Annotated in this window: 55 protein-coding genes, 1 pseudogene and 1 riboswitch (2 of these 57 only partly in view); of the genes and pseudogenes, 26 read left to right on the forward strand and 30 right to left on the reverse strand. The window is 72.9% G+C overall.

Annotation, left to right across the window (positions count from 1 at the left end; translation table 11 throughout):
• Positions 1–1,144, forward strand: the 3' portion of a protein-coding gene (locus J2X68_RS23665; RefSeq protein WP_399040641.1) for an MFS transporter. 311 nt of this gene lie to the left of the window's left edge; 1,144 of the gene's 1,455 nt are visible here — the last part of the coding sequence; its start codon lies beyond the left edge, outside the window; its stop codon occupies positions 1,142–1,144.
• A gap of 127 nt (positions 1,145–1,271) precedes the next feature.
• Here J2X68_RS23665 and J2X68_RS23670 read toward each other — a convergent pair whose 3' ends face one another.
• Positions 1,272–2,216, reverse strand: a complete 945-nt coding sequence (locus J2X68_RS23670; protein WP_310434554.1) for an FkbM family methyltransferase — start codon at positions 2,214–2,216, stop codon at positions 1,272–1,274.
• A gap of 327 nt (positions 2,217–2,543) precedes the next feature.
• Positions 2,544–3,107 carry an NAD(P)H-dependent oxidoreductase gene (locus tag J2X68_RS23675; RefSeq protein ID WP_310434555.1) on the reverse strand — a complete coding sequence of 188 codons (564 nt, stop codon included), beginning with the start codon at positions 3,105–3,107 and terminating at the stop codon, positions 2,544–2,546.
• A 100-nt stretch (positions 3,108–3,207) separates the two neighbouring features.
• Here J2X68_RS23675 and J2X68_RS23680 point away from each other — a divergent pair, with 100 nt between their 5' ends.
• Positions 3,208–3,909: a TetR/AcrR family transcriptional regulator gene (locus J2X68_RS23680; protein WP_399040644.1), complete on the forward strand. Its 702-nt coding sequence runs from the start codon at positions 3,208–3,210 to the stop codon at positions 3,907–3,909.
• On the opposite strand, the gene J2X68_RS23685 is transcribed toward J2X68_RS23680, so the two are convergent.
• Both J2X68_RS23685 and J2X68_RS23690 read right to left on the reverse strand, forming a co-directional pair.
• The gene (locus tag J2X68_RS23685) at positions 3,893–5,020 is read right to left on the reverse strand and encodes an NAD(P)/FAD-dependent oxidoreductase (RefSeq protein ID WP_310434557.1); all 1,128 of its coding nucleotides are present in this window, start codon (positions 5,018–5,020) and stop codon (positions 3,893–3,895) included. The two genes, J2X68_RS23680 and J2X68_RS23685, sit on opposite strands and share 17 nt — an antisense overlap.
• Before the next feature lie 31 nt (positions 5,021–5,051).
• Complete coding sequence (locus tag J2X68_RS23690; RefSeq protein WP_310434558.1) at positions 5,052–5,723, reverse strand: TetR/AcrR family transcriptional regulator C-terminal domain-containing protein; 672 nt, start codon at positions 5,721–5,723, stop codon at positions 5,052–5,054.
• 116 nt (positions 5,724–5,839) lie between these two features.
• On the opposite strand from J2X68_RS23690, the gene J2X68_RS23695 reads away from it, so the two are divergent.
• From J2X68_RS23695 to J2X68_RS23705, 3 genes are read left to right on the forward strand one after another with little or no spacing between them, the layout of a single operon-like run.
• Complete coding sequence (locus tag J2X68_RS23695; RefSeq protein ID WP_310434559.1) at positions 5,840–6,889, forward strand: LacI family DNA-binding transcriptional regulator; 1,050 nt, start codon at positions 5,840–5,842, stop codon at positions 6,887–6,889.
• A 23-nt stretch (positions 6,890–6,912) separates the two neighbouring features.
• Entirely contained in the window at positions 6,913–8,091 is a 1,179-nt protein-coding gene (locus J2X68_RS23700) for a 4-hydroxybenzoate 3-monooxygenase (RefSeq protein ID WP_310434560.1), read from the forward strand.
• Positions 8,092–8,129: 38 nt separating this feature from the next.
• Positions 8,130–9,566, forward strand: coding sequence for an aldehyde dehydrogenase family protein (locus J2X68_RS23705; protein ID WP_310434561.1), 1,437 nt, complete (start codon positions 8,130–8,132; stop codon positions 9,564–9,566).
• Positions 9,567–9,643: 77 nt separating this feature from the next.
• Here the strand turns inward: J2X68_RS23705 and trxA are convergent, their stop codons facing one another.
• Entirely contained in the window at positions 9,644–10,048 is a 405-nt protein-coding gene (gene trxA, locus J2X68_RS23710) for a thioredoxin (RefSeq protein WP_310434562.1), read from the reverse strand.
• 143 nt (positions 10,049–10,191) lie between these two features.
• On the opposite strand from trxA, the gene J2X68_RS23715 reads away from it, so the two are divergent.
• Entirely contained in the window at positions 10,192–11,610 is a 1,419-nt protein-coding gene (locus J2X68_RS23715; protein ID WP_310434563.1) for an NAD(P)/FAD-dependent oxidoreductase, read from the forward strand.
• 22 nt (positions 11,611–11,632) lie between these two features.
• On the opposite strand, the gene J2X68_RS23720 is transcribed toward J2X68_RS23715, so the two are convergent.
• Positions 11,633–12,277 carry a peptide deformylase gene (locus J2X68_RS23720; RefSeq protein WP_310434564.1) on the reverse strand — a complete coding sequence of 215 codons (645 nt, stop codon included), beginning with the start codon at positions 12,275–12,277 and terminating at the stop codon, positions 11,633–11,635.
• A 157-nt stretch (positions 12,278–12,434) separates the two neighbouring features.
• Here J2X68_RS23720 and J2X68_RS23725 point away from each other — a divergent pair, with 157 nt between their 5' ends.
• A complete protein-coding gene (locus tag J2X68_RS23725) occupies positions 12,435–13,832 on the forward strand; it encodes a PepSY-associated TM helix domain-containing protein (RefSeq protein ID WP_310434565.1) in 1,398 nt (465 codons plus the stop codon).
• Between the two features lie 66 nt (positions 13,833–13,898).
• Here J2X68_RS23725 and J2X68_RS23730 read toward each other — a convergent pair whose 3' ends face one another.
• The 6 genes from J2X68_RS23730 to J2X68_RS23755 form a co-directional block, all read right to left on the reverse strand.
• The gene (locus J2X68_RS23730) at positions 13,899–14,270 is read right to left on the reverse strand and encodes a tetratricopeptide repeat protein (protein WP_310434566.1); all 372 of its coding nucleotides are present in this window, start codon (positions 14,268–14,270) and stop codon (positions 13,899–13,901) included.
• 88 nt (positions 14,271–14,358) lie between these two features.
• Complete coding sequence (locus tag J2X68_RS23735) at positions 14,359–14,820, reverse strand: MarR family transcriptional regulator (protein WP_310434567.1); 462 nt, start codon at positions 14,818–14,820, stop codon at positions 14,359–14,361.
• 2 nt (positions 14,821–14,822) lie between these two features.
• On the reverse strand, positions 14,823–15,305 hold the full coding sequence (locus J2X68_RS23740) for a MarR family transcriptional regulator (protein ID WP_310434568.1): 483 nt from the start codon (positions 15,303–15,305) through the stop codon (positions 14,823–14,825).
• A gap of 91 nt (positions 15,306–15,396) precedes the next feature.
• Positions 15,397–15,732 (reverse strand): hypothetical protein, encoded by a 336-nt coding sequence (locus tag J2X68_RS23745; protein ID WP_310434569.1) that lies wholly within the window; start codon positions 15,730–15,732, stop codon positions 15,397–15,399.
• Positions 15,733–15,790: 58 nt separating this feature from the next.
• Entirely contained in the window at positions 15,791–17,725 is a 1,935-nt protein-coding gene (locus J2X68_RS23750; protein WP_310434570.1) for a glycoside hydrolase family 9 protein, read from the reverse strand.
• Between the two features lie 338 nt (positions 17,726–18,063).
• Positions 18,064–18,630, reverse strand: a complete 567-nt coding sequence (locus tag J2X68_RS23755; RefSeq protein WP_310434571.1) for a universal stress protein — start codon at positions 18,628–18,630, stop codon at positions 18,064–18,066.
• Between the two features lie 325 nt (positions 18,631–18,955).
• Between J2X68_RS23755 and J2X68_RS23760 the strand changes: the two genes are divergently transcribed.
• Positions 18,956–19,366, forward strand: a complete 411-nt coding sequence (locus J2X68_RS23760; RefSeq protein WP_310434572.1) for an SAV_915 family protein — start codon at positions 18,956–18,958, stop codon at positions 19,364–19,366.
• A 152-nt stretch (positions 19,367–19,518) separates the two neighbouring features.
• Here the strand turns inward: J2X68_RS23760 and metE are convergent, their stop codons facing one another.
• From metE to J2X68_RS23775, 3 genes are all read right to left on the reverse strand, one after another.
• Positions 19,519–21,837 carry a 5-methyltetrahydropteroyltriglutamate--homocysteine S-methyltransferase gene (gene metE, locus J2X68_RS23765; protein WP_310434573.1) on the reverse strand — a complete coding sequence of 773 codons (2,319 nt, stop codon included), beginning with the start codon at positions 21,835–21,837 and terminating at the stop codon, positions 19,519–19,521.
• 165 nt (positions 21,838–22,002) lie between these two features.
• A riboswitch (cobalamin riboswitch) is annotated at positions 22,003–22,235 on the reverse strand.
• A gap of 163 nt (positions 22,236–22,398) precedes the next feature.
• Complete coding sequence (locus J2X68_RS23770) at positions 22,399–22,851, reverse strand: nuclear transport factor 2 family protein (RefSeq protein WP_310434574.1); 453 nt, start codon at positions 22,849–22,851, stop codon at positions 22,399–22,401.
• Positions 22,852–22,925: 74 nt separating this feature from the next.
• Positions 22,926–23,294 (reverse strand): STAS domain-containing protein, encoded by a 369-nt coding sequence (locus J2X68_RS23775; protein WP_310434575.1) that lies wholly within the window; start codon positions 23,292–23,294, stop codon positions 22,926–22,928.
• 179 nt (positions 23,295–23,473) lie between these two features.
• Here J2X68_RS23775 and J2X68_RS23780 point away from each other — a divergent pair, with 179 nt between their 5' ends.
• On the forward strand, positions 23,474–23,944 hold the full coding sequence (locus J2X68_RS23780; RefSeq protein ID WP_310434576.1) for an ATP-binding protein: 471 nt from the start codon (positions 23,474–23,476) through the stop codon (positions 23,942–23,944).
• A 49-nt stretch (positions 23,945–23,993) separates the two neighbouring features.
• On the opposite strand, the pseudogene J2X68_RS23785 reads toward J2X68_RS23780, so the two are convergent.
• From J2X68_RS23785 to J2X68_RS23805, 5 genes and pseudogenes are all read right to left on the reverse strand, one after another.
• Positions 23,994–24,389 (reverse strand): annotated as a pseudogene (locus J2X68_RS23785) (M1 family peptidase); the annotation flags it as partial.
• Between the two features lie 48 nt (positions 24,390–24,437).
• Entirely contained in the window at positions 24,438–25,082 is a 645-nt protein-coding gene (locus tag J2X68_RS23790) for a dihydrofolate reductase family protein (RefSeq protein WP_310434577.1), read from the reverse strand.
• Positions 25,083–25,393: 311 nt separating this feature from the next.
• Positions 25,394–26,359: a pirin family protein gene (locus tag J2X68_RS23795; RefSeq protein WP_310434578.1), complete on the reverse strand. Its 966-nt coding sequence runs from the start codon at positions 26,357–26,359 to the stop codon at positions 25,394–25,396.
• A gap of 76 nt (positions 26,360–26,435) precedes the next feature.
• Positions 26,436–26,924 (reverse strand): hypothetical protein, encoded by a 489-nt coding sequence (locus J2X68_RS23800; RefSeq protein ID WP_310434579.1) that lies wholly within the window; start codon positions 26,922–26,924, stop codon positions 26,436–26,438.
• Position 26,925: 1 nt separating this feature from the next.
• Positions 26,926–27,411 (reverse strand): ATP-binding protein, encoded by a 486-nt coding sequence (locus J2X68_RS23805; RefSeq protein WP_310434580.1) that lies wholly within the window; start codon positions 27,409–27,411, stop codon positions 26,926–26,928.
• Between the two features lie 139 nt (positions 27,412–27,550).
• Between J2X68_RS23805 and J2X68_RS23810 the strand changes: the two genes are divergently transcribed.
• Positions 27,551–27,772 carry a DUF397 domain-containing protein gene (locus J2X68_RS23810; protein WP_399040676.1) on the forward strand — a complete coding sequence of 74 codons (222 nt, stop codon included), beginning with the start codon at positions 27,551–27,553 and terminating at the stop codon, positions 27,770–27,772.
• Positions 27,773–27,918: 146 nt separating this feature from the next.
• Positions 27,919–28,842, forward strand: coding sequence for a helix-turn-helix transcriptional regulator (locus tag J2X68_RS23815; protein ID WP_310434582.1), 924 nt, complete (start codon positions 27,919–27,921; stop codon positions 28,840–28,842).
• Positions 28,843–28,852: 10 nt separating this feature from the next.
• Here J2X68_RS23815 and J2X68_RS23820 read toward each other — a convergent pair whose 3' ends face one another.
• Entirely contained in the window at positions 28,853–29,671 is an 819-nt protein-coding gene (locus tag J2X68_RS23820) for an SAM-dependent methyltransferase (RefSeq protein ID WP_310434583.1), read from the reverse strand.
• A gap of 174 nt (positions 29,672–29,845) precedes the next feature.
• Here J2X68_RS23820 and J2X68_RS23825 point away from each other — a divergent pair, with 174 nt between their 5' ends.
• From J2X68_RS23825 to J2X68_RS23835, 3 genes are all read left to right on the forward strand, one after another.
• A complete protein-coding gene (locus tag J2X68_RS23825) occupies positions 29,846–30,601 on the forward strand; it encodes a PAS domain-containing protein (protein ID WP_310434584.1) in 756 nt (251 codons plus the stop codon).
• Positions 30,598–31,572 carry a pyridoxal-phosphate dependent enzyme gene (locus J2X68_RS23830; RefSeq protein WP_310434585.1) on the forward strand — a complete coding sequence of 325 codons (975 nt, stop codon included), beginning with the start codon at positions 30,598–30,600 and terminating at the stop codon, positions 31,570–31,572. Before J2X68_RS23825 ends, J2X68_RS23830 begins: the two co-directional genes overlap by 4 nt.
• A 141-nt stretch (positions 31,573–31,713) precedes the next feature.
• Complete coding sequence (locus J2X68_RS23835; protein WP_310434586.1) at positions 31,714–32,073, forward strand: cupin domain-containing protein; 360 nt, start codon at positions 31,714–31,716, stop codon at positions 32,071–32,073.
• A 20-nt stretch (positions 32,074–32,093) separates the two neighbouring features.
• Here the strand turns inward: J2X68_RS23835 and J2X68_RS23840 are convergent, their stop codons facing one another.
• Together J2X68_RS23840 and J2X68_RS23845 are read right to left on the reverse strand one after the other, a co-directional pair.
• On the reverse strand, positions 32,094–33,446 hold the full coding sequence (locus J2X68_RS23840) for a VWA domain-containing protein (protein WP_310434587.1): 1,353 nt from the start codon (positions 33,444–33,446) through the stop codon (positions 32,094–32,096).
• On the reverse strand, positions 33,443–34,300 hold the full coding sequence (locus J2X68_RS23845) for a MoxR family ATPase (protein WP_310434588.1): 858 nt from the start codon (positions 34,298–34,300) through the stop codon (positions 33,443–33,445). Before J2X68_RS23845 ends, J2X68_RS23840 begins: the two co-directional genes overlap by 4 nt.
• 124 nt (positions 34,301–34,424) lie before the next feature.
• Here J2X68_RS23845 and J2X68_RS23850 point away from each other — a divergent pair, with 124 nt between their 5' ends.
• Positions 34,425–35,003, forward strand: a complete 579-nt coding sequence (locus J2X68_RS23850) for a hypothetical protein (protein WP_310434589.1) — start codon at positions 34,425–34,427, stop codon at positions 35,001–35,003.
• Position 35,004: 1 nt separating this feature from the next.
• On the opposite strand, the gene J2X68_RS23855 is transcribed toward J2X68_RS23850, so the two are convergent.
• The gene (locus tag J2X68_RS23855) at positions 35,005–35,850 is read right to left on the reverse strand and encodes an NAD(P)H-binding protein (protein ID WP_310434590.1); all 846 of its coding nucleotides are present in this window, start codon (positions 35,848–35,850) and stop codon (positions 35,005–35,007) included.
• 104 nt (positions 35,851–35,954) lie between these two features.
• On the opposite strand from J2X68_RS23855, the gene J2X68_RS23860 reads away from it, so the two are divergent.
• Complete coding sequence (locus J2X68_RS23860) at positions 35,955–36,320, forward strand: helix-turn-helix domain-containing protein (RefSeq protein WP_310434591.1); 366 nt, start codon at positions 35,955–35,957, stop codon at positions 36,318–36,320.
• A gap of 69 nt (positions 36,321–36,389) precedes the next feature.
• On the opposite strand, the gene J2X68_RS23865 is transcribed toward J2X68_RS23860, so the two are convergent.
• The 6 genes from J2X68_RS23865 to rhaI all read right to left on the reverse strand — a co-directional run bounded on the left by J2X68_RS23865 (position 36,390) and on the right by rhaI (position 44,095).
• Entirely contained in the window at positions 36,390–37,031 is a 642-nt protein-coding gene (locus tag J2X68_RS23865; RefSeq protein WP_310434592.1) for an LUD domain-containing protein, read from the reverse strand.
• Positions 37,028–38,515: a LutB/LldF family L-lactate oxidation iron-sulfur protein gene (locus J2X68_RS23870; protein WP_310434593.1), complete on the reverse strand. Its 1,488-nt coding sequence runs from the start codon at positions 38,513–38,515 to the stop codon at positions 37,028–37,030. The genes J2X68_RS23865 and J2X68_RS23870 overlap by 4 nt, the downstream gene beginning before the upstream one ends.
• On the reverse strand, positions 38,512–39,267 hold the full coding sequence (locus tag J2X68_RS23875) for a (Fe-S)-binding protein (RefSeq protein WP_310434594.1): 756 nt from the start codon (positions 39,265–39,267) through the stop codon (positions 38,512–38,514). Before J2X68_RS23875 ends, J2X68_RS23870 begins: the two co-directional genes overlap by 4 nt.
• Positions 39,268–39,340: 73 nt before the next feature.
• The gene (locus tag J2X68_RS23880; protein WP_310434631.1) at positions 39,341–40,777 is read right to left on the reverse strand and encodes a rhamnulokinase family protein; all 1,437 of its coding nucleotides are present in this window, start codon (positions 40,775–40,777) and stop codon (positions 39,341–39,343) included.
• Between the two features lie 5 nt (positions 40,778–40,782).
• Positions 40,783–42,822: a bifunctional aldolase/short-chain dehydrogenase gene (locus J2X68_RS23885; RefSeq protein ID WP_310434595.1), complete on the reverse strand. Its 2,040-nt coding sequence runs from the start codon at positions 42,820–42,822 to the stop codon at positions 40,783–40,785.
• Positions 42,823–42,934: 112 nt separating this feature from the next.
• Entirely contained in the window at positions 42,935–44,095 is a 1,161-nt protein-coding gene (gene rhaI / locus J2X68_RS23890; protein ID WP_310434632.1) for an L-rhamnose isomerase, read from the reverse strand.
• A 261-nt stretch (positions 44,096–44,356) separates the two neighbouring features.
• Here rhaI and J2X68_RS23895 point away from each other — a divergent pair, with 261 nt between their 5' ends.
• The 10 genes from J2X68_RS23895 to J2X68_RS23940 all read left to right on the forward strand — a co-directional run.
• A complete protein-coding gene (locus J2X68_RS23895; protein ID WP_310434596.1) occupies positions 44,357–45,874 on the forward strand; it encodes a sugar ABC transporter ATP-binding protein in 1,518 nt (505 codons plus the stop codon).
• Positions 45,871–46,965, forward strand: a complete 1,095-nt coding sequence (locus J2X68_RS23900; RefSeq protein WP_310434597.1) for an ABC transporter permease — start codon at positions 45,871–45,873, stop codon at positions 46,963–46,965. The genes J2X68_RS23895 and J2X68_RS23900 overlap by 4 nt, the downstream gene beginning before the upstream one ends.
• The gene (locus J2X68_RS23905) at positions 46,958–47,950 is read left to right on the forward strand and encodes an ABC transporter permease (protein ID WP_310434598.1); all 993 of its coding nucleotides are present in this window, start codon (positions 46,958–46,960) and stop codon (positions 47,948–47,950) included. Before J2X68_RS23900 ends, J2X68_RS23905 begins: the two co-directional genes overlap by 8 nt.
• A gap of 35 nt (positions 47,951–47,985) precedes the next feature.
• Entirely contained in the window at positions 47,986–49,068 is a 1,083-nt protein-coding gene (rhaS, locus tag J2X68_RS23910) for a rhamnose ABC transporter substrate-binding protein (protein ID WP_310434599.1), read from the forward strand.
• Between the two features lie 40 nt (positions 49,069–49,108).
• Positions 49,109–49,429: an L-rhamnose mutarotase gene (locus J2X68_RS23915; protein WP_020127639.1), complete on the forward strand. Its 321-nt coding sequence runs from the start codon at positions 49,109–49,111 to the stop codon at positions 49,427–49,429.
• Positions 49,430–49,503: 74 nt separating this feature from the next.
• Positions 49,504–50,928 (forward strand): BNR repeat-containing protein, encoded by a 1,425-nt coding sequence (locus J2X68_RS23920; protein ID WP_310434600.1) that lies wholly within the window; start codon positions 49,504–49,506, stop codon positions 50,926–50,928.
• 101 nt (positions 50,929–51,029) lie between these two features.
• Complete coding sequence (locus J2X68_RS23925; RefSeq protein ID WP_310434601.1) at positions 51,030–52,058, forward strand: LacI family DNA-binding transcriptional regulator; 1,029 nt, start codon at positions 51,030–51,032, stop codon at positions 52,056–52,058.
• A gap of 147 nt (positions 52,059–52,205) precedes the next feature.
• A complete protein-coding gene (locus J2X68_RS23930) occupies positions 52,206–53,507 on the forward strand; it encodes an alpha/beta fold hydrolase (RefSeq protein ID WP_310434602.1) in 1,302 nt (433 codons plus the stop codon).
• A 28-nt stretch (positions 53,508–53,535) separates the two neighbouring features.
• Positions 53,536–54,279, forward strand: coding sequence for a PIG-L deacetylase family protein (locus J2X68_RS23935; protein ID WP_310434603.1), 744 nt, complete (start codon positions 53,536–53,538; stop codon positions 54,277–54,279).
• A 26-nt stretch (positions 54,280–54,305) separates the two neighbouring features.
• Positions 54,306–54,420, forward strand: the start of a protein-coding gene (locus tag J2X68_RS23940) for a pentapeptide repeat-containing protein (RefSeq protein WP_310434604.1). Its footprint extends 716 nt past the window's final position; 115 of the gene's 831 nt are visible here — the first part of the coding sequence; it begins with the start codon at positions 54,306–54,308; its stop codon lies off the right edge, out of view.

Below are 54,420 nucleotides of genomic sequence, written 5' to 3' on the forward strand. Positions count from 1 at the left end.
GATGATCGTGGGGCGCGGTCTCCAGGGCATGGGCATGGGCATGGTGCCCCTCGGCATCGCGCTGCTGCGGGACGTCGTCCCGGCCGAGAAGCTCAGCGGCTCCATCGCGCTGGTCAGCGCCTCCATGGGCATCGGCGGCGCCATCGGCCTGCCGCTGGCCGCCGCGGTCGCCCAGTACGCGAACTGGCGTGTGCTGTTCTGGGGCTCCGCCGCCCTGGCCGCCGTCGTCGCCGTCCTGATCTTCGTGCTCGTCCCGGACGTCCCCGCCGGCGCCAAGGGCCAGCGGTTCGACCTGCCCGGCGCCATCGGCCTCGGCGTCGGTCTGGTCTCGCTGCTGCTCGCGGTCTCCAAGGGCGCCGACTGGGGCTGGGCCTCGGGCACCACGCTCGGTCTGTCCGCCGCCGCGGTCGTGGCCCTCGTCGGCTGGGGCCTGTGGGAGACGCGCACCACCGACCCGCTGATCGACCTGCGCACCACGGCCCGCCCCCGGGTGCTCCTCACCAACCTCGCCTCGGTCTTCATCGGCTTCGGCATGTACGCGAGCATGCTGGTGATGCCGCAGCTGCTCCAGTTCCCCGAGGCCACCGGCTACGGCCTCGGCCAGTCGATGCTCGCGGCCGGTCTGTGGATGGCGCCCGGCGGCCTGATGATGATGCTGATCTCCCCGCTCGGCGGAAAGCTCACCAACGCCCGCGGCCCGAAGTTCACACTGGTCTGCGGCGCGCTGGTGCTGGCCTGCGGATACTTCGTCTCGCTGGTTCTGATGGGTTCCGCCTGGGGCGTCATGGTGGTCACGCTCATCACCAGCGGCGGCGTGGGCCTCGCCTACGGCGCCATGCCCGCGCTGATCATGAGCTCGGTCCCGCTCACGGAGACCGCCGCCGCCAACGGCTTCAACACCCTGATGCGTTCGCTCGGCACCTCGATCGGCTCCGCCGTCATCGGCGTGATCCTCTCCCGGATGACCACGACCATGGGCGGCCACACCTTCGCCTCCGAGGACGGTTTCCGCACCGCGCTCCTGGTCGGTGGCGCACTCGCGCTGATCTCCGCGGCCATCGCCGCCGCCATCCCCGCCGCCCGCGCCGCGGCAGCCGATGACGCGCCCGACCAGACCGCCGCGCCCGAACAGGCCAAGGTCTGAGCCCACGGAGGCGTGAGCCCACGGAGGTCTGAGCCCGGCGGAGGCGTGGGCCGAGGCCTGAGCCGGGGGAGGGGGGCGGCCGCGACAGGCCCGCCCCCCTTCGTCCTCCCTGCGCCGACGCCGCGCTCTACGGTGTGGGCGCGGCGTCCGCGCGCATCAGCACGCAGTCGAACTCGATCACGCGCCCCGTGGTCGCCTCGCGCGTCACGGGGTACATGCCGGTGATGCCGAACCCGGCGGCCTCGTAGACCGCGACGGCCTCGCCCATGCCGGGGCTGCCCTCGTACAGCTTCAGCACCGCGACCTCGGACTGCATCCCCACGAACTCCGCGATCCGCTCCCCGGCTCCGGCGAACACCTCCAGGTCGTAGCCCTGGGTGTCCATCTTCAGGTAGGGGCGCGGGTCGGCGAGGCCGTCCAGGGCCTCGGCCATCACCTCGTCGAGCCGGCGGACGCGGATCTCCTCGGTGTCGGCCTTCGTGAACCTGCTGTACCGGCCCTTGCCGTAGTCGCTGGCCGGCAGCAGCGAGTTCATCGTCTTCCAGCCGATGTGGATCTCGGCCGTCGTCCCCTCGCGGCCCAGACCGCACCGGTACACCCGCCAGTCGGGGTCGGCGGCGGCGGCCTTCTCGAGCCGGGCGAACGTCTCCGAGGTGGGCTCGAAGGACACGATCCGGCCGGAGTAGCCGAGTCGGCGCAGCCGCCTGGCGTACTGGCCGTTGTTGGCGCCGACGTCGAAGACGCAGTTCACGCCGTAGAGCTCCAGCATCGCGGCCACGTGCTGGGTGCAGAGGTACTCGGCGGCCGCCAGCTGGAGTCTGCGCTCGTCCTGCCCGCCCGGGTTCTCCATCAGGAGCAGCGCGCCGGTGTCGCCCAACCGGACGGTGCCGCCCTCGGCGACCTCGGACCGTGCCGCGTCCCGGGTCCGGCGCAGCACCCAGGTGTCCTTGTCCGCGCCGGTCACCCGGTAGGCGGCGCGCCGGGAGACCAACGCGGTCCCCGGGCCGAGATCGGTCACCTGGACGCCGATACGGGGCATCAGGCCGAGCAGTCGTCGATAGAGGGTCCGCATCTCCCCAGCCCTATCAGACGCGACGGGAGGCGGTCCGCGGGTTGAACGAGATTCTCCGATCGGATGACCGGAGGAAGACAGAAGGCCGCAGCCGCGAAGGCCGAAGATGCTGAGGCCGAAGACGCCCGAGGGCCGCAGACGCGAAGGCCGCAGCGCGAAGGCCGGTCGGGACGGTGTCCCCCGGCGGCTGAAGCGCTCCGGACGGCGAAGGGGGCCCGGGAAGTGTTCCGGGCCCCCTTCGCCGTCTGCCGCCGCGCCCGTGACGCTGTCGCGCCGCTCAGCCGCTCGGGCGCTCAGCCGGTCAGGGTGATCAGGCGCTCAGGGTGATCAGGCGGCCGCGGCCTCGCCCGCGTGGCCGTGCAGACGGGCCACGACCTCGGTCAGCTGCGCGGCGACCTCGGCGTCGTCCACCGGGTGGGTCTCGGCGAAGCGGGTCAGCGAGCCCGGGATGGAGAGCTTGAGGTCCTCGATGACCTTGCCGCCGGCGATGCCCACGGCCTTGCGGGCCTCGTCCTGCGCCCACACGCCACCGAACTGGCCGAACGCGGTGCCGACCACGGCCACCGGCTTGCCGCCGAAGGCGCCGGCGCCGTACGGGCGGGACAGCCAGTCGATCGCGTTCTTCAGCACGGCCGGGATGGTGCCGTTGTACTCGGGGGAGAAGAGCAGGAAGGCGTCGGCGGCCTGGGCGGCGGCGCGCAGCTTGGCGGCGGCGGCCGGGACGCTGCCCTCGACATCGAGGTCCTCGTTGTAGAACGGGATCTCGGCCAGGCCCTCGAAGAGGTCGACGGTGGCGCCCTCGGGAGCGACCTTGACGGCCGCCTCGGCGAGCTGGCGGTTGGTCGAACCGGCGCGAAGGCTGCCGACGAGCGCGAGGATGCGGACAGACATGGGTACTCCCAGAGGCTGAAACAGTGCCGTTACGAATCCGGACCGAGGTCCGTTTATTGTTCTAGCATCCTAACCGGACCGCGGTCCAGTTTGATTCCCGATGCTTTACGCTGAGTTCATGTCCGCCGTTCTGCCTCCCTGTCCGGAGCCCGAGGAGAGCCTGACCGAGCACGAGCTGCTGCAACTGGGCCCGGCCGGAGACGAGCCGTGCCTGCGCGCCGACGCGGCCCGCAACCGGGCCAGGCTGCTGGACGCCGCCGCCCGGCTGATCGCCGAGCACGGCGCGGCCGGGGTCACGATGGAGGCGGTGGCGAGTGCGGCGAACGTCGGCAAGGGCACGGTGTTCCGGCGCTTCGGCGACCGCACCGGGCTGCTGACGGCGCTCCTGGACCACTCCGAACGGAACTTCCAGGCCGCGTTCCTGAGCGGTCCCCCGCCGCTGGGGCCGGGCGCGGAGCCCGTCGCGCGGCTGCGGGCGTTCGGCGTCGCCATGCTCCGGCGGGCCGTGGACGAACTGGACCTTCAGCTGGCGGCAGAGCCGGGACCGGACCGCCGGTACTCCGTGCCACCGCGCCGGGTCCACCACAGTCACCTGGTGCTGCTGCTGCGCGAGGCGCTGCCCGACGCGGACGCCGAGCTGCTGGCCCACACCCTGATGGGGTACCTCAACCCGGTCCTCGTGCACCACCTCACCCGGCAGTGCGGCATGCCGGCGGAGCGCCTGGAAGCCGGCTGGAGCGAGCTGGTCGACCGGGTGACCAGCGGTGTGGCGAGCGGGACGCCGGTCAGGGCCCCGCGGTGAACAGGTCGACGACGGACTGCGGGGCGTCCTCGGCGAACAGGGCCACGCCGCTGCGGGCGGAGTCCGCCGCGGCCGCCGCGCTGCGCGGGAACAGCCGCTCCTCGTAGGCGGCCAGCGCGGCCTCGCGCTCGCCCGGGCGGGCGGCCAGGGCCAGGCCCAGTTCGGCGCCGTCCAGCATCGCGAGATTGGCGCCCTCGCCCGCGAACGGCGACATCAGATGGGCGGCGTCGCCGAGCAGGGTGACGCCGGGGACGCGGTCCCAGCGGTGTCCGACGGGCAGGGCGTGGATGAGGCGCGGCACCAGAGGACCGTCCGCGTCGGCGACCAGCGCCCGCAGGCTCTTGTCCCAGTCCGTGAAGTGCTCCAGGACGTGATTCCTGGCCGCCTCCGGGTCGCCGAAGTCGATGCGGGTCGCCCAGTCCTCGGCGACCCGCAGGGCGGTGTAGACGTGCAGACTGCCGTCGGGCTCGCGGTGGGCGAGGAAGCCCTTGTCCGCGCCGAGGGCGAAGAGGAACCCGCCGCCGACCACCCCGGCGCTCACCGGATGCCGGGTGTCCGCCTCCAGCAGGTCCGTCTCCACGAACGACACGCCCGTGTACGCGGGCCGCGCGTCCGAGACCAGTGGACGGATCCGCGACCAGGCGCCGTCGGCGCCGACCAGCAGGTCCGTGGTGAACACGGAGCCGTCCTCGAGACGCACCTCGTGCCGTCCGCCGTCCAGCGGCCGCGCGCCGGTGACCTTCGCGCCCCAGCGGACCGTTCCCTCGGGCAGTGAGCGCAGCAGCAGGTCGCGCAGGGCGCCCCGGTCGACCTCGGGGCGGTCCCCGGTCCCGTCGTCGGCGCCCTCGAAGCGGACCGTCGCGTCCTTGTCGAGGACCCGGGTGGCCTGGCCGCCGGGCATGACCAGCGTGCGGAACTCCTCGTGCAGCCCGGCGGCGCGCAGTGCCTCCTGGCCGGAGTCCCCGTGGATGTCGAGCATGCCGCCCTGGGTGCGGGCGTCGGGGGAGGCGTCCAGGTCGTGAACGGCCGCCTCGATGCCGTGCACGTGCAGCACGCGGGCGAGGGTGAGGCCGCCGAGTCCGGCGCCGATGATCGCTACGGGGTGGTGCATGGGTCCTCCTGTGGTCGTGGTCCGGGTGTCGTCATTCGGGTACGGCGATCCGCTCGATGCCGCCGATCAGCGCCCGGAACCCCCAGGAGAGGCGGGCTTCGGGCGGACCCGAGAGCAGGGGCCCGGCGAGGCGGGCGACCTGCGGGTGGGTCTCCTGCGACGCCTCGCGCACCGCGTGCCGCAGGGCGTCCCAGTCCTCCGGGGAGGCCTCGTCCGTGTGTTCGGCGGCCGTCGCGGTGGCGTGCTGGAGCAGCAGGTCCACGCCCCAGGCGGCCTGCGCGGGCGGCACCCCGCCCTCGTCGAGCAGGGCCAGCAGGGTCTCGATCAGGTTCAGGTAGTGCGGGCCGCTGGGCCGGGCGGTGAGCGCCGAGCGGGCGAGGTCCGGGTGGTCGAAGAGCATCGCGGTGTACGAGGTGAGCACCGCCTCCAGCCGCTCGCGCCAGCTCCCCGTGGCCGGCGCGGGCAGGGCCGTGCCCAGCAGCTCGTCGAGCACGGCCGCGTGCAGCTCCGCCGTGTTGCGGACGTACACGTACAGGGAGGCCGGACCGGTGTCGAGTTCCTCGGCCAGGCGGCGCATGGTCAGCTTCCGCAGGCCTTCGGCGCGCAGCACCGCGAGCGCGGCGGCCACGATGCCCTCCCTGGTCAGAGCGGGCTTGGCCGGGCGCTCACGGCGGCTGCGCGGGGTGTCGGGGCGTGCTGTCATGCCTCCACCGTAACGAACATGTTCGCTCCGAACAAGTGCGTAACGAACATGTTCGTTGACGGGTCATCGGATCTCGGTGTCCCCCGCCCGGTGCCCCCTCCACAGCTTCTGCCAAGATGCGGTACGTCATGGTGCAGATACCGAACACGCCCGCGCCGACGCAGTCGCCGGTGCCGCGCCCCGTGCCCACGAGCGCCGACGTGGCCCGCCTGGCCGGCGTCTCGCGCGCGACCGTCTCCTACGTCCTGAACAACGCCAGCGCCGTGCGCATCAGCGAGCCCACCCGCCGCCGCGTGCGCAAGGCCGCCGAGGAACTCGGGTACGTGCCGCACGCGGCCGCCCGCACCCTGCGGGCCGGCCACAGCCGCATGGTCCTGATGCCCACCCTGCCCGTCCCGGCCGGCCCTCTCTACTCCCAGTTCGTGCACGACTTCCAGGGGGCGCTGAGCCGCCTCGACTACACCGTCGTGCAGTACGGCGCCACGGGGCTGCGCGGTGACGAGGCCGCCCGTGCCTGGGCCGAACTACGGCCCGTCGCCGTGCTGGTGCCCAGCCCCGGCGTCGGCCCCGAGGGGGTCGCCGTGCTGAAGAGGTCCGGCGCCCGGGCCGTGGTGACGCTCGGTCCCGAGGCGGTCGAGGGCGCCCGCGGGCTGCTCCTGGACCACGCCGACGTGGGCCGCAGCGCCGCCGCGCACCTGTACGCCCGCGGCCGCCGCCGGATCGGGGTGGTGGTCCCGGCCGAGCGCGGGATGGAGATGTTCTCCGCTCCCCGCCTGGCCGGCGCCCGCGAGGCCCTCCAGGGCACGGACGCCTGCGTCACCGAGCTGTCCCTGGCCTACGCGGAGGAGTCCGCGGCGGCCCTCGCCGCCCGCTGGCCCGCCCTCGGCCTGGACGCCGTCTTCGCCTACAACGACGAGTACGCCATGCTGCTGATGCGCGCCCTCCAGGACGCGGGGGTGCGCGTCCCCGAGGACGTCGCCGTCATCGGCGCCGACGACCTGATGCTCGGGCGGCTGCTGCGGCCCCGGCTCAGCACCGTGCGGATCGCGCTGCCCTCCGGCCGCGACCTCGCCTCGCTGGTCGACCGGGCGGTGCGCAGCCCCGCGGCCGCCCCCGAGGCGCACGCGCCGTTCGGAGCCACCGTGGTGCAGCGCGACTCCAGCTGAACTACGGTCGCAGGGGAGGCGCCATGCGTGCGACGGTCGGCATCATCGGCGGCGGCCCCGCGGGGCTGCTGCTCGCCCGGCTGCTGCACCGCGCGGGCGTCGACTGCGTGGTCCTGGAGAGCAGGACGAGGCAGTACGTGGAGCGGCGCCAGCGGGCCGGCATGCTGGAGCAGGGCACGGTCGACGCCCTGCGCGCGGCGGGAGCCGCCGCCCGGCTCGACCGCGAAGGTCTGGTGCACCACGGCATCGAGCTGCGGTTCGACCGCGAACGCCACCACCTCGACTTCCCCGTCCTCACGGGCGGCCGCACGGTCACGATCTACGCCCAGACGGAGATCGTGAAGGATCTCGTCGCCCTCCAACTCGCCGACGGTCCGCCCCTGTTGTTCGAGGCCGCGGCGCTCGCCGTGGAGGAGCCGCTGAGCGGGAAGCCCACCGTGCGGTTCCTGCGCGAGGGCCGCGAACAGCGGCTCGTCTGCGACTGGGTGGTCGGCTGCGACGGCTCGCACGGGGTCGCCCGCGGGGCCTTCCCGGCCACCGCGGGCCGGACGTACGCCCATGACTATCCGTACTCCTGGCTCGGCGTCCTCGCCGAAGTGCCGCCCTCCTGCGAGGAGTTGATCTACGCGCGCCATGAACGCGGCTTCGCCCTGCACAGCATGCGCTCGCCGCGGATCTCCCGGCTCTACCTCCAGGTCCCCAACGGCACCGGCGTGCGGGAGTGGCCCGACGACCGGATCTGGGACGAACTCGCCGCCCGCCTCGCCGTCGACGCCGACTGGACGCTGCGCCGCGGCCCGATCACCACCAAGGCCGTCACGCCGATGCGCAGCCTCGTCCACGAGCCGATGCGCCACGGCCGGCTCCTGCTCGCCGGGGACGCCGCCCACATCGTCCCGCCGACCGGCGCCAAGGGGCTCAACCTCGCCGTCTCGGACGTACGTCTGCTCGCCGGCGCCTTCGCGGAACTGCGCGCCACCGGGTCCACGAGGCTGCTGGACGGGTATTCGGACCACTGTCTGCGACGGGTGTGGCAGGCGACCCGCTTTTCCGACGACATGACTAGGATGTTGCACGCTCAACCAGATGGAGATGCGTTCGACCATCGGATGCAGCTCGCCCGGCTGCGCCGGATCACCGCATCCCGCCACGCCGCCGCCGAACTGGCGGCCAACTACACGGGACTTCCCCTCCCCCTGTGAGAGCCGAAGCCCCGCGGGTCACCGATCGGAGAGCCTTCATGCCGCTGCTCGACCCCGAGAACTGGCAGTCCCGCCCCTTGTCGGGCCCCCGCCGCACCGTCACCGAGCCCGCCACCGGCGACCCGCTGGGCGCCGTCGACCTGGCGGGCGCCGCGGACGTGGGGCCGGCCGCCGAGGCGGCCCGTGCCGCGCAGACCGAGTGGGCCCGGCTCCCTCACTTCGTGCGCGCCGGCGTGCTGCGCAAGGCCGGTGACCTGTTCACCGCGCACGCCGACGAACTGCGCGAGTGGATCGTCCGCGAGTCCGGATCCATACCGGGCAAGGCCGACTTCGAGCTGCACGTCGCCGCCCAGGAGTGCTACGAGGCCGCCGCGCTCGCCTCCCGCCCGGCCGGACAGGTCCTGCCCAGCGAGGCGCCCCGGCTGTCGTACACCCGGCGGGTGCCCGTCGGGGTCGTGGGCGTGATCTCGCCGTTCAACGCCCCGCTGATCCTGTCGATCCGGTCCGTCGCGCCCGCCCTCGCGCTCGGCAACGCGGTCGTCCTCAAGCCGGACCCGCGCACGGCGGTGTGCGGCGGACTGGCGCTGGCCGCGGTCTTCGCGGAGGCCGGCCTGCCCGAGAACCTCCTGCACATCCTCCCGGGCGGCGCCGAGACCGGTGCGGCCCTGGTCGCCGACCCGCTGGTGCCCGTGATCTCCTTCACCGGCTCCACCGGAGCCGGCCGCGCGGTCGGCGAGGCCGCCGGTCGCCACCTCAAGCGGGCCCACCTCGAACTCGGCGGCAACTCCGCCCTGATCGTGCTGGAGGACGCCGACCTGGACGCCGTGATCTCCACCGCGGCCTGGGGCTCCTTCTTCCACCAGGGCCAGATCTGCATGACCACCGGCCGCCACCTGGTGCACGCCTCCCTCTACGAGGAGTACGTGGAGCGCCTCGCGGCCAAGGCCGACGCCCTCGCCGTCGGCGACCCGCACCGCGCGCAGGTCCACCTCGGCCCGCTCATCGACGAAGGCCAGCTCACCAAGGTGCACGGCCTGGTGGAGGCCAGTACCGCGGCCGGCGCCGAGCTCGCCGCGGGCGGCAGGCACGAGGAGCTCTTCTACCGGCCGACCGTCCTCGCGGGCGTCGACGACGACACCCCCGCCTACGCGGAGGAGGTCTTCGGCCCGGTGGCCCCCGTACGCTCCTTCGGCACCCCGGACGAGGCGGCGGCCCTGGCCGCGCGCAGCTCCTACGGTCTCTCGCTCGGCATCGTCACCCGGGACGCCGCCCGCGGTCTGGACCTCGCCGAGCGCATTCCCACCGGCATCGTGCACGTCAACGACCAGACGGTGAACGACGAGGCCGTCGCCCCCTTCGGCGGGGTCGCCGCCTCCGGCACCGGCGCCCGTTTCGGCGGCGAGGCCAACCTCGACGCCTTCACCGACGTGCGCTGGACGACGGTGCGCGCGGACGTGGCGCCGTACCCCTTCTAGAGGCCTTCCGCGAGGACTGTCCGCCTGAGGACCGAGGACTCCCGTCCCGGCGGCTCCCGTCCCGAAGGCTCCCGGGGCTACTCGCCCCCGGTGGCCGGGGAGCCGTCGGCGCCGGCCTTGGCCTGCTCTGCCTCGATCGACTTGCGGACCTCGTCCATGTCCAGCTCGCGCGCCTGTCCGATGACGTCCGTGAGCGCGGCCTCGGGCAGGGCGCCCGGCTGGGCGAACACGGCGACGCGGTCCCGCACGATCATCAGCGTCGGGATCGACTGGATGCCGAAGGCCGCGGCCAGCTCCGGCTGCGCCTCGGTGTCCACCTTGCCGAACACCAGGTCCGGGTTCTCCTGCGCGGCCTTGTCGTAGACCGGGGCGAACTGACGGCACGGGCCGCACCAGGACGCCCAGAAGTCGATCAGGACGAAGTCGTTGTCGGTGACCGTCTGGTCGAAGTTCTCCTTGGTGAGCTCCACGGTGCTGCTCATGGCGTGATTCCTCTTCCCGGTGCTTCCTGTCAGGACTGCCCCGACATGGGGTGAAGCCGTCCGCGACAACACGGCCGGCCCGACGCGTATTCCGCGCCCCTACCCGTGTGGCCTCCCCGCACACCACCCACCAGACTGACCCCATGACGGAAACGGAAACCAACCTGTACGACGTGGTTGTGCTCGGAGCCGGGCCCGTGGGGGAGAACGTCGCCGACCGCACCCGTGCGGCCGGCCTCACCACCGCGGTCGTGGAGAGCGAACTGGTCGGCGGCGAGTGCTCGTACTGGGCCTGTATGCCCAGCAAGGCCCTGCTGCGCCCGGTGATCGCCCGCGCGGACGCCCGCAGACTGCCCGGCCTGCGCGACGCGGTGCAAGGCCCGCTGGACACGGCGGCGGTCCTCGCCCGCCGCAACTGGTTCACCGGCGACTGGACGGACGGCGGCCAGGTCGACTGGATCAAGAGCATCGGCGCGGACCTCTACCGCGGCCACGGGAGACTGACCGGACCGCGCACGGTGACGGTGGGGGACACGGTCCTCACGGCCCGCCACGCGGTCGTCGTCGCCACCGGGACCCGCGCGGCGCTGCCCGACCTGCCGGGCCTGGCCGAGGTCAGGCCCTGGACGAGCCGGGAGGCGACCGCCGCCCAGGCGGCGCCCGGCCGGCTCGTCGTGGTCGGCGGGGGAGTCGTGGCCACCGAGATGGCCACCGCCTGGCAGGCCCTCGGCTCGCAGGTCACCCTCCTCGTGCGGGGCAAGGGCCTGCTCGACCGGATGGAGCCGTTCGCGGGCGAACTGGTCGCCGAGGCGCTCACCGAGGCCGGCGCGGACGTGCGCACCGGCACCTCGGTGGCGTCGGTGACGCGCTCCGACGGCACCGTCGTGGTCGTCACCGACACCGGCGAGCGCATCGAGGCCGACGAGATCCTCTTCGCCGTCGGCCGCGCCCCGCGCACCGACGACATCGGCCTGGACACGGTCGGCCTGGCACCCGGCTCCTGGCTCACCGTCGACGACAGCCTGCGCGTCACCGGCACCGACTGGCTCTACGGCGTGGGCGACGTCAACCACCGGGCCCTCCTCACCCACCAGGGCAAGTACCAGGCCCGGATCGCGGGCGCCGCCATCGCCGCCCGCGCGGCAGGCACCGAGCTGCCGGAGAGCGACCCGTGGAGCGCCCATGCCGCCACGGCCGACCACGAGTCCGTCCCCCAGGTGGTGTTCACCGACCCGGAGGCGGCCGCCGTCGGCCTCTCGCTCGCCGAGGCGGAACAGGCCGGACACCGGGTGCGGGCCGTCGACGTCGACATGTCGTCGGTGGCCGGAGCGGGGCTGTACGCCGAGGGCTACAAGGGCCGCGCCCGGATGGTCGTCGACCTGGAGCGGGAGATCCTGCGCGGCGTCACCTTCGTCGGCCCGGGCGTCGGCGAATTGATCCACTCGGCGACGATCGCGGTCACCGGGCAGGTCCCGCTCGCCCGGCTGTGGCACGCCGTCCCGTCCTATCCGACGCTCAGCGAGGTGTGGCTGCGGCTGCTGGAGGCCTACCGGGACAACTGAAGGGATCCGGCCGGCCCGCGGGTCAGGGGAGTTCGAACCCCAGCGCCCTCGCGGCCAGGTCGGCCGTCGGCTGCGTCCAGCGGTCGAGCACGGCCTGGTTGGCCGAGAGCGAGCGCGGTTCGGCCCGGTCGAGGTAGAGCACACCGTCGAGGTGGTCCGTCTCGTGCTGGACGATACGGGCGGGCCAGCCGCCGAACACCTCGTCCAGCGGCCGGCCGTGCTCGTCCGCACCCGTGAGCCGCACCTCGGTGTGCCGGGCCACCACCGCCTGGTAGCCCGGCACGCTCAGACAGCCCTCGAAGAAGGCGGCGCGGGCCGAACCCACCGGCTCGTACGCGGGGTTGACCAGGACCCGGAACGGCTGCGGCACCCGGCCGCGGGCCAGCCGCACCTCCTCCGGCACCGGCGCCGGGTCCTCGATGACGGCGATCCGCAGTTCCACTCCGACCTGCGGCGCGGCGAGGCCGACGCCCGGCGCCGCGTGCATGGTGAGGCGCAGGGCCTCGACGAACCGGGCCAGCAGGGCGGGATCGAGCTGGCCCTCGTAGCGCGTGGTGCCCGTCCGCAGGACCGGGTCCCCGGCCGCGACGATGGGCAACGGGCCGCCGGGGGCGAGGAGTTCCTCGATCCGTTCGGCAAGGGGCGCGCGGGGACTGGGAGATGCCATCGGGCCAGCATGCCACGGCCGCATGGGATGTGACGCACGTCACTCGAAGTGGCGGGAACTCGGTGTCGTCGGCTCCCGACTACTGGTGCGTCACGGCTGAAGGACGTCCCCAGAACGTGTCCCCGACCCACTCCTCCTCCCCCCGGAGAAGCCCACCATGTCCACCGCTCCCTCGACCTCCACGGACGAGGCTCCGCCGGCAGCGGCCCCCGCACCGAAGTCCCGCGGCCCGTGGGCCCCGCTGCGCCCGCTGATACTGCGTCTGCACTTCTACGCCGGTGTGTTCGTGGCGCCGTTCCTGCTGGTCGCCGCCGCCACCGGGTTCCTGTACGCCGCCGCCTTCCAGGCCGAGAAGATCGTGTACTCCCACGAGATGACCGTGCCGGCCGGCGAGGTGTCACTGCCGGTCTCCGAGCAGGTGGCCGCCGCCCGCAAGGCCTACCCCGACGGCACCGTCTCGGCCGTCCGCCCCTCGCCGCAGGACGACGCCACCACCCGGGTGATGCTGTCCGGTGTCGAGGGCGTCGACGCCACCCACACCCTGGCCGTGTTCGTGGACCCGTACACGGGCGAGGTCCGCGGCGCGCTGGAGCAGTACGGCTCCACCGGCGCGCTGCCGCTGCGCACCTGGATCGACGAGTTCCACCGCGATCTGCACCTGGGCGAGAACGGCCGCCTCTACAGCGAACTCGCCGCCGGCTGGCTGTGGGTGACGGCCGGCGGCGGCCTCGTGCTCTGGTTCTCCCGCCGCCGTGCCCTGCGCAAGGTCCGCGGCACGAGCGGACGGCGCCGCACGCTCGGCCTGCACGGCACCGTCGGCGTGTGGGCCGCGGCCGGCTTCATCTTCCTGTCCGCGACCGGACTGACCTGGTCCACCTACGCGGGCGCGAACATCGACGTCCTGCGCACCTCGCTGGGCCAGGCCACCCCGTCGGTCTCGGCGGCCGCGGGCGGCGGCGAGCACGCCGGTCACGACGAGGCGTCCGGGGCGGGCGGGGACGGCGGGCACGGCGTCGGCCTCGACAAGATCCTGGCCGCCGCGCGGGCCGAGGGGCTGGGCGACCCGGTCGAGATCGTCCCGCCGGCGGACGCCTCCTCCGCGTACGTGGTCAAGCAGGTGCAGCGCAGCTGGCCCGAGAAGCAGGACGCGGTGGCGATCGACCCGGCCACCGGAGAGGTCACCGACGTCCTGCGGTTCGACGACTACCCGCTGCTCGCCAAGTTGACCCGCTGGGGCATCGATCTGCACACCGGCGTGCTGTTCGGCCTGGTCAACCAGCTCGCGCTGATGCTCCTCGCGGGCTCCCTGATCCTGTTGATCGTGTGGGGCTACCGCATGTGGTGGCAGCGCGGCCGCGGGTCCTCCTTCGGCCGGCCCGTCCCGCGCGGCGCCTGGGCGCAGGTCCCGCCGTACGTCCTCGTCCCGCTGATGGCGGCGGTCGCCGTGGTGGCCTACTTCGTCCCGCTCCTGGGCATCCCGCTGGTCGGCTTCCTGGCCGTGGACATCGTGCTCGGCGAGATCGCGCACCGGCGGGGGCGGCGGGCGGCCGTCTGAGCGGCCCGGGCACGCGGAACGGCCCGGCGGTGGAGGTCCACCGCCGGGCCGTCCGCCGTCCCGGGCTCAGGCGTCGGGGAAGTCCCCGGCCAGCGCCGAGGCGAGCCGCAGATGCGGTCCCGCCTCCGCGTGCCGGCCCTGCCGCTCCAGGGTGCGCCCCAGCATCAGCCGGGCGTAGTGCTCCACCGGGTCCCGCTCGACGATCTGCCGCAACTCGTCCTCGGCGCGCCGCAGTTGGGCCGAGTGGTAGTAGGCGCGGGCCAGCAGCAGCCGCGGTCCGGTCTGCTCCGGCACCTCCTCGACCAGTCCCACCAGCACCCGCGCGGCGGCGGCGTACTCCTTCGCGGCGAAGAACAGCCGCGCCCTCTCCCACCGCTCGGCCGGCGTTCCGTGGGCGTAGTAGGCGGTGCTGTCGGTCGTCTCGTATGTCGTGTCCACTCGTGCCTCCTTCGAGGCCGACAACCGGGCGTGGTGGTTGAATATTCCACTACCTGGCGACGGGGGTGCAGCCGAGGGGTGCCGGTGCCTACCGGGACGCGCGAGTCGGCTGCGCCAAGTTCGCCAGCTCCGCGTCGGCCCGTTCGGTGACGCGGGCGAGGACGCGGCCCGTGGTCGCCAGGTCCTCCGGGGGGATCCCGGCGTAGATCCGGGCCGAGATCTCGCCCGTCTCGGCGCTCACGACGGCGAACAGCTCGCGCGCGGCGTCCGTGGGCCGGACCAGGGGGCCGTCGGCCGCCAGCAGCCCCTCGCTGAGCAGGGTGTCGACGGCGGTGCGTACGTCCGCAGCCCCGGTCTTGAGCGCGTCGGTCACCTGCTCGACGAGCGCGCCGGATTCCAGCGGCCCGACGGCGGCGACGGCCGCCCGCAGGGTGATCTGCTGCTGGAAGGTGAGGCCGTGCCGTGCCAGGACGCGTTCCAGGACGGCGCGGCCCGCGTAGTGCGCGAGGCCTATGGTGCGGCCGCCGACGGGCGGCGCGGTGTCGGTCATCGTCACTCCTTGGTTCTCTCGTCGGTGAGGTCGAGCGGTACGTCGAGCAGCAGGGTCAGTTCGTCGGTGAGCGCGCGCGTCCGGGGGCTCTTCAGGCCGCCGAGCGGCTCCAGCAGCTGTTCCAGCAGCCCCTGGACCACCGTGACGGCCCGCTGTGTCACGTCCTGCCCCCGCTCGGTCAGGGCGAGTTGCACGGCGCGCGGGTCGCGGGGATCCCGGGTGCGCTCGATCAGGCCGGCGGACTCCAGGGCGCGCGCCAGCTTGGAGACGTAGAGCGGTTCGAGGCCGGTGTGGTCGGCGAGCCGGCGCTGGCTGGGCCGTTCCCCGGAGCGCTGCATCCCGTACAGCGAGGCGACCAGCGAGTACTGGGCGTGGGTGAGGCCGAGCGGGGCCACCGCCCGGTCCACGGCCACCCGCCACTTCGTCGACAGCCGCCACACCAGAAACCCGGGCGTGGCCCGTTCGGAACCCTTGCGCTCACTCATGGAAGATAGAGTACATGGCTACTATGTCCATGGCTACTATCTCTCGGTCGCCGCGGGCCGGATCGCCCCGGCTCGGTCACCGCGGGCCGGATCACTCCGGATGGGCCACCGCCTCCTTCTGCAGCTGCACCGCCGCCAGCAGGCTCAGCTTCGGTTCCGCCCGGCGCAGCGCCTTCACCGCCGCGACCGAGGCGATGTCCCCCGTGAAGCCGACGGCCGCCAGCCGGGAGCGGACCCAGCGGGCGCGCAGCTGGGTCTCGGTGGCGGCGGCGGTGGACTCGACGAGCGCGACGGCGCGCTCCAGGCCCGGCCGCTCCTGGGGCGAGGCCTCCGCCAGCGCCTGGCGCAGGGCCGCCGCCACCACGTCCGCGTCCCGGACGGCCAGCACGAAGTTGTTCTTCTTGCTCAGTCCCGTGATTCCTGTCATGACGGCAGCTTGACGATCATGTCCCCTGGATGCCAAGCGACTTGAGGAGACCCAGAGCCTACGCGCCGCCGTCCTGCGCGGTCAGGGCGAAGGCCAGCAGGGCGGTCGTGGTGAAATCCAGTGCCGGCTCCACCGTCTGCCAGGCGCCCACGTCGTCGACGTACCGTGCGCCCCTGCCGTCGAAGTCGGTCCAGGCTCCGGTCGGCGGGGAGGCCGTGCACTTCTTCATGCCCGGGAAGCCGTTCGACTCCTCCAGCTTCCCGGCGGCGTTGGGGCCGTTGACGACGGCGCCCCGCAGGACGGCGCCCTTGCCGTCATGGCTGCCCCCGAGGTTGGCGAGCTGGTGTTCGGGGCAGTGCGGGTACACCTCACCCGCGCCGATGACGAAGCTCGTCCCCCAGGCGTTGGCGCCGAGGGCCCAGCCCCGCTGCCGTCCGGCGAAGGCCGCGTAACGGGTGTCCCCGGTGGCCTCGGCGTAGAGACGGGCGGTGGCCACGAGCCCGAAGGTGTGCGGCACGGCGTCGAAGTCGTCGTAGACGGCGCCCGCCGCGAACGGGTCGCGCCCGGCGCGGTCGACCCCGTCGTCCAGCTGACGGCGCAGGTCCGCGTACAGTTCCTCGGCGCCGATGCCGTTCGTCCGGGCGCCGTCCAGCACCGTGGCCAGGTCGACATGGGCCAGAGCGCTGACGTCCGCGACGTCGAGAGTGCCCTTCACGTCGGAGGCCAGGTAGTCCCCGGCCCAGCCGGCCGCGGCGTCGGCCCAGTCGCTCTCCCGGTCGTCCCCGAGTTCCCGTGCGGCCAGGGCCAGTTCGGCGCCGCCGAACTCCATGTCGTCCTGCCACGAGTCCTCGGGGTAGAAGGCGCCCGGGTACGCGGTGACGAGCTGCTCGTCGGGGTCGTGGTCGGTGTCGGCCAGGTCGTAGACGGCTGCGGCCTTGTCCAGCCAGTCCCGGGCCTCGTCCGGCTCTTCGGCGGCCGCGCGCTGGGCGGCGAGGGCGAAGACGGCGGCCACGCGTCCCGCCAGGTTGGGGCTGATCGCCTCGCCCGGTGCGGCGGCGCGGAAGACCGGACGGTACTTGATCGTGTGGTCGGGGTCCCCCGGTGACACCTCGAGCCGGTCGTCGGCCTCCGGCAGCCGCCACACGTCGTGGTCCGTCCGTACGGCCTCGTTGCCGGCCCCGATGCCGACCTGTGCGTAGAGGGTCTCGCTGTCCTCGTCCCACATCTTGTCCAGCCAGGCCAGCCCGTGCGAGGCCTCGGTCGACAGCTCCGCCATGTCCGGCAGGCCGCGCTGGGCGAGCAGGAGTTCGGCGACCGCGTAGGACGTGGTGCCGGTGAACTTGAGGAAGTCTCCCGCGTCGAACCAGCCGCCCGAGACGTCGACCCGGTCCCCGGTCGGGGTCAGCCGCTCGTCGAGCAGCTCCTCACCCTCCTCGTCGTAGGAGGGGTCGGCGTAGACGGCCGCGTCCCGGTCGGTCAGATGCGAGGGCCCGCGCCGCAGGGCGCCGGAGAGCACGTCATTCCCGTCGCGCTGCGCCTGCAGGAAGCGGACGTTGTCCCGGACGAGCGGGGTCATCAGCTCGCGGGCACCGGCGATCCGGAACGCCGGCGAGCGGCCGCCCGCGGTGCCGGTCAGGACGACGCGGTAGGTGCCCGGGGTGTCGAGCGCGGAGAAATCGACGGAACGCACCGCGGGATAGGCGGCGTTCCAGCGGCCGGTGACGGCGCCGAGCCGCCCCGCCAGCACGACGTCGTTCCCGGCGTCGAGGACCTCGAAGCGCGCTCCGGCGAGGACGTCCGAGGGCCCCATGACGTAGGCCTGCTTCGCCTCGCCCCGCACGTATCCGACCTGGTCGACCCGGATGGCCACCTCGGCCGCGTCGGACGCGCCGTCCCCGCCGAAGGGCAGGCCGTGCAGGGCCAGGGCGAGGAGCAGGGTGCCGATTCCCGCCGCTCCGCCGACCAGCAGCCGGGGGCTGCGCGGCGCCCTCACGCGCCCACCGTGCCGGGATCCCCGGGGGAGGAGGTCACGCTCCACCGCCGGCCGCGAGGTCTCCGACAGCGCACCGGGAGCCCGCGGCCCTGCCGGAGCCCGCGGGAGTTCCCCCGCGAACCCGTCGCGGGCGGCTGAGCGGCGATGACGGACCCCGACTCGGGATCGTCCTCCAAGACCAGTATGCGCATGATCCGGAGCCTAGACGGTACGGACGCCGCACCCTTCCGGCCCCCCGGCCGGAGACACGGGCCACACCTTCGCCCTCGGGAAGACCCGGAGTTCGCGGTGGCTGTCAGCTCAATCGACGACCCCGGCCGGTCGCCCGGGGGTACGCCTCAGGCGTCGGGCGGCACGGTCTCGAACTCCCTCGCCAGGTGCCCGGTGTCCAGTCGAAGCCGCCACGCGTTCCTGCGCTGCGCGGCCGCGAGGGTGGCCTGGAGAGGTGACGGCGGCACCGCCAGGACCGGGCAGCCGGCGCGGGCGAGGCAGTAGCGGCTGGTCGACGGCCACAGCGCGCGGTGCAGCAGGCCACGCCGTCCGGCGCCGATCACCAGGAGGTCGTCCTCCCGGTCGGCGGTCGCGACCAACGCCGGGCCCGGCGTGCCCCGCGCGATCAGGGCCCGGACGCGCAACCCGCCGCCGTCACCGCCGAAGGCCTCGCCCAGGACACCGAGCAGCCTCTCGCGCGCCAGCCGTTCCCAGTCCTCGCCCAGGACGGCCGCGGCCGTCGACCGGCGGACGGCGAGCTCCCCGCCGGGCGGCTCCCAGGCCAGCACCGGCCAGAGCTCGGCTCCCCGGCGCCGTGCCTCGTCGGCGGCCCGGCCCAGGGCGGTGAGACTCCCCAGGGAGCCGCTCACCCCCACGACGACACGGGCGGCCGGGGACGGGCGGGACTCGGACATCTCTTCCTCCGTTCTGCGTGCGCCGACCGGCCTCTCCGGGCGGCGACCTTGCGCAAAACCGCTGTCGTCCCGCCTACCCCGCGAGGCTCCTGACAGCCCGTACGTCCGATCCCGGCTTCCCTCCGACGGGTCGTCCCTCTCCTCGCGCCCCCCGAGCCTGCCGTGTCAGTGGTGCGTCAAGGACCCCCGAGCCGGCGTCAGCGTCCCGTCAGGGCACGCCCGGACGGAGGCCGAGAGGCATAACGTCGAAGGCGAGCCCCGGTCCGCCTCCCCGCGTCCGGGGCTCCCGGACCCTGTGCAACCCCGTGCCCTTCAGGAGGCATCCATGAGGGAAACCCCGTACGGCGACGACCCCGAACCCGCCGATCGATTCCCGGCCGGACCCCTGTACGTCCCGGTCCGGCCGGGCCCCTCCGGGTGCGCGGCCCGGCTCTTCCGCACCCCTCCCGGCGACCGCACGGCCGTCGGCTTCACCTCCGAGCACCGGCTGACCGCGACGCTCGGCCCCGGTCAGGCGTGGATCCGGCTCGCCGAGCCCGCCTTGCGCGCACTGACCGGCCCGCTCGGTGTCACCACCGTCACGGTGGACCCGCAGCTCACCGCCCCGGCCCCCGCGCCGGTCAGGTCCCCGGTCCCCGCAACGGTGCCCACCACTCCTCCGCCGTCGACCACTCCACCGGTCACCGCCTCACCGCCCACGACAGCACCGCCCGTCACCGCGCTGCCGACCGCCTGAGCGGGTCGGCCAGGACGGGAGCGGCCCTGCCGGCGCCCCTCGCCGTACGCCGGTGCCACGGCCGAGGCCACCGGGGAGGGAAGGCCCGAAACCGGGCCGGGGGAGGGCGGCGGCTGCCTCCTCCCCCGGCCGGCTCGGACCGCCGTCTGCCGTCAGGACGCGGAGAGTTCCTCACGGACCGTGCGGGCGGCGGCGACCAGGTTCTCCAGCGAGGCGCGCGTCTCGGGCCACCCGCGGGTCTTCAGGCCGCAGTCGGGGTTGACCCAGAGACGCTCGGCCGGGATGGCCCGGAGGCCGGTACGGAGCAGCTCGGCGGCCTCCGAGGCGCTCGGGACCCGGGGGGAGTGGATGTCGTAGACGCCCGGTCCGGCCTCCCGCGGATAGCCGTGCGCCGCGAGTTCGCGGGCGACCTGCATGTGGGAGCGGGCCGCTTCGAGGCTGATGACGTCGGCGTCGAGATCGTCGATCGCCCGCACGATGTCGCCGAACTCGGCGTAGCACATGTGGGTGTGGATCTGGGTGTCCGGACGCACGCCGCAGGTGCTGAGCCGGAACGCCTCGGTCGCCCAGGCCAGGTAGGCCGGACGGTCGGCGGCCCGCAGCGGCAGGGTCTCGCGCAGCGCGGGTTCGTCCACCTGGATCACCGAGGTCCCGCCCGCCTCCAGGTCCCCGACCTCGTCGCGCAGGGCCAGGGCGACCTGGCGGGCGGTGTCGCCGAGGGGCTGGTCGTCGCGGACGAAGGACCAGGCGAGCATGGTCACGGGACCGGTGAGCATGCCCTTGACCGGGCGGTCGGTGAGGGACCGGGCGTACGTCGTCCAGCGCACGGTCATCGGCTCGGGACGGGAGATGTCGCCGGCCAGGATCGGCGGGCGGACGTAACGGGTGCCGTACGACTGCACCCAGCCGTGTTCCGTGGCCAGGTACCCGGTGAGCTGTTCGGCGAAGTACTGGACCATGTCGTTGCGTTCGGGCTCGCCGTGTACGAGGACGTCCAGGCCGGCCCTCTCCTGGAAGGAGACGACGGCCTGGATCTCGGCCTTGATGCGCTTCTCGTAAGCGGCGGTGTCGATCCGGCCGGCGCGCAGGTCGGCGCGGGCGGCGCGCAGCTCGCCGGTCTGCGGGAAGGACCCGATGGTGGTGGTCGGCAGCAGGGGCAGGCCGAGGTGGGCGCGCTGGGCCGCGGCCCGTTCGGCGTACGGCTGCGAGCGGTGGGCGTCGGTGTCCCGGACGGCGGCGGCGCGGGCGCGGACGGCCGGATCGTGGGTGATCGGGGAGGTGGCCCGGGCGGCCAGGTCGGCCCGGTTCGCGGCCAGTTCGCCGGTGATCGCGTCGGTGCCGAGGGTCAGGCCCCTGGCGAGGGTGACGACCTCGGCGGTCTTCTGGCGGGCGAAGGCCAGCCAGCGCCGGAGCTGCGGCTCGATCTCCCGCTCCGGGGCCGTGTCGAGGGGCACGTGGAGCAGGGAGCAGGAGGCGGCCACGTCGACCCGGTCGGCCAGCCCGAGCAGGGTGCCGAGGGTGGCGAGGGACTTCTCCAGATCGTTGGTCCAGACGTTGCGGCCGTCGACGACGCCGGCGACCAGCCGCTTGCCGGGCAGGCCGCCCACCGCCGCGAGGGCGTCGAGGTGGACGGCCGCCGCGCCGGTGAAGTCCAGGGCGAGTCCGTCGACGGGGGCCTTGGCCAGGACCGGCAGGGCGTCGCCGAGCCGGTCGAAGTAGGAGGCGACCAGGAGCTTGGGCCGGTCGGTCGCCGTGCCGAGCTCGCGGTAGGCGCGGGCGGCGGCGCCCAGTTCGGCCGGGGTGCGGTCCTCGACGAGGGCGGGCTCGTCCAGCTGCACCCACTCCGCGCCGGCCGCGCGCAGGTCGGCGAGGACCTCGGCGTACACCGGCAGCAGCCGGTCCAGCAGGGTGAGCGGCCCGAAGTCCGCGGGCACGCCCGGGGCGGGCTTGGCGAGCAGCAGGTAGGTGACCGGGCCGACCAGCACCGGACGGGCGTTCAGTCCGAGGGAGAGGGCCTCCCCGAGCTCGGCCACCTGCTTGGACGGATCGGCCGTGAAGTCGGTGTCCGGGCCCAACTCGGGCACCAGGTAGTGGTAGTTGGTGTCGAACCATTTGGTCATCTCGAGCGGCGCGACGTCCTGGGTGCCGCGCGCCATCGCGAAGTAGCCGTCGAGCGGGTCGGCGGCGACGGCGTCGCGGTGGCGGGCCGGGACCGCGCCGACCATGACGGTGGTGTCCAGGACGTGGTCGTAGTACGAGAAGTCGCCGGTCGGGACCTCGTCGATGCCGGCGTCGGCGAGCCGTCGCCAGTTGGCCGCGCGCAGGGCGGCGGCGGTCGTCCGGAGGGCGTCGGCGGTGACGCGGCCCTTCCAGTAGCTCTCGACGGCCTTCTTCAGTTCCCGGTTCGGACCCTGCCGGGGGTAGCCGTACACGGTGGCCCGTGCTGCCGCGGCCGCGGACTTCGCTGTCACGGAAATCTCCTTCGCGAGATATCTCCCTGGGATCCCGGGACGGGACGCGAGCGCGAAGGGGTGACGGACCGGACGGGACCGACCTTGCGCGGCACAGCGCGGTCGTCCGCCCGACAGATACGCCGACCCGCCCACGAGGTCACCGGGATGTCCGCGCACGAGTCCTTTCGCGCGCGGGCAACGGGCAGGTCTTCGGACTCACGGGCACGTCGGATCGTACGGAGTGCGTACGCGACACCTACTGGCCGTCGCTTCCCAGACCCTGTGCGTGGGTCCAGTGCGTATGACGGCGGTCGTTCCCGTTCACCGCTGCGGGGCAGTCCCGGATTCCCACCGGGTTCCCTCTTGCGACGCATCCCGTCTGGCGGACGGGGCGAACCAGCTGCGCCCGTCAGCCTACGGGCCCGTTCTGCGGTGCGGCGGATCACCTCCGGTATCCGGATGGTGAGGTGGAACACGCGCTCGGCGTGCTTGGGACGGGCCGACGGCGGGAAGCGCCCGCTCGCGCTGCCCGCCCGTCCCGGGCAGCGGTCGCCGGGTCCTCGGTACCTGCCGCGGCCGTCAGGCGAGTTCGGGCGGCTGCCCTGTGGTCCACACCGCCCGCACGGACATGCGGCTGATGCGCCAGCCCTCGCGCTCGCGCCGCAGCTCGGCTTCCCAGCGCCCGCCCACCGTGAAGAGGGGATCGGCGTCCGCGCCGCGCCGCCGGAGCGTGGCCTCGTGGTGCACGTGCGTCATCAACGCGTTCCAGGACGCCGTGGCCCTCCCCGAGTCCGGTTCCACGTCGACCAGGACGTCGGAGGCGATGTGCTGGGTGCGGGCGTACCTCCCCAGTGCCTCCTGGGCGTGCGCCATCGCCTCGGCGCCGTCGGCCGCGCCCACCGGGGTCACCGACCGCACGTCGTCGGTGACGTAGGCGCGGGCCCCGTCACCGACGAGGTTCCGCTCGTCCAGAGCGCGGAAGAAGCGGCTGACGAGGGTGCTGATCTCGAAGTGATCCGTCTGTGTGGTCATGGCCGAAGCGTCTGCCCTCAAGCGGACTTGAGGTCAAGGCCGGAGCGACCGGCCCCGGCGAGGCGCCGGCTCCCTCAGGGGCGCAGGGCCTGCTCGACGGTGGGGTGACAGGAGAGCAGGGCGTCGACGCCGACCAGACGCAGGACGTGCAGGACGGGCTCCCGCGCGGCGGCGACGCGCAACCAGCCCTGCGCGGCGCTCACGCGCCGGTGGACGGCGAGGAGGACGTTGATACCGCTGGAGTCCATGAAGGTCACGCCGCCGAGGTCCGCCACGATCCGCGGGGGCGGCGCCGTGCCGTCCTCGCGGAGCAGGGCCTCGCCGAGGGCGTCCTTCACGTCGTGGTCGATCTCGCCCTGCACGGTCACGACGCGAACGCCGTCGACCACGCGATGTTCGACGGACAGGCTCTTCGGCCGGTCCGCTCTCTCGATGTCGGTCACCGTCTCCTCGACTGCGTCTGGGCTGACCCCCGGGTGAGGGCGCGTGCGCGGAGGATTCTGCCCCGTCATCGCGGCGGCATGCACCCGGGCCGCAGAGCCGAGCCGATCGGCAACCCGTGGCATGCATGCCGCGATCGCGGGTACCGGCGCAGGTGACCGGGGGAGTGAGGGCGAGACACGTGGAATCCCACGCGGGAGGCGACAGCCGTGCCGGGCCGGACGGCCACCTGATGCGCGCCGGACACGCCCTGGACGCGGACGACGGCTGCATCGCGGACGCCCGCCACCATGCCCTGTCCTTCCTCGACCAGGCCCATGACCGCTATGGCCTGCCCGATCCCGCGCGCGCCAGGGACCTCACCCAGCTCGTGGTGAGCGAGCTGGTCACCAACGCCCGCAAGTACGCCCCCGGCCCCGTCCTGATGGAACTGCGCCTCACCGCCCACGCGGTGGAGGTCGTCGTGTGGGACAGCGATCCCACGGTTCCCGCGGCCCGGTCGAGCGATCCCGGCAGGATCGGCCAGCACGGGCTGGAAATCGTCAAGGCCGTGACGGAGGACCTCTTCGTCGAGCAGGAACCGGTCGGCAAACGCATCACGGCCCGCATCGCCCTGGCCGACACACCCTGCGACAGCACCACCCGCACCTGACCCGGCGCCGCGTACTCCGCGGCCGCCCGGCGCGGCCCGGGACCTGCGCGCGGCCGAACTCCCGGCCGAACCGGTCGATCGCGGCGACGGCGTCCGCGCGGGTGAGCCGTACCCCCTCGGCGGGGGTGCCGGCCGCCCAGTACGACGTCACGCGCACGCCCCCGGGCGAGGTCTGCGTCGCCGTGCGGAACGGGCCCGCGGCCCACGCGAAGTCCCGCACCCGGTCCGCGACGCCGACGGTGACCGTACGGCCGGGGCCGCCGGGGAGGGTTCGGGTGCGACCGGTCGCGGGCACCTTCAGGGCCGACGGATGGTCGAGACGGACGCGGAAGTCGCTCGTCAGGGCGTAGAAGCTCTCACCGAGCGCCACGTACGGGTCGAGGTGCCACCCCCTCGCGTCGTGCACGGCCAGCACCGGCAGCGCGTTGCCGAGGAAACGGTGACCTGTGGCTCGGGCCGTCCGCCGAGTCCCCGAGCCGGGCGCGGGGCGGCCTCAGTCCTCGCGCGCGAGACCGCGATCGGGGGCGCTCATGTCTCCCGTCCCGGGCGTGCCCTCGCCGAGCCCGTAGCGCAGGTACACGGTGCCCTTCGGACCGGCAGCCGGTGGTTCGAGGAGGGTGACGTTCGTGGGCACCGCGCCACCGTCGAAGACCTTCTTCCCGACGCCGAGCACGATCGGGTGCACCCAGAGGTCGAGACGGTCGAAGAGCTTCTCGCGCAGGAGGGTCTGCACCAGGTTCAGACTGCCGACGACCTTCACGTGCCGGTGCCTGTCCCGGATCTCGCGCACCGCGCCGGCCAGGTCCGGCCCGAGCTGCGTCGACCCGGCCCACGCGAGGTCGGGCCTGCCCCGGGAGGCCACGTACTTCGGGACCTTGTTGAAGAGCGTGGCGATCGCGTTGTCCTCGCCGCCCTCCTGGTGCGGCCAGTAGGCGGCGAAGATGTCGTACGTCCGCCGGCCGAGCAGAAGGGCGTCCGTCCCCTCGTACGCGGCCATGACCTGCGCCCCGGCGACCTCGTCCAGCAGGGGCGCCTGCCAGCCGCCGAACGGGAACCCCACGGGGTCCTCGTCGGGGCCGCCGGGCGCCTGCCCGACGAGGTCGAGGGTCGCGAACAGCTCGATGTGGATGAGGCCCATGTCCTGCTCCCGGTGACGGTCTCGGTGGGGAGGTAGACCGGTGGGCGCCGACGGAATCATCGCCGCGACGACACCCGGGTGCCCGCCTGTCTCGGCACTCCTGACTCACGATAGATCACCGGCCGCGTCCCCACCGGACGGCCGCGGTTCGTCCGGCGTCACCGCAGGTCATGGGGGTGATCGGCGTGATCGGGGGCTGTGGGCGACCGGTCGGCGGGGAGGTGCGGGGAGGGGAGGGAGCGGTGGGTGGCTCAGGGGGTGCCGCCGCCTCTTCCCGCGGGAGCGTCGGGCGGGGCGCCTCCCGGGTCAGGTCAGCGCACCCTTCCCCGTGGCTTCAGCGGTGTCGGGGGCAGTTGCGGTGCGGGCAGCGGATCCCCGTCGTAGCCCTTCACCTCGCCGAAGCGGGTGCCCGTCGTCCAGTCCTCGCGGGCCTGGGCGATCTCCTCCTGGGACCGGCCGACGAAGTTCCACCACATGACGAGCTCCTCCTCGAACGGCTCGCCGCCCAGGAGCATCAGGCCCGCGTCGGACTCGGCCCGCAGGGGCAGTTCGGTGCGGCCGCAGCCGAGGTAGAGCATCGAGCCCGGCAGCACGGGCACCCCGTCCACCTCCACCTCGCCGGACATCGACAGCACGCCGTACTCGAAGTCGGGGACCAGTGGCAGCCGGACGTCGGCGCCCCGGGCGAGCGCCAGGTCGGCGCCGACGAGGGGGGTGTACGTCGTGCCGGGGGAGACGGAGCCGTCGAGGGAGCCGAGGAGCACGGTGGCGGTGAGGCCGGGGGCGGTGACCGTGGGCAGGTCGGCGTGGTGCTCGAAGCGGGGGTCGGTGTGCCGGTGGGCGTCCGGCAGCGCGACCCACAGCTGGGCGCCGTGCAGATACCGGGCGTGCGAGCGGGGACTCTCCTCGGAGTGGCTGATCGCGCGCCCCGAGGTCATCAGCCCCAGCTCGCCGGGGCGGATGGTCCGGAGGCTGCCGGTCGAGTCGCGGTGCAGCACCTCGCCCTCGTGCAGCCAGCTGACGGTCTGCAGCCCCATGTGCGGATGCGGCGGGACCTGCATGCCGGGCTCGTCGGCGATGTCGTCGGGGCCGTAGTGGTCGACGAACGCCCAGGCGCCGATCATGCGCCGGCCGAGGTTCGGCAGCAGCCGGCGCACCTCGGTGGACCCGCCGAGCCGCACCTGCCGGGGGCTCAGCAGCTCGCGGACGGGTTCGGCGACGACGAATCCACGGCCGCCGCACGGACTCGGTACGGGCGCGCGGTCAAGGTTGCTCATGCGGTCAACCTAGCGGTCGGGCGCGGCGGCGCGCAGAAGGAGCGGCGCCGGGTTCGGCGTGCCCCTCGGCGCGGGTTCAGCCGGCCAGCGTCGCGGCGAGTTCCGTGGTGGCCCGCACGATGTCGGTGTCCCGCTCGGCGAGCAGGTGCGGCAGGACGTCGCGCTGGGCGTGGACGGCGTGCCGGGCCGCGCGTTCCCAGGCCACGTAGTTGTCGGGGTGGTGCAGCAGCTTGGGGTAGGCGGCGGCGGTGGTCTCCCACTGCCGGGCGTCGGCGATGCTCTTCAGCAGGCGCAGGATCTCCGCACGGCAGGTGACCTGCGGGAGCCGGACGAGCTCCCAGAGGAAGGGCACCGTGGCCGCCGTCGCCTGGTCGACGACGAAGCCGAACTGGCAGATGCGGCGGCGCAGTTGGCCGAGCGCTGAGCCGGCGCTCTCCGCGTCGCCGCGGGCCAGCGTGGTGAGCAGGAAGGGGATGCCCGCCGCGGAACCGGTGGAGTCCTTGATCTCGGGCCACGGCACGTGTCCCAGGTCCTGGAGCGGTGCGGATCTCTTCGTCGCAGTCATGTCAGAAGTGGGTTGTCGGGTCGGGGTCGGGACGGGAGCAGGTCGGCAGCATCGCCCAGACGGTCTTGCCCACGGGAGTGCGCCGGGTCCAGCCCCAGTGGTCGGAGAGGGCCTCGATGATGTGCAGTCCGCGGCCGTGTTCCAGGAGGGGGTCCGCGGTGCGCGCGTGGACGGGCAGGCTGTCGCTCGGATCGGTGACCGCGCACACCAGGTGCGCGCGGCGCAGGGTGAGCCGGAGCCGTACGGGGAACTCGTGCGTCGAGGTGTGCGGGAGCGCGTGCAGAACGGCGTTGGCCGCCAGTTCGGTGACGACGGTGACCGCGTCGTCGGCGCAGCGTTCCAGGGACCAGCAGCCGAGCGTGCGCTGGGTGAACTCCCGTGCCTGGGCGAATCCCTCCCGGCTGCCCGTGAGGTACAGGGCGGCAGTTCTGGGGGAAACGCGGACGGAGACGGACTCGTGGCTCCGGAACTGCGCAGGTGATGACACGGGGCATCTCCCTGAGGCGGCGTCAGGACAACGGGTTGGAACTGCGGTTGACGGCATGGCTATTATCCACGCTGACGAGGTCCTCGTGCAATTTCACGAGAAATTGCGCGTACGAAGCGAGGAGAGTGCAGTGTCGTCAGTGTCGAACGGAGTGCGGGCGAGTTCGCTGGGCGTCCGCTGGATCAAGAGCAGTCACAGCAACGCCGAGGGCAACTGCGTGGAGGTCGCGGCCCTGGCCGGGGGAGGCGTCGCGCTGCGCAACTCCCGCGATCCCGACGGTCCGGCGCTGGTGTACACGCCGGCCGAGGTGGCGGCGTTCGTGGCCGGGGCGAAGGGCGGGGAGTTCGACCACCTGGTCTGACAACCGGTCCGACAACCGGTCCGACGCACGGTTCGACCCCTGGTCCGAGGGGAGTGTGTCGAGGCTCAATTCCCCTGCCGCGTGCGGTCGGAGGGCTTCGGATGCGATACTGCGGTCTGTCGTCTGCCGGTCCACGGGGAGTCAGGATGTCTGTCGAGTCGCCTCGGGTGTCCCGCCTCGAACCGTATCTGAACCGGGCCGAGCCCGCCCCGACCTTGCTCAAAATGCTGGTCGGCGTGCAGCTTGCGGGGATCCGGGAGGATGCCGGCCTGTCCCAGGACCAGGCCGCGAAGGCGGTCGGGTTCAGTCCGGCGAAGCTGTCGCGCATCGAGGCGGGCAAGGGCCGCAGGCCGCCCGTCGAGGCGGACGTCCGCGCGCTGCTGTCGTTGTACGGGACCGACGAGCACGAGGCGTCGGTGCTCCTCCGGCTGCTCCGGCAGGCGGGCGAGCCGGGCTGGTGGCAGCGCTACGACAAGCGGCTCATGCCCGAGTGGTTCGACCGGCTGGTGGGTCTCCAGGAGGCCGCGACCGCGATCCGTACCTTCGAGATCCAGTACGTGCCGGGCCTGTTGCAGACCCCCGCGTACGCACGTGCCGTCGTCGAGCGCGGGCTGCCCTCGGCCACGTCCCGGGAGGTCGAGCGCCGGGTGGAGCTGCGCACGCGGCGCACCGAACTGCTGCGACGGCCGGACGCCCCGCGCGTGTGGGCGGTCCTCGACGAGTCGGTGCTGCTGCGCGTGCTGGGCGGCCGGGACGTGATGCGTGAGCAGCTCGACCACCTGGTGGAGATGGCCTCGCTGCCCCATGTCACGGTCCAGGTCGTGCCGTTGGACGTCACGCATGCCTCCGCGCCGGCCATACCGGTCACCTATCTGCGGTTCGGCGGCGTCGACCTGCCCGACGTCGTCTACCTGGAGCAGATCCGGAGCGCGACCTTCCTGGAGGACCGGGACGAGACGGAGGAGTACCGGGTCGCGCTGGACCGGCTCGCGGACGAGGCCCTCGATCCGCGTGCCTCGATCGCGCTGCTGAAGGAGACGGCGGAGCGGCGCTACGCCGCCGCTCCGTGAGCTGAGCCGCTCAGCTCAGGCGGCCCACGCCACCGAACTCGATCCACTCCTGAGTGAGTTGACGGGGCACGACCTCGGTGTCCGGCCGCCAGGTGGAGACCTCCACCAGGCCCGGGTCGAGGATCTCCGTGCCCTCGAAGAAGGACGCGACGTCCTTCTCCTGGCGCACCCGGCCCCAGTGGCCCTGCGTGGCCTTGTCCATGAAGTCGGTGACGAACTCCCTGACCTTCGCGTCCTCGCTGACCAGCTGGCACATCACCAGGAAGCTCCCGGGCGCGAGACGTTCGGTCACCCGGCGGACCACCGCCTGCGGACCGTCGGTGTCGCTGTCGGGGATGCAGTGGAAGACCGAGTTGAACAGCACGGCCACCGGCTGCGAGAAGTCGATCAGCCGCCGGGTGTCCTCGTGCGAGAAGATCGCCTCGGTCTGCCGCATGTCGGCGTGGATGACGGTGGTCCGGTCGTCCTGCTCCAGCAGGGCCCGGCCGTGCACGAGCACCATGGGGTCGTTGTCGACGTAGACCACGTGCGCCGTCGGGTCGATGCGCTGGGCTACCTGGTGCACGTTGTCCTGGGTGGGCAGGCCGGAGCCGTGGTCCAGGAACTGCCGGATCCCGAACTCCTGCGTCAGGGTCCTCACCACGCGCTGGAGGAAGCGCCGGTTGTTCAGCGCGAGGGCGCGGGTGCTCGGGACGACCTTGTCGAGTTCCGCGCAGGCGGCCCGGTCGGCCGCGTAGTTGTCCTTGCCGCCCAGGTAGTGGTCGTACATGCGGGCGGCTGTGGGGACGGCCGCATCGATCGACGTGGACAGCTGCTTGCCAGGCTGCATCTCTTACCCCCGGGACGGCGCCGTGCCACGGACTGGCGCGGTCGACAACACATCCTAGGGAAAGGGCAATTGGCGAACCACCCCCTTGATCGACGGTTCCCCTGACGGTGTCGCCCCGGAGCCCTCGATGCTGGACTGATGGTCCAACCTCTGGACGTGTGGTCTAATTGCGTCATGGAATCCCGGGAGGCCGAGCAGGACCTGATCCTGCGTGCGCTCACCCCCGTCGTCGACGGGATCGCCGCGACGTTCGGGCCGGTGTGCGAGGTCGTGCTGCACGACTACCGCCGGCCGGAGAAGTCCGTCGTCGCGGTGGCCGGATCGGTGACGGGCCGGACGGTCGGCGGGGCGATGAGCGAGATCGGCATGCGGGTCCTCGCCCTCGGCGACGAGGCCGTCGACGAGCTGAACTACGTCACCCGCACCGGCGCCGGACGGCTGGTGAAGTCGTCCACGATGGTGCTGCGCGACTCCGCGGGCGCGGTGTTCGGCGCGCTGTGCGTCAACGTGGACGTCACCGAGGTGGACCGGGTGCAGGACCTGCTGGCCGCGCTCGCGGGAGCGGCGGGCGGCCGGGCCGAGGCGCCCGTGACCACGTTCGGCGACGACATCGACTCCGTCGTCGACGCCCTCCTCGACGACCGTCTGCGGCGGCAGGGCCAGACCTGGGCCGGTCTCGACCGGGCGCGTCGCCTCGCGCTGTTCCGTGGACTGGACGAACGCGGCGTCTTCGCCGTGCGCCGCGCGATCGAGCAGGTCGCCGCCCGCCTCGGCATCTCCCGCGCCTCCGCCTACAGCTATCTCTCCCAGGCCAGGGCCGTGCACGAGGCCGGCTCCACGAACGAGACCGGGGCCGACGGCACCGGCGACGACGCGGGCGCCCACGGCGCCCCGGCCACCGACGACAACCCCGAGGGAGCACACCCGTGACGACCACCCCCCTGCCGATCACCCTCGACGACGTGCGCGACGCGGCAGCCCGGCTCAAGGGCGTCGCGCACCGCACACCCGTGCTGCGCTCCCGCACCCTGGACGCGCTGGTCGGCGCCGAGGTCCTGCTGAAGTGCGAGAACTTCCAGCGCGTCGGGGCGTTCAAGTTCCGCGGCGCCTACAACGCCGCCTCCCGGCTCGCTCCCGAACAGCTCGCCCGGGGCATCGCCGCCTACTCCTCGGGCAACCACGCCCAGGCCGTCGCCCTCGCCGCGCGCGAACTCGGCACCACCGCGGTGATCGTCATGCCCGAGGACGCGCCCGCCTCCAAGCGGGCGGCGACGGAGGGCTACGGCGCCGAGATCGTGACCTACGACCGCTACACCGGCGACCGGGCCGCCATCGCCGAGGCGCTGGCGGCCGACCGGGGCCTGGCGCTCATCCCGCCCTACGAACACCCGCACGTCATGGCGGGCCAGGGCACAGCCGCGCTGGAACTCCTCGAAGAGGCGGGCGAGCTGGACGCCCTGCTGGTGCCGGTCGGGGGCGGCGGACTGATCGCCGGCAGCGCGACCGCCGTCAAGGGGCTGCGGCCGGGCACCCGGATCGTCGGTGTGGAGCCGGAGGCGGGGGACGACACCAAACGGTCGCTGGAGGCGGGCCGCCGGGTGGAGATCCCGGTGCCGCGCACCATCGCCGACGGCCAGGCCCTGAACATTCCGGGGGAGCTGACCTTCTCGGTGAACCGGCGGCTCGTGGACGAGATCGCCCTGGTCCGCGACGACGAGATCCGCGCCGCCATGCGGTTCGCGTTCGAACGCCTGAAGATCGTCGTGGAGCCGAGCGGCGCCACCCCGATCGCCGCCCTCCTCGCCGGGCGGGTCGGCCCCCTGCCCCGGCGCGTCGGCGTGATCGTCTCCGGCGGCAACATCGACACCGGCCGCTTCGCCGAGCTGTGCGGCGGCGTCTGAAGACCCCTGCCATCGATTGGCGGCCCCCGCGGGACGGGCGGAGGATGGAGGGGTGGGGCTCGGCCCCCGACCGGCGACGCCCAGGGCCGCCGGGGAGACCGGCCCCGGCCGCGGTGAGGCGCGGCCGGAAGGAGGAGCGTCATGATGGAAGTGAAGGCGCTCGAGAAGCCGGACGAGCGGCGCGATTTCCCCCGGGGGCACCTGGAGGCCGTCCACATGACGGGGCTCGACTTCGCCGTGGCGACCTTCGAACCGGGATGGCGCTGGTCCGAGTCGCTCGCGTCGCTCGCGGGCACCGGCACCTGCCAGATCCATCACAACGGCTACGTGGTCCAGGGCCGTATGCACATCACCATGGACGAGGGCGGCGAGGGCGAACTGGGCCCGGGCGACGTCTTCGTGGTGTCGCCGGGTCATGACGCGTGGGTCGTGGGCGACGAGCAGTGCGTGGTGTACGACTTCGCCGGGTCGATGGCGAAGGACTACGCGAAGGCACAGTAGGGCGAGGCGGCCGCGGACGGTCAGACCGGAAGCAACCGGCTGATCAGCGCGCCCAGTTGGTGAGCGTTGCGGCACTCGTGCATCGCGACCGCGGCGGCGTACTCGGGGGCGGCCGAGTCGCCCGTGCCCCACAGTGAGCGGGGCTCCGGGTTCAACCAGTGGACGTGACGCGCCTGTTCGGCGATCCTGCGCAGCGCGGCCAGGTTCGGGTCGCTCAGGTTCGTCCGCGCGTCGCCGAGCACGAACACCGTGGTGCGCGGGCCGACCGCCGCGCCGTAGCGTTCGGTGAACTCACCCAGGGCCGTGCCGTAGTCGCTGCTGCCGTGGTAGCCCGTCAGGTCCGCCTCGGCCCGGATGCGGGCACCGAGGCCCTCCGGGTCGGCCGCGCCGTGTTCGAGGAGGCCGGTCACCTCGTCGACCCGGTTGACGAAGGCGAACACCCGTACCTTGCTGAACTGGTCGTGCAGCGCCTGGACCAGCAGCATCGTGAAGTCGGAGAAGCCGGACACCGAACCCGACACATCGCACAGCAGCACCAGTTCGGGGCGGCCCGGACGCCGCCGGCGCAGCACCGGCCGCATCGGGACCCCGCCCGTCGAGAGCGAGCCGCGCAGGGTCCGCCGCAGGTCGACGGCGCCCCGCGCGGCCCGGCGGCGGCGCGCGGCCATGCGGGTCGCCAACCTGCGGGCCAGCGGCTGTACCGTCCGCCGCAGTTCGGCCAGCCGGTCCTTCCCGGCGTACAGGAAGTCGACCCGGTCGGCGGTCGGCGCCACCGCCCGCCGGGCGATCTCGTCCCGCCCGCGCCGCTCCGCCACCCGGCGCCGCGCCTCCCCGGCCACCAGCGCGCGGAAGGCCTCGATGCGGCGCCGGATCTCGTCCTCGAGGAGCCGGTCGGTGAACCCGACGTCACCGCCCCGGGCCCGGACGTCGTCCCGCACCCGTGCCAACAGCGTCTGCGGGCGCAGGCGTTCCAGCATCTGGTACGACGACCAGCCGTCCGTTCCCGGTGAACTCCCGTACCCGCCGAGCCCGTCGACCGCCTCGATCGCCAGCCGGGCCAGCATCGCCTCGTCGCCGGCGGCGAGCGCGGCGGCCAGCCGGTCACGCAGGCCGTCCCGGTCGCCGGGTTCGCCCCGGGGCGCGCCGACGCCGTGCGGGTAGTACAGGTCGAAGACGGTGTCGAAGACCCGCCGCTGGTCCGGCGAGTGCAGCAGGGTGGCGGCCAGTCCCTCGCGCAGCAGCCCGCGGTCCGCGAACCCCAGCGCGGCCGCCGCCTCGGCGGCGTCCACCGTCTCGCCGGTGCCGACGCGCAGGCCATGGGCGCGCAGCGCGGCGACGAAGCCGACCAGGCGGTCGGCGGCCTCGGCGCTCACACGGCGTCCAGGTCGAGCTTCGCCCCGGCCTTGAGGATGTCGTCCTGGTGCTTGAGGATCACGCCCAGGCTGTCGCGTACGACGTTCTCGTCGAGGGTGGTCGCGCCGAGCGCGAGCAGGGTGCGGGCCCAGTCGATGGTCTCGGCGACGGAGGGCGCCTTGCGCAGGTCCATCGCGCGCAGCGCGCCGATCACCCGGACCACCGACTCGGCCAGCGCCGTCTCGATGCCGGGCACCTTCAGGCGGACGATCCGGCGCTCCAGCTCCTCCTCGGGGAAGTCGATGTGGAGGAACAGGCAGCGACGGCGCAGCGCCTCCGACAGTTCACGGCTCGCGTTGGAGGTGAGCACCACGAAGGGGCGGCGCGCGGCGGTGATCGTGCCGAGTTCCGGAACGGTGACCTGGAAGTCGCTGAGCACTTCGAGCAGCAGCCCCTCCACCTCGACGTCGGCCTTGTCGGTCTCGTCGATCAGCAGGACGGTCGGCTCGTCGCCGCGGATGGCGGTCAGCAGCGGCCGGGGGAGGAGGAACTCCTCGCTGAAGATGTCCGTGCGGGTCTCGTCCCAGGTCTCGTCGCGGCCCGCGGTGATGCGCAGGAGCTGCTTGGCGTGGTTCCACTCGTACAGGGCCCGGGACTCGTCGACGCCCTCGTAGCACTGGAGCCGCACCAGCCGGGCTCCCGCCACCTGCGCCACCGCCTTGGCGAGCTCTGTCTTGCCGACGCCTGCGGGCCCCTCCACGAGCAGCGGCTTGCCGAGCCGGTCGGCGAGGAACACGGTGGTGGCGACGGCGGGGGAGGCCAGGTAACCGCTCTCCGCGAGCCGGTCGCGGACATCGTCGACGGACGTGAACAACGGGGCCTCCGGGCGGATCGGTCGCGGGCTGGGCGAGTGTTCGATCACCTATCTAAGCGCTTGTTCACCCCGGTTGTCATCAGCGTTCGGAGGCGCTGTCAGTGGCGCGCGGTACGTTGCGATCATGGGTGTGTATCTGGTGAGCGTCACCGCGCGGGACTGGTCGGAGCCCGGCGAGGACGGGTACGGGGACATCGCGGCCGCGCTGAACACGGAGTTGGGGCGGCGCGGGCTGCCGCCGTACGAGCCGCGACCGGCCGTGCGGGAGGCGCCGGGCTGGTTCGAGGAGAAGATCAGCCCGTCCATGGACGGCTTCGACGCGCTGTGCCGGGCGCGGCTGACCCCCGAGGAGCGGCGCGCCCTGCTCGACTGGTCGGTGCTGGTCCCGTTCGCGCTGGACGACGGCGTCCCGCTGCCTGTCGGCTCCGCGTACACGGACGAGACCCTGGTCGTCGGAGCGCCGCAGGTCCTCGCGCTCGCCGAGCGGCTCGCCGCGGCCCTCGGCCTGCCGCTGGACGTGATACCGGCGGACGGCGGCAATCTCGGACTGACCCTCTGGTTCCTGGAAGGCGAGGCGGAGAAGGCCGCCGCCACCCGGCCGGGCCGCTGGGCCGAGGACCTGGCCACGGCGTTCTACACGGCGCTCTACCTGCGCGCCGCCCAGTACTCGCTCCGGTACGGCTGCCCGATGACCTACTGCTGAGTCACCGGAACGCGGCCGCGTTGCGCCGTGCCCACTCCTCGAAGGCGCGTGGCTCGCGGCCGAGGACCCGCTCCACGTCCGGGCCGACGAGCCGCTCCGCGGGCGTCGGTTCGCCGAGGATGGCGAGGGTGGTCTCGACGACCGGCTCCGGCATGAAGGCCAGCATCTGCGCCCGTGCCTCCTCCCGCGTCTGCTCGACGAACCGGACCGGCTCCCCGATCGCCCTGCCGACGGCCTCCGCCCGCAGGCGCGGTGTCGTGAGGGCGGGCCCGGTCAGCTCGTAGACCCGGCCGTGGTGCCCCTCCTGCCGCAGGGCGACCGCCGCGACCTCCGCGATGTCGGCGGGGTCGACGGTGGGCAGGCCGACGTCACCGAAGGGCGCGGCGACGGTGCGGCGGGTGCGGACCGCCTCCGCCCAGGCGTAGGCATTGGAGTGGAAGCCGCCCGGCCGCAGGATCGTCCACTGCGGGCCCGACTCCCGGACGGCGTCCTCGATCGCGCCGGCCAGGACGCCGTGCGACCGCGACCCGGGCCGGGTCGCCACCCCTTGGGACGACAGCAGCACCACCCGGCCGACCCCGGCGGACCTGGCCACGTCGAGGAGGTCCCGCGGGCGGAGCAGGTGCAGGGCGGCGCCGCCGTTCTGGAGGAACAGTGCGTCGGCCCCGTCGAGCACCGGCCGCAGGCTCGCCGCGTCGGTGAGGTCCGACCGCACGGTCCGTACGCCGTCCGGGACGTCGGCCGCCGCGATGTGCCGGGACGTGGCGGTCACCCGCTCGCCCGCGGCCGCCAGAGAACGCACCAGTTCACGGCCGACGTTCCCGGTCGCCCCCGTCACCACGATCATGAGCAACTCCTTGTTCCAGGTGGGTTGTTGACGTTGCGGAGCGACGCTAACACCGCCGGTATAGTAGGTACCCAGAGGAAAGTGACTTCCCCGGAGGGGTGCACATGACCGGCGACCCGGCCGATCCCGAACTCGCCTGTCCCATCGCCCCCGTGGTGGACATCGTCTTCAGCCGCTGGACCACGCCGATCCTGTGGACGCTGCACGCCCGCGGCCGTCAGCGGTTCGGCGAGCTGGAACGCGCGATCACGCACATCACCCCCAAGGTGCTGACCCAGCGCCTGCGTCAGCTGGAACGCGACGGCCTCGTGGTGCGCACCTACCACCCGGAGGTCCCGCCGCGCGTCGAGTACGAGATCAGCGAACTCGGCCTCAGCCTGGCGCCGCTCTTCGCCCACCTCGCCGCATGGGCCACCGTGAACCTGCCCGAGGTGGCGCGGGCCCGGGAGGGGTACGACCGCAGAACATGAGCACGACCGCACCACGTGAGCCGGCCCCGGAGATCCGCGCGATCTCCGGGGCCGGGCACGCGGGGAGGGTCAGCCGACCAGGATCACTTCCAGGGTGCGCGGACCGTGCACGCCCTCCACCCGGTCCAGCTCGATGTCACTGGTCGCCGAAGGGCCGGAGATCCACGTCAACGGGCGGGCCGGATCCAGCCGTTCGAGAGCCTGCGGTACGGACGACACCACCTGGTCGGGGACGCGCACCACGCAGATGTGATGGTCCGGGACCAGGGTGATCCGGCGCCGCCCCTGGTCGGCGCCGCCGTCCAGCACGATCGTCCCGGTCTCGGCGACCGCCACCGCGCACGCGGTGACCACGCTGTCCACCCGGTCGAGTTCGTGCGCGCCGCTCTCCGCCCGGTCCGCCACCCGGGCGGCGTCCACCCGTGCGAGCCACGCCTCGTCGAGGCCGGGCGGCACGAGCACGGTCGCCGCCTTCCGCTCCGTGAGCAACCGGGCCAGCACGGAAGGGAGTTCGTCCGCGCCGCACCGGTGCACGACGGCCCGGTAGTCCGCCAGGTTCTCCGCCAGCAGCCCGACCGTCTCCTCGGTGCTCCGGGCGCCGTGCTCGCGCAGGTAGTCGCGCGTGACGGCGTCCTCGTACGGCGGGTCGTCCTGCGGCACATCGGCCAGCGCGCGCCGCACCCGGCCCAGAATCCGTTCCCTGCTGCTCACTTCGCCGTCCCCTCGTCGGTGGTGCCGCCGTCGGTGCGCTGCCACCAGTCGCGGAACGGCTCCGCGGGCACCGCCGGCAGATCCCGTGCGGCGCTCCACGCCTTGCCGGGGCCGGGCAGCGTCCGAGGATGGAACCGACGGGTCCGGGACGCCAGCCGCTGCCCCGCGCGCAGGGCGCCCGGCCGCCCGAACGCCCAGCGAGCCGCGCGCATCGCGACCCGCTCGGCGCCATGGCCCTTGGCGGGCTTCAGCAGCACCTTGTTGCCCTCCCGCGTCACCGGACCGCCCTCGACGACCCGCTCCCGCAGATGCACCAGCACCTCCGGGATGTCGATGGCCACCGGGCACACGTCGTAGCAGGCGCCGCACAGCGACGAGGCGTACGGCAGCGAGGCGTCGATCTCGCTCTCGATGCCGCGCAGCTGGGGGCTGAGGATCGCGCCGATCGGCCCGGGGTAGACCGAGCCGTAGGCATGGCCGCCCGCCCGCTCGTACACCGGGCACACGTTCAGACAGGCCGAGCAGCGGATGCAGCGCAGAGCCTGCCGGCCGACCTCGTCGGCGAGCGTGTCGGTGCGGCCGTTGTCCAGCAGCACCAGATGGAAGGCGCGGGGGCCGTCGCCGTCCACCGTGCCCGTCCAGGTCGACGTGTACGGGTTCATGCGCTCGGCCGTCGAGGAACGGGGCAGCGTCTGGAGGAAGACCTCCAGGTCCCGCCAGGTCGGCACGATCTTCTCGATGCCGACGACGGAGATCAGCGTCTCGGGGAGCGTGAGGCACATCCGCCCGTTGCCCTCGGACTCGACGACCACCAGGGTGCCGGTCTCGGCGACCATGAAGTTGGCCCCGGAGACGCCGACCTTGGCGCGCAGGAACTTCTCGCGCAGGTGCAGCCGGGCGGCGTCGGCCAGTTCGGCGGGGGTGTCGGTCAGCCCCTCGGGGGCGGGGCGGCCCCACTCGCTCATCTCGCGGGTGAAGATGTCCCGGATCTCACCCCGGTTGCGGTGGATCGCGGGGACCAGGATGTGCGACGGCCGGTCCTTGCCGAGCTGCACGATCAGCTCGGCGAGGTCGGTCTCGTAGGCGCGGACGCCCTCCGCCTCCAGCGCCTCGTTGAGCCCGATCTCCTGCGTGGCCATGGACTTGACCTTGACGACCTCCGACTCGCCCGTCTCCTTGACCAGGTCGGCGACGATCCGGTTGGCCTCGTCGGCGTCGGCGGCCCAGTGGACGATGCCGCCCGCCGCCGTCACCGACTCCTCCAACTGGACCAGGTACCGGTCGAGATGACGCAGCGTGTGGTCCTTGATCCGCTTGCCCGCCTCCCGCAGCTCCGCCCAGTCCGACACCTCGGCCACGGCGCTCGCGCGCTTGGCCCGGATGGTGTGGGTGGCGTGCCGCAGATTCGCGCGCAGGGTCCGGTCGCCGACCGCCTCGTGCGCCGCCTTCGGGAAGGCCGGCATTCCTACGAACGTCCCGCTCATGCCGCCGGGCCCTCCTTCGTGTTCGCCAGGATCTCGGCGATGTGCACAGGACGCATGCCGGTCTCCAGCCGGGTCATGGTCCCGCCGATGTGCATCAGGCAGGAGTTGTCCGCCGCGCACAGGACCTCGGCGCCCGTCGACTCGGCGTTGCGCACCTTGTCGGCGCCCATCGCCGCCGAGACGTCGGCGTTCTTCAGCGCGAAGGTGCCGCCGAAGCCGCAGCACTCGTCGGCCCCCGGCAGCTCCACCAGGTCCAGCCCCTCGACCGCCTCGAGCAGCCGCCGGGGCCGCTCCCCGAGGCCCAGCCCGCGCAGCCCGTGACACGTCGGGTGATAGGTCACCTTGTGCGGGTAGTACGCGCCGACGTCCGTCACCCCGAGCACGTCCACCAGGAACTCGGTGAGTTCGTACGTCTTCGGCACCACCGGCGCCAGCGTGGCGGCGAGGGAGTCCCCCCGCCCCTCGGCCCGGGCCCGCTCGCCCATCCGCGGATACAGCTCCCGCACCATCGCCCCGCACGACCCGGAGGGCGTCACGATCGCCTCGTACTCCCCGAAGACATCGGAGAAATGCCGGGCGAGCGGCTCGGCTTCATGGCGGTAGCCGGTGTTGTAGTGGGCCTGGCCGCAGCAGGTCTGGGCCATCGGGAAGTCGACGTCGACGCCCAGCCTGGTCAGGAGTTTCACCACGGCACGGCCGGTATCCGGATAGAGCGTGTCGTTGACACAGGTCAGGAACAGTGCGACACGCATCGCGGCTCCTTGCGGGTAGGTCATCGGATGAGTGCAGAGTAGCCCGCTGCAGAGGCCCGGGGGAGGCCCCGGCTCACCGTGCGGCGAGCCGGGCCTCCGCCTCGCGCCACCGCTCCGTGCCGCCCTGCGGCTCGTAGCGCGTCAGCGGCTGGGTGCGGGCGAGCAGCCGGCGCATGTCGGCACGGTCGCCGACCAGTCCGTGCGCCCGCGCCTGGACGAGCACGTTGCCGAGGGCCGCGGCCTCCGTCGGACCGGCCACCACCGGCAGCCCGCAGGCGTCGGCGGTGAGCTGGCACAGCAGCGCGTTGCGGGTGCCGCCCCCGACGATGTGCACGACGTCCACCGGGTGGTCGGCGAGCCGCTGGGCCTCGTCGACGGCCCGCCGGTGGGCCAGGGCGAGCGAGTCGAGGATGCACCGCGTGATCTCCGCCGGGGTGGCGGGCACCGGCTGCCCGGACGCCCGGCACGCCTCGGCGATCCGCTCCGGCATCCGGCCGGGGGCCAGGAACGCCGCGTCCCCGGCGTCCACGACCGAGCGCAGCGCGGGCACGGCGGCCGCCTCCCGCAGCAGTCCGCCCAGGTCCGGGTCGCCCCAGGCCCGCACGCACTCCTGGAGGAGCCACAGGCCCATGATGTTGCGCAGGTAGCGGACCGTGCCGTCCAGTCCCAGCTCGTTGGTGAAGTTGGCGGCCCGGCTCTCCTCGGTGAGCACGGGCGCCGCCAGCTCCAGGCCGGCCAGCGACCAGGTGCCGGTGCAGATGTAGGCGAACCGCTCGCCGGTCGCCGGGACGGCGGCCACGGCGGAGGCGGTGTCGTGCGAGCCGACCGTCGTCACGGGCACGGGCCCGGTCAGCCCCGTCTCCTCGAGCACCTCCGCCCGCAGCAGCCCCGCCGGGTCGCCGGGCCGCCGCAGCGGCGCGAACAGCTCCAGGTCGATGCCGAGCCGGGCGGCGACGTCGTACGCCCAGTCGCCCGTCGCGGGGTCGATCAGCTGGGTGGTGGAGGCGTTGGTGAGCTCGGTGCCCTGCTCTCCGGTCAGCCAGTACGCCAGCAGGTCCGGGATGAGCAGCAGGCGCCTGGCGTGGGCCAGTTGCCGCGTCCCGCTCGCCGCAGCCAGCTGGTAGAGGGTGTTGAAGGGCGCGTACTGGAGCCCGGTGGCCGCGTAGAGCTCGGCGGCGGGCACGGTCGCCCACACCTTCTCGGCGATCCCCTCGGTGCGGGCGTCCCGGTAGTGCACCGGGTTCCCGAGCAGGGCCCCGTCGGCGTCGAGCAGGCCGTGGTCCACGGCCCAGCTGTCGATGCCGACCGAGTCGACCCGGCCCGCCGCCCGGAGCCCGGCCAGCACCCCCGCGTACAGGGACAGCACATCCCAGCGCAGGCCCTCCGGGACCCGGACGGGCCGGTTGGGGAAGCGGTGCGCCTCCGTCAGCTCCAGCGAGTCAGGGCCCACCCGGCCGACCATGACGCGCCCGCTGGACGCGCCGAGGTCGACCGCCGCGTACGACCGCACGGCCGTCACCGGAGGAACGCGGCCGCCACACCCGCGTCGACGGGGACGTGCAGTCCGGTGGTGTGGGTGAGCTCGCCGCCGGTGAGCGCGAACACCGCGTTCGCGACATGGTCCGGCAGCACCTCGCGCTTGAGGATGGTGCGCTGCGCGTAGAACTCGCCGAGCTTCTCCTCGTCGATGCCGTAGGTCGCGGCGCGCTGCGCGCCCCAGCCGCCCGCGAAGATGCCCGACCCGCGCACCACGCCGTCCGGGTTGACGCCGTTGACGCGGATGCCGTGCTCGCCCAGCTCTGCGGCCAGCAGGCGCACCTGGTGGGCCTGGTCGGCCTTGGTGGCGGAGTAGGCGATGTTGTTCGGGCCCGCGAAGACGGCGTTCTTCGACGCGATGTAGACGATGTCGCCGCCCAGCTCCTGCGCGATCATCACCCGCGCCGCCTCCCGCGAGACGAGGAACGATCCGCGGGCCATGATGTCGTGCTGGAGGTCCCAGTCGCGCGCCGACGTCTCCAGCAGCGGCTTGGAGATGGAGATCCCGGCGTTGTTGACGACGAGGTCGACGCCGCCGAAGGCGAGCACGGCCTCCCGGAAGGCGGCGGCGATCTGCTCCTCGGAGGTCACGTCGACGGTGACGGCGACGGCCTTGTCGGCCCCGCCGAGCTCCTCGGCCACGGCGGCCGCGTTCCCCGCGTCGAGGTCCGCGACGACGACACAGGCGCCCTCGGCGACCAGCCGCCGGGCGATGGCCTTGCCGATCCCGCTGCCGGCGCCCGTGACCAGGGCCACCCGGGTGGCCAGCGGCTTCGGCGCGGGCATCCGCTGGAGCTTGGCCTCCTCCAGGGCCCAGTACTCGATGCGGAACTTCTCCGACTCCTCGATCGGCGCGTACGAGGACACCGCTTCGGCGCCCCGCATGACGTTGATCGCGTTGACGTAGAACTCGCCGGCGACCCGCGCGGTCTGCTTGTCCTTGCCGAAGGAGAACATGCCCACGCCCGGGACCAGCACGATCGCCGGGTCGGCGCCGCGCAGGGCGGGGGAGTCGGCGTCGGCGTGCCGCCGGTAGTAGGCGGCGTACTCCTCGCGGTACTCGGCGTGCAGTTCCTTCAGCCGCGCGACCGCGTCCTCCACCGCGACGGTGGGCGGCAGGTCCAGGACCAGCGGCCGCACCTTGGTGCGCAGGAAGTGGTCGGGGCAGGAGGTGCCCAGCGCGGCGAGCCGCGGGTGTTCGGCCCGGGCCACGAAGTCGAGAACGGCCTCGGAGTCGGTGAAGTGCCCCACCTGGGGGCGGTCCTGGGAGGCGATGGCCCGCACGTAGGGCGCGAGCGCGGCGGCCCGCTCCCGCCGCTCGTCCCCGGGCAGCGCCGCGTAGCCGTCGAGGACCGGGCCGAACGGGTCGGCCTTCCCCTTCTCCGCGAGGAAGGCCTCGGCGGTCCGGATGATGTGCAGCGAGTTGCGCTCGCACTCCTCGGAGGTGTCGCCCCAGGCGGTGATCCCGTGGCCGCCGAGGACCACGCCGATCGCCTGCGGGTTGGCCGCCTTGATGGCGGCGATGTCGAGCCCCAGCTGGAAGCCGGGCCGCCGCCAGGGCACCCACGCGACGGTGTCGCCGAAGCACTCGGCCGTCAGCTTCTCCCCGTCGGCGGCGCAGGCCAGCGCGATCCCGGAGTCGGGGTGCAGGTGATCGACGTGGGCGGCGTCGACGAGACCGTGCATGGCCGTGTCGATCGAAGGCGCCGCTCCGCCCTTGCCGTGCAGGCAGTAGTCGAACGCGGCCACCATCTCGTCCTCGCGCTCGACGCCCGGGTAGACGTCGACGAGTCCCCGCAGCCGGTCCAGCCGCAGCACGGCGAGCCCGGCCCCGGTCAGGGTGCCCAGGTCGCCACCGGACCCCTTCACCCACATCAGCTCGACGTCCCCGCCGGTCACGGGGTCGGTGTCGGTGCCCTTGGCGGAGGTGTTGCCGCCGGCGTAGTTGGTGTTCCGGGGGTCGGCGCCGAGCCGGTGGGACCGGCCGAGGAGGGCGGCGGCTTCGGGGTGGGTGGTCATGCGGATTCCTTACTTCTCGAACGCGGGTGGGGGAGGCCCCCGGAAGGGGCGGGGCGGACCGCGCGACCGGCCACGACGGGCGCGGTCCGCGACAGACAGGTGAAGCGGGGGCCTACGCGCCCCAGCCGGCCTGCTCGCCGCCCACCCGCTCTGCGACGATCTTCTCCGCCCAGCCGGACGCCCGGTAGGCAGCCATGGGGTCGGGGTCCAGCCCCGACTCCTCCCGCACCTCACGCAGCAGCGGACGCACATCCGTGTTGTACGCGTCCATCACGACCGCGTTCGCCTCCAGCACGTCACCGGAGGCCTGGGCGGCGGCCAGCGCCGACCGGTCGACGAGCAGCGCCTTCGCCGTGGCCTCCTGCACGTTCATCACGGACCGGATGATCGCCGGGATCTTCGCCTCGATGTTGTGGCACTGGTCGAGCATGAACGCCACGTCGGAGGTGAACCCGCCGCCGCGCACGACCTCGTACATGATCCGGAACAGCTGGAACGGGTCGGCGGCACCCACCATGAGGTCGTCGTCCGCGTAGAACCGCGAGTTGAAGTCGAACCCGCCGAGCTTCCCCTCGCGCAGCAGCGTGGCGACGATGAACTCGATGTTGGTGCCGGGCGCGTGGTGCCCGGTGTCCACCACGACCTGCGCCTTGGGCCCGAGCTTCAGGCAGTGCGCGTACGCCGTGCCCCAGTCCGGCACGTCCGTGGAGTAGAACGCGGGCTCGAAGAACTTGTACTCCAGGAGCATCCGCTGCCCGTCCCCGAGCCGCTCGTACACCGCGGAGAGGCCCTCGGCGAGCCGGTCCTGCCGCCCCCGGAGGTCGTCCTGACCGGGATAGTTCGTGCCGTCGGCGAACCACAGCTTCAGATCGGCGGAACCCGTCGCGTCCATGATGTCGACGCACTCGAGCAGATGATCGAGAGCCTTGCGTCGCACCGCCGCGTCCGGATGGCAGATGCTGCCCAGCTTGTAGGCGTCGTCCTGGAAGGTGTTGGAGTTGATCGCCCCCAGCTTCACGCCGCGGTCCTCGGCATGTTTCGCAAGTGCGGAGTAGTCCTCCACCTTGTCCCACGGGATGTGCAGCGCCACGGTCGGGGCCGCGCCGGTGAACGCGTGCACCTGGGCGGCGTCGTCCACCTTCTCCTGCGGGGTGCGCGGGACACCCTGCTGGGCGAACACCTTGAAACGGGTGCCTGAGTTCCCGTACGCCCACGACGGCGTCTCGACGGCCTGGGTCTTGAGCGCGGCCTTCACCGCGGCGAGGTCGGTCACTTCGGGCTCCTGTGACATCGGTCCGGATCTCCTCCCGGATGAAACGATTCAGTAGGGGAAGCTATGAGGCCGCGAGGAGGGTGTCAAGCCCTCCGGCCTGCTTCGTTCTCCGTGACCGCCGCGTGACCTTCGGCTATCGAAAACTTTTCGAGACGTACCCATTGACGTGACATGGCCCGGATGCCTAACGTCCCGGCAATCCAGTTGAAACCTTTCACGACGCTGTGAGGGCCTGTCCCGGGCGTCGTCGAGGAGCCATCCATGACCCACCCGTCCGACGCGGGACCAGCCCCGGTGCTTGCGTTGAGGGACGTCGACAAGTCCTTCGGCGCCGTCCGCGCCCTGCGGGGCGTCTCCCTCGAACTGTTCCCCGGCGAGGTGCACGCCCTCGCCGGAGAGAACGGCGCGGGCAAGTCCACGCTCATCAAGACCCTCGCGGGAGTGCACCGACCCGACGCGGGTCGGGTGCTGCTCGACGGTGAGCCCGTCGTCTTCCACGGCCCGGGCGACGCCCGCGACGCCGGCATCGCCGTGATCTACCAGGAGCCCACGCTCTTCCCCGACCTCTCGATCGCCGAGAACATCTTCATGGGCCGCCAGCCCCGGCGCGCCCTCGGCCGCATCGACCACAAGGCCACCCACACGGCCACCGCCGCGCTGATGCGGCGCCTGGGCGTCGAGCTCGACCCCGACCGCCCGGCGCGCGGCCTGTCCATCGCGGACCAGCAGATCGTCGAGATCGCCAAGGCGCTCTCCTTCGACGCCCGGGTCCTGATCATGGACGAGCCGACCGCCGCCCTCACCGGCAGCGAGGTCGCCCGGCTGTTCGGCGTCGTGCGCACCCTGCGGGAGCAGGGCGCCGCGGTGCTGTTCATCTCGCACCGGCTGGAGGAGATCTTCGAGATCTGCCAGCGGGTGACCACCCTGCGCGACGGCGCGTGGATCGCCAGCGAACCCCTGGCGGGCATGACCGAGGACGACCTGGTCCGCCGGATGGTCGGCCGCGACCTCGACGAGCTCTACCCCAAGCAGGACGTGACGCCGGGCGAGGTCGCCCTGAGCGTGCGCCGACTGACCCGCGAGGGCGTCTTCACCGACGTCTCCTTCGAGGTCCGGCGCGGCGAGATCGTCGGCCTCGCCGGACTCGTGGGCGCCGGCCGCACGGAGGTCGCCCGGGCGGTCTTCGGCATCGACCGCTGGGACGCCGGGGAGGTCGCCGTGGACGGCCGCGCGCTGACCAACGGCGCGCCCTCCACCGCGATGGCGGCCGGCCTCGCGCTGGTCCCCGAGGACCGCCGGGCCCAGGGCCTGGTGATGGACATGTCCATCGAGCGCAACATCGGCCTGACCGGCCTGCGGACGACCGTGAAGGCCGGCCTGATGGACCGCGGCGCCGAGCGCAGCCGCTCCCTCGACTGGGCGGTCAAGCTCCAGGTGAAGTACGCCCGGATCGCCGACACCGTCAACACGCTGTCCGGCGGGAACCAGCAGAAGGTCGTCCTCGCCAAGTGGCTCGCCACCGGCCCCAAGGTGCTCATCGTCGACGAGCCCACCCGCGGCATCGACGTCGGCACCAAGGCCGAAGTGCACCGGCTGCTCAGCGAGTTGGCCGCGGACGGGGTCGCCGTCCTGATGATCTCCTCCGACCTGCCCGAGATCCTCGGCATGGCCGACCGCGTGCTGGTGATGCACGAGGGCCGGCTCGCCGCCGAGATCCCCCGCACCGAAGCCACCGAGGAAACCGTGATGGCCGCAGCCACCGGGAGGGCCGCCGCATGACGGTGACCACCTCCCCCGAGGCCCCCGTCGCCGAGGTGCCGAAGTCCAGCGGCACCCGGCTGGTCGACCGCGTCTTCAAGATGCGCGAACTCGCCATCCTGGTCGTGTTCCTGGTGATGATCGCCGTCACCCAGGCCGGCAACAGCGAGTTCCTGTCCGAGCAGGGCATCAAGGACCTGCTGCTGAACGCGACCATCCTGGTGCTGGTCGCCACCGGCCAGTCCCTGGTCGTCATCACCCGCAACGTCGACCTGTCGGTCGGCTCCACCCTCGGCATCAGCGCCTTCGCCGCCGGCACGTATCTGCACGGCGGCGGCAACCCGGTGATCGCGATCGTGCTGGCGATCCTGCTCGGCGTCGGCTTCGGGCTCCTCAACGGCCTGCTGGTCAGCCTCGGTCAGGTGCCCGCCCTGGTCGTCACCCTCGGCACGCTGTACATCATCCGCGGTATCGACTCCATCTGGGTCGGCTCCCGCCAGATCACTGCCGCCGACCTGCCCGGCTCCTTCGTGGACTTCGGCTCCGGCGGTCTGTCCGCGGTGCCGTGGCTGGCGCTCATCGCGCTCGCCGTGCTCGTCGCCACCGCGTACTACCTCAAGCACTTCGGCAGCGGCCGCGAGCTGTACGCGCTCGGCTCCAACCCGGAGGCCGCCCGGCTCGCCGGCATCCCGGTCCGCAAGCGGATCCTCGCCGCGTACACCTTCTGCGGCGGCCTCGCCGGCCTCGCCGGGGCGATGTACCTGGCCCGGTTCGGCAACGTCGACTCCGGGACCGGCAACGGCTACGAACTCACCGTCGTCAGCGCGGTCGTGGTCGGCGGCGTCGTGTTCACCGGCGGTTCCGGCAGCGTCTACGGCGCGGCCCTCGGCGCGCTGCTGCTCACCTCCATCAACAGCGTCCTGCCCGCGCTCGGCGTCAGCTCGGTCTGGGTGCTCGCCATCAACGGCGTGCTGCTCCTGCTGGCCATCGCGGTCGACCGGGTCGTCGCCCTGCGGGTGGCGTCCGCGCTGAAGAAGAAGTCGGCCGCGGCCAGGACCACCACCGCCCCCGAGAAGACCACCGTCAAGAAGGGAGACGCCGGCCATGCCTGAGTCGCTCACCCGCGCCGTCCGCTGGGACACGGTCGTCGGCGCCCTCCTGATCGTCCTGCTGCTGTTCTCGTTCTCCTTCGTGGACGGCTTCGGCAACGCCCTCAACCTGTCGTTCCTGATCGGCAACACCCTGCCCATCGCGCTCATCGCGCTGCCGATGACCCTGCTGGTGGTCTCCGGCGAGATCGACCTGTCCGTCGCCTCCACCGCCGGGCTGTCCGGCGCGGTGATGGGCGCCCTGTGGAACCAGGGCCTCACGATCGAGGCCATCATCCCGATCTGTCTGCTGCTCGGCGTGGTGTGCGGGCTGGTCAACGGCCTGCTCGTGACCCGCCTCGGGCTCCCGTCGCTCGCCGTCACCATCGGCACCATGGCCGCCTACCGGGGCATCGCGCAGATCGTGCTCGGCTCCGACGCGGTCACCGACTTCCCCACCCAGTACCTGGACTTCGCGGCCGGCCGGCTCGGGGACACCTTCCTCCCGCAGGCCCTCCTGCCCTTCGTCGTCCTGCTCGCGATCGCCGTGGTCGTCCTGCACGCCACCCCGTTCGGCCGCTCGCTGTTCGCGATCGGCGCCAGCGAGGAGGCCGCCCGGTTCGCCGGCATCCGGGTCAGGCGGCACAAGCTGATCCTGTTCACGGTGACCGGCCTGCTGGCCTCCCTCACCGGCATCTTCTGGGCCCTGCACTACGCCAGCGCCCGCTACGACAACGCCACCGGCCTCGAACTCTCCGTCATCGCGGCCGTCCTGCTCGGCGGCATCGACTTCGACGGCGGCAAGGGCACGCTCGGCGGCGCGATCGCCGGAGTCTTCCTGCTCGGCGCCGCGCAGAACGTGATGAGCCTCCAGGACGTCTCCGCCCAGTCGCAGATCGTCGTCACCGGCGTTCTGCTCGTCGTCTCCGTGCTCGGCCCCCGGGTCGCGCGCCAGATCGCCGTCGCACGGGCGGGCCGCAGAGCCACGGCCCCGACTCCGACGGCTTAACCCCGCTTCGCTCACCCTCGTAAAGGAACCCCGTGATGCGCAAGTCATCCCTCCGTCGTGCCTGTGCGGCCCTCGCCGCCGTCTCCTCCCTCGCGCTCGCCGCCACCGCCTGCGGCGGCACGACCAAGGAGGACGTGAAGAACGAGAGCACCGGCGCCGCCGCCTCGGCCGGCAAGGCCGACCCGAACGCGGCCACCAAGAAGGGCCTGACCGTCGGCTTCCTGCCCAAGCAGGTCAACAACCCCTACTTCACCAGCTCCGACAAGGGCGGCGAGGCGGCTCTGAAGGAACTGGGCTCCAGCTACAAGGAGGTCGGCACCAACAGCGGCACCGACACCTCCGGCCAGGTCTCCTACGTCAACACGCTGACCCAGCAGCAGGTCGACGCGATAGCCGTGTCGGCCCAGGACCCGGGTGCCCTGTGCACCGCGCTCAAGCAGGCCATGAGCAACAAGATCAAGGTCGTCACCTACGACTCGGACACCAACCCCGAGTGCCGCAACGCCTTCGTCTCGCAGGCTTCCGCCGAGGACCTGGGCCGTACCGAGGTGCAGCTGCTGGCCGAACAGATCGGCTACAAGGGCGAGATCGCGATTCTGTCCGCCGCGCAGACCGCGACGAACCAGAACACCTGGATCGACTTCATGAAGGACGAGCTGAAGGACGCCAAGTACAAGGACATCAAGCTCGTCAAGGTCGCGTACGGCGACGACGACGCCCAGAAGTCCTTCCAGCAGACCCAGGGCCTGCTCCAGGAGTACCCGAACCTGAAGGGGATCATCTCCCCGACCACCGTCGGCATCAAGGCGGCCGCCCAGTACCTGTCGGGCTCCAAGTACAAGGGCAAGGTCAAGCTGACCGGCCTCGGTACCCCGAACGACATGCGCACCTACGTCAAGAACGGCACCGTCGACGCCTTCGAGCTGTGGGACCCCGCGAAGCTCGGCGCGCTGGCCGCCCGGACGGCGGTGGCGCTGGTCTCGGGCCAGATCACCGGCGCGGAGGGGGAGACCTTCAAGGCCGGCGGCACCACGTACACCATCGGCAAGGACGGCGTGATCAGCCTCGGCAAGCCGACCGTGTTCGACGCCAAGAACATCGACCAGTTCAACTTCTAGTCGCCGGACACCTCAACCCCCCACGGAGGAGCGGTACGTCATGCAGCGCGTCTGTTTCCTGCTCAAGGTCCGACAGGACCGGCTCGCCGAGTACCGCGAACGCCATGCCGCCGTGTGGCCGGAGATGCTCGAAGCTCTCTCGGCCACCGGCTGGCACAACTACTCCCTGTTCCTGAGAGACGACGGCCTGCTCGTCGGCTATCTGGAGACGGAGGACTTCGCCGCCGCCCAGGCCGGCATGGAGGCCGCCGACGTCAACGCCCGGTGGCAGGCGGAGATGGCCCCGTTCTTCGAGTCGCTCGACGGAGCCCGGCCCGACGAGGCGATGAAGCCGCTCACCGAAGTGTTCCACCTCGCCTGACACCCCCGTCCCCCTCCGGTCCCCGCCGTGTTCCCCGCTGCCTCCCGCTCTCGCAGACGATGGAGTCCCCCGAGATGAGACGACGCACCCTGCTGGCCGGCGCCCTCCTCAGCGCCGCGGCGTCCCCCGTCCTCGCCGCCGGCACCGCCCGCGCCGCCGACCCCGGCCCCTCGGTCACCAGGAAGGCCACCACCCAACTCGACGCCACGGCCGTGTTCTTCGTGTCCTACGACGGCCTGGTCAACAACAACTCGTTCCAGAAGAACGGCCTGCTGACCTACAAGGGCTACCAGTACGCCGCCTGGTACACCTCGACCAAGAACGCGGTCGTCGCCCGTCGCGTCCTCGGCGGCACCACCTGGTCCACCGTCACCCTCCCGCACCAGCTCAAGGCGAGCGACTCGCACAACGTCATCTCCATGGGCGTCTCGAAGACGGACGGCCGTCTGCACCTCAACATGGACTCCCACAGCGACGGCTTCTTCTACGTGAAGTCGAACGCCGGACTCCTGGACAACCCGGCGGCGACCTCCTGGACGTCCTCCGTCTTCGGCGCCGTCCAGACCACCCTGGACGGCCTCGCGCTCACCACCCGGTTCACCTACCCGCAGTTCATCGCCACCCCCGAGGGCAGGCTCCAGCTCAGCTACCGGGTCGGCGTCTCCGGCGACGGCCGCAACGCCCTCGCGGAGTACGACGGTTCCACCTGGACGAACCTCGGCGAGTGGTCCAGCTCCACCGGCACCTACACCAGCGAGCACGGCACCTCGACCGCGCGCAACATGTACCTGCACGGCATGGACTACGGCGTCGACGGCCGACTGCACTCCTTCTTCACCTGGCGCGAGCAGAACGGCGCCGTGATGTGCTCCAGCGGCGGCATCACCAACCACGACACCGGTTACGTCCACTCCACCGACCGCGGCCGCACCTGGCTCAACGACGCGGGCGCCGTCGTCGGCACCACCGGCGGCTCCGACAAGGTCGCCGTCACGGACGTCGGACTCGTCGTGGACGCGCTCAACCCCGACCACTCCCTGATGAACCAGGAGAGCCAGGCCACCGACTCCGCAGGCCTCCCGCACGCGATCATCAGCTACGTCCCCGGCCGCTTCGGCCAGTGCACCACCGACTACGTCAGCGACCGCACCGCCAACGGCCGCGCGTTCCATCTGCGCAAGAACTCCTCCGGGAGCTGGCAGAAGACGGAGATACCCGTCGTCCTCGGCTCCAGCCAGCGCACCAAGCTGGTCCTGGACAGGTACGACAACGCGTACGCGATCTTCCCCTTCGGCCGGATCGCCGGCGCCTCCAAGGCGTCCGGCCACACGGACTGGACCGTGCTCTTCGACGGCAGCGGCCTCAACGCCTTCGGCGAGGTCGTGGTCGACGAACTGCGCGTCAAGGCCGACAACGTGCTGTCGTTCATGTACCAGGAGAAATCGAGCGGGACGACCCCCTCGGCGCTCCACGTCGTGGACTTCGCACTGCCCGCATGACCCTGATCCGACCCGAATCCGTACTCGGACAGGGGTGCGGCGAGTGACGGTAATGTGAAGGCCGTCCCGCCGTATCCCGTTCACCTGGAGGTCCCCGCCTGATGGCCCAGCCGGTGGGAATCAAGGACGTCGCACGTGCCGCCGGAGTCTCCGTCGGCACGGTGTCGAACGTCATCAACCGCCCGGACACCGTCGCCACCGAGACCCGGGCGCGCGTGCTGTCGGCGATAGACCGGCTCGGCTACGTGCGCAGCGAGTCCGCCCGGCAGCTGCGCGCGGGACGCAGCCGGATCATGGGGCTGCTCGTGCTCGACATGGGCAACCCCTTCTTCGTGGACGTCGCCCGCGGCGCCGAGCGGGCCGCCCGTGACGCGGGGCTCGGCGTGATGGTCTGCAACAGCGCCGAGAGCGCCGGCGAGGAGGCCGAGTACCTGTCGCTCTTCGCGGAGCAGCGGGTGCGGGGCGTGCTGCTCACCCCGGCCGACGCGACCGGCCGCAACATCGCCTCCTTCCGGCGGCACGGCATCCCCTTCGTCCTGGTCGACCGGGTCTCCGAGGGCACCACCGAGTGCTCGGTCTCGGTCGACGACGTGGCGGGCGGCGCGCTCGCCGTGCGGCATCTGATCGACGCCGGACACCGCTCGATCGCCTATGTCAGCGGCCCGCCCGGATTCACCCAGGTCCGCGACCGCCGCACCGGCGCCCTGAACGCGCTCGCCGAGGCGGGCCTCGGCCCGGAGTGCCTGCGCGAACTGCCCACCGAGCGGCTCGACGTGGCCGCCGGGCGGGACGCGGGCGCCCGTCTGCTCGGCCTGGCCGACCGCCCGACCGCCGTGTTCTGCGCCAACGACCTGCTCGCCCTCGGCGTGCTCCAGGCGATGTACGCGGCCGGGGTGAACGTCCCGGAGGACCTGGCCATCGTCGGCTACGACGACATCGAGTTCGCGGCCGCCGCGGCGGTCCCCCTCACCTCGGTCCGGCAGCCCGCCGTCACGATGGGCGCGCTGGCCGCCGAGATGCTGCTGGAGGAGACCGAGGAAGGCGAGGCGGGCGCCGGCCGGCACGAACACCGGCGGGTGGTGCTCCAGCCGGAGCTGGTGGTGCGCAGGTCCAGCCTCTCGGCACGCTGAGCTGGCGGCCCGGCGGCTGAGCGGCCGTTCAGTAGCGGTGCTGAGTGCCCGTTCAGTAGCTGTTCATGATCCCCCGGGCTCCTGCACCGCCCGGACATGTGCTCAACTGGGACGCGGCCCTTACACCGATCGTCCCGGGAGCCTCCCTTGTCCGTCAGCTATCGCCAGCCCGGCGTGGTCCTCACCGACCGCCGCTTCACCGTCCCCCTCGACCACGCCGACCCGGACGGCGAGACGATCGGGCTCTACGCCCGCGAGGTCGTGGCGAGCGAGAAGGCGGACCAGGACCTGCCGTGGCTGCTCTACCTGCAGGGCGGCCCCGGCTTCGGCGCCAACCGGTTCGTCGGCAGACCGGCCTGGCTCGGGCGCGCGCTGAAGGAGTACCGGGTCCTCCTCCTCGACCAGCGGGGCACCGGCCACTCCACCCCGGCCAACCGCCAGACCCTCCCGCTGCGCGGCGGCCCGGCCGAGCAGGCCGACTACCTGGCGCACTTCCGCGGCGACTCCATCGTCCGCGACTGCGAGCTGATCCGCCGCGAGGTCACCGGCGGCGCCCCCTGGACCGTCCTCGGCCAGAGCTTCGGCGGCTTCTGCACGGTCAGCTACCTGTCCCTGGCCCCCGAGGGACTGGCCGCCGCCCTGATCACCGGCGGCCTGCCCTCCCTAGACGGGCACGCCGACGACGTGTACCGCGCCGCCTACCCGCGCATGGAGCGCAAGGTCGCCGCGCACTACGCCCGCTACCCCCAGGACGTCGAGCGCGTCCGCCGGATCGCCGACCACCTCCTGCACCACGAGGTGACCCTCCCGAACGGCTACCGCCTCACCGTCGAGGCCTTCCAGACCCTCGGCATCCTGCTCGGCGGCGGCGAGGGCAGTCACCGTCTGCACCACCTCCTCGAGGAGGTCTTCGTCCCCACCCCGGACGGCCCGGCCCTGTCCGACGCCTTCCAGGAGGAGATGCAGGGCCTGCTCTCCTACGCCGGACACCCCCTCTACGCCCTGATCCACGAGGCGATCTACGGCCAGGACAGCCGCCCCACCGCCTGGGCCGCCGACCGGGTGCGCGCCGAGTTCCCGCAGTTCGACGCGGCGAAGACGCTCACCGGCGACGGACCGCTGCTCCTCACCGGCGAGACCGTCCACCCGTGGATGTTCGACATCGACCCCGCGCTGCGCCCGCTGCGCGAGACCGCCGAACTCCTCGCCGCCCGCACGGACTGGCCGCCCCTCTACGACCCGGCGCGCCTCGCCGCCAACGAGGTCCCGGTGGCCGCGGCGATCTACCACGACGACCTGTACGTCGACACCGCCGACTCCCTGCGCACCGCCCGCGCCATCCGCGGCCTGCGCACCTGGGTCACCGACGAGTTCGAGCACGACGGCGTCCGGGCCGGCGGCCCCCGCGTCCTGGACCGGCTGCTCGCCCTCGCCCGTGACGAGGCGTGACGGGCGCGTCACCGGTTAGTCTGCGGGCATGACCGAGCCGACGATCACACCGCTCCGGCCGATGCCCGAGGACTGGCGGCGCGCCCTGGCCGTGGTGGCACACCCGGACGACCTCGAATACGGGTGCTCCGCGGCCGTCGCCGCCTGGACCGACGCCGGCCGTGAGGTCGCCTACGTGCTGGCGACGCGGGGCGAGGCGGGCATCGACACCCTCGCGCCCGCGCAGTGCGGCCCGCTGCGCGAGCGCGAGCAGCGGGCCGGCGCCGCCGTGGTGGGCGTGTCCACGGTCGAGTTCCTGGACCACCGGGACGGCGTCGTCGAGTACGGTCCCGCCCTGCGCCGCGACATCGCCGCCGCGATCCGCCGGCACCGTCCCGAACTGGTGATCACCCTCAACCACCGCGACACCTGGGGCGGGGTCGCCTGGAACACCCCCGACCATGTGGCGGTCGGCCGGGCCACCCTGGACGCGGCCGGGGACGCGGGCAACCGCTGGATCTTCCCGGAACTCACCGAGCAGGGCCTGGAGCCCTGGAACGGCGTGCGCTGGGTCGCGGTGGCCGGCTCCGCGACCCCCACCCACGCCGTGGACGCGTCGGCGGGACTGGAGCGGGCGGTGGCCTCGCTGCTCGAACACCGCGCCTACATCGAGGCGCTGACCGACGAGGAGCCGGAAAGCTATGCGCGGGGCTTCCTGACCGGGGTGGCCGAGTCGGTGGGCGAACGGTTCGGCGGCCGCCCGGCGGTGGCGTTCGAGCTGTTCAACCGGTAGCCGGGCAGGTCAGTAGGCTGGGCGGCATGCAACACGAGACGGTGGACGGGACCGGACTGCGCGGCGACTGCGCGAACTGCTTCGGCCTGTGCTGCGTGGCCCTGCCCTTCGCCCGTTCCGCGGACTTCGCGATCGACAAGC

The organism is Streptomyces sp. 3330 (genome assembly GCF_031456635.1).
Classification (GTDB): domain Bacteria; phylum Actinomycetota; class Actinomycetes; order Streptomycetales; family Streptomycetaceae; genus Streptomyces.

What these genes read in the sequence shown, in the direction of transcription:
- J2X68_RS23670 (WP_310434554.1), bottom strand. Translation starts at nt 2,216, where the DNA reads ATGCGGACCCTCTATCGACGACTGCTCGGCCTGATGCCCCGTATCGGC.
- J2X68_RS23675 (WP_310434555.1), bottom strand. Translation starts at nt 3,107, where the DNA reads ATGTCTGTCCGCATCCTCGCGCTCGTCGGCAGCCTTCGCGCCGGTTCG.
- J2X68_RS23680 (WP_399040644.1), top strand. Translation starts at nt 3,208, where the DNA reads ATGCTTTACGCTGAGTTCATGTCCGCCGTTCTGCCTCCCTGTCCGGAG.
- J2X68_RS23685 (WP_310434557.1), bottom strand. Translation starts at nt 5,020, where the DNA reads ATGCACCACCCCGTAGCGATCATCGGCGCCGGACTCGGCGGCCTCACC.
- J2X68_RS23690 (WP_310434558.1), bottom strand. Translation starts at nt 5,723, where the DNA reads ATGACAGCACGCCCCGACACCCCGCGCAGCCGCCGTGAGCGCCCGGCC.
- J2X68_RS23695 (WP_310434559.1), top strand. Translation starts at nt 5,840, where the DNA reads ATGCGGTACGTCATGGTGCAGATACCGAACACGCCCGCGCCGACGCAG.
- J2X68_RS23700 (WP_310434560.1), top strand. Translation starts at nt 6,913, where the DNA reads ATGCGTGCGACGGTCGGCATCATCGGCGGCGGCCCCGCGGGGCTGCTG.
- J2X68_RS23705 (WP_310434561.1), top strand. Translation starts at nt 8,130, where the DNA reads ATGCCGCTGCTCGACCCCGAGAACTGGCAGTCCCGCCCCTTGTCGGGC.
- trxA (WP_310434562.1), bottom strand. Translation starts at nt 10,048, where the DNA reads ATGAGCAGCACCGTGGAGCTCACCAAGGAGAACTTCGACCAGACGGTC.
- J2X68_RS23715 (WP_310434563.1), top strand. Translation starts at nt 10,192, where the DNA reads ATGACGGAAACGGAAACCAACCTGTACGACGTGGTTGTGCTCGGAGCC.
- J2X68_RS23720 (WP_310434564.1), bottom strand. Translation starts at nt 12,277, where the DNA reads ATGGCATCTCCCAGTCCCCGCGCGCCCCTTGCCGAACGGATCGAGGAA.
- J2X68_RS23725 (WP_310434565.1), top strand. Translation starts at nt 12,435, where the DNA reads ATGTCCACCGCTCCCTCGACCTCCACGGACGAGGCTCCGCCGGCAGCG.
- J2X68_RS23735 (WP_310434567.1), bottom strand. Translation starts at nt 14,820, where the DNA reads ATGACCGACACCGCGCCGCCCGTCGGCGGCCGCACCATAGGCCTCGCG.
- J2X68_RS23740 (WP_310434568.1), bottom strand. Translation starts at nt 15,305, where the DNA reads ATGAGTGAGCGCAAGGGTTCCGAACGGGCCACGCCCGGGTTTCTGGTG.
- J2X68_RS23745 (WP_310434569.1), bottom strand. Translation starts at nt 15,732, where the DNA reads ATGACAGGAATCACGGGACTGAGCAAGAAGAACAACTTCGTGCTGGCC.
- J2X68_RS23755 (WP_310434571.1), bottom strand. Translation starts at nt 18,630, where the DNA reads ATGTCCGAGTCCCGCCCGTCCCCGGCCGCCCGTGTCGTCGTGGGGGTG.
- J2X68_RS23760 (WP_310434572.1), top strand. Translation starts at nt 18,956, where the DNA reads ATGAGGGAAACCCCGTACGGCGACGACCCCGAACCCGCCGATCGATTC.
- J2X68_RS23770 (WP_310434574.1), bottom strand. Translation starts at nt 22,851, where the DNA reads ATGACCACACAGACGGATCACTTCGAGATCAGCACCCTCGTCAGCCGC.
- J2X68_RS23790 (WP_310434577.1), bottom strand. Translation starts at nt 25,082, where the DNA reads ATGGGCCTCATCCACATCGAGCTGTTCGCGACCCTCGACCTCGTCGGG.
- J2X68_RS23795 (WP_310434578.1), bottom strand. Translation starts at nt 26,359, where the DNA reads ATGAGCAACCTTGACCGCGCGCCCGTACCGAGTCCGTGCGGCGGCCGT.
- J2X68_RS23800 (WP_310434579.1), bottom strand. Translation starts at nt 26,924, where the DNA reads ATGACTGCGACGAAGAGATCCGCACCGCTCCAGGACCTGGGACACGTG.
- J2X68_RS23815 (WP_310434582.1), top strand. Translation starts at nt 27,919, where the DNA reads ATGTCTGTCGAGTCGCCTCGGGTGTCCCGCCTCGAACCGTATCTGAAC.
- J2X68_RS23820 (WP_310434583.1), bottom strand. Translation starts at nt 29,671, where the DNA reads ATGCAGCCTGGCAAGCAGCTGTCCACGTCGATCGATGCGGCCGTCCCC.
- J2X68_RS23825 (WP_310434584.1), top strand. Translation starts at nt 29,846, where the DNA reads ATGGAATCCCGGGAGGCCGAGCAGGACCTGATCCTGCGTGCGCTCACC.
- J2X68_RS23835 (WP_310434586.1), top strand. Translation starts at nt 31,714, where the DNA reads ATGATGGAAGTGAAGGCGCTCGAGAAGCCGGACGAGCGGCGCGATTTC.
- J2X68_RS23850 (WP_310434589.1), top strand. Translation starts at nt 34,425, where the DNA reads ATGGGTGTGTATCTGGTGAGCGTCACCGCGCGGGACTGGTCGGAGCCC.
- J2X68_RS23855 (WP_310434590.1), bottom strand. Translation starts at nt 35,850, where the DNA reads ATGATCGTGGTGACGGGGGCGACCGGGAACGTCGGCCGTGAACTGGTG.
- J2X68_RS23860 (WP_310434591.1), top strand. Translation starts at nt 35,955, where the DNA reads ATGACCGGCGACCCGGCCGATCCCGAACTCGCCTGTCCCATCGCCCCC.
- J2X68_RS23870 (WP_310434593.1), bottom strand. Translation starts at nt 38,515, where the DNA reads ATGAGCGGGACGTTCGTAGGAATGCCGGCCTTCCCGAAGGCGGCGCAC.
- J2X68_RS23875 (WP_310434594.1), bottom strand. Translation starts at nt 39,267, where the DNA reads ATGCGTGTCGCACTGTTCCTGACCTGTGTCAACGACACGCTCTATCCG.
- J2X68_RS23885 (WP_310434595.1), bottom strand. Translation starts at nt 42,822, where the DNA reads ATGACCACCCACCCCGAAGCCGCCGCCCTCCTCGGCCGGTCCCACCGG.
- J2X68_RS23895 (WP_310434596.1), top strand. Translation starts at nt 44,357, where the DNA reads ATGACCCACCCGTCCGACGCGGGACCAGCCCCGGTGCTTGCGTTGAGG.
- J2X68_RS23900 (WP_310434597.1), top strand. Translation starts at nt 45,871, where the DNA reads ATGACGGTGACCACCTCCCCCGAGGCCCCCGTCGCCGAGGTGCCGAAG.
- J2X68_RS23905 (WP_310434598.1), top strand. Translation starts at nt 46,958, where the DNA reads ATGCCTGAGTCGCTCACCCGCGCCGTCCGCTGGGACACGGTCGTCGGC.
- rhaS (WP_310434599.1), top strand. Translation starts at nt 47,986, where the DNA reads ATGCGCAAGTCATCCCTCCGTCGTGCCTGTGCGGCCCTCGCCGCCGTC.
- J2X68_RS23915 (WP_020127639.1), top strand. Translation starts at nt 49,109, where the DNA reads ATGCAGCGCGTCTGTTTCCTGCTCAAGGTCCGACAGGACCGGCTCGCC.
- J2X68_RS23920 (WP_310434600.1), top strand. Translation starts at nt 49,504, where the DNA reads ATGAGACGACGCACCCTGCTGGCCGGCGCCCTCCTCAGCGCCGCGGCG.
- J2X68_RS23925 (WP_310434601.1), top strand. Translation starts at nt 51,030, where the DNA reads ATGGCCCAGCCGGTGGGAATCAAGGACGTCGCACGTGCCGCCGGAGTC.
- J2X68_RS23935 (WP_310434603.1), top strand. Translation starts at nt 53,536, where the DNA reads ATGACCGAGCCGACGATCACACCGCTCCGGCCGATGCCCGAGGACTGG.